The following is a 57671-nucleotide window of genomic DNA, read 5'->3' as shown; positions in this document are numbered from 1 at the left end:
TTTTCTAAGAGTTTTGGAAAAACATCTTTACTAAAATCAGTTGCCACATCTTTATTAATAAAAGAGAAAACTTCAGGATTCATTATATAAATGCCGGTATTTACCGTATCACTAAATACTTCGCTCCAACTTGGTTTCTCAAGAAAACGAATGATTTCTTCTTCTTCATTTGTCATAATCACACCAAACTCAAGTGGACATTCTACTTTTTTCATAAAAATTGTCACAAGACTATTTTTTTGTTGATGGAATTTAATCCCCTCTGATAAATCAAAATCAGTTAGTGCATCACCACTTACAACAATAAAGGGTTCGTCTAAAAAGTCTTCAGCCTGTTTGACGCTTCCAGCTGTACCTAAAGGGGTGTCCTCTTCAAAATAATGAAGCTTCACACCAAAGTCGCTACCATCCCCAAAATAATCACGAATTGCATCTGGCAAGTATTGTACCGTTACTGCAATCTCAGTTATACCATGCTTCTTTAATAGATCAATGCTATATTCCATTACTGGTTTTTGTACAAGTGGGACCATTGGTTTTGGTAACTGACATGTTAACGGACGCAGACGAGTTCCTTTTCCACCAGCCATTATGACACCTTTCATATTTAAATCCTCCCCTTATTTTAAAGTTGTCACTAATTGTTTATCTAAACAAACATCTAGGACTTTTTCTGTTTTTTGTGCAATCGATTTCCAATCAAACTTCGTACTAACATCACGATAACCTTGTGTCGCAAGTCCTTCGCGAATAATGGGATAATTGTATAAATACATGAGTTGCGTGATGAGACTCTCAGCATCACCGGGGTACATTTTTAATCCGTTTTCTCCATGCTCTATAATATCTGCTAATCCACCAGTGTCAGAGACGACCGTTGGTTTTCCCGCTGCCATCCCCTCTAAAGCTACAATTCCAAATGGCTCATATAAGCTCGGGAAAATAACAACATCACAACGAGCAAACCATTCATTTCGTTCATCATCTGAGATAAAGCCTAGGAATTGAACGAAGTCTTCTAAACCTCTCTCGGAAACTTGATGTCGATATTCCTCAAGCATTGGACCTTTTCCAGCAATAACAAACTCCACCTGCCCTTGCATCTCACGTATTTTATCTGCCGCATCAATAACGCTTTGATAACCTTTTTCTTTTACAATTCGACCAACCGAAAAAACCGTAAACTTCTGGTTCGTTGGGAAATCAGTGATTCTTTTAGGGCGGATTAGTTCAAAATCTACACCATTTGGAATGACAGTCACCTTGTCTCCTGGTAAATCAAAAATCATTTCAACTTCCTTCTTCATAAATTCACTACAAACGATGACTTGATTCGCCTCGTAGGTCAGTTCCCATTCCTTTCGACTTATCTCATGCTGCATATCCGTATGAATGCCCTGATTACGCCCATGTTCTGTTGCATGAATGGTTGCTACTAACGGAAGTTTCAATTCGTGTTTGAGTGACTTGGCAGCTACGCTTACAAGCCAATCATGTGCATGAATCACATCAAAGGCATATTTTCTTGTGATTTGTTTACCATGTCTTACCATTGCGAAGTTCAAGCTAGCGACCCAGTCAAAGAAACTGTTAGCTTCGGGTTGAAGCCCCTTAACTCGATGAACATGCACGCCTTGATTAATTTCATAGTCAGGATATCCCTGAATATGAGCAGTAATCACATGAACCTCATTACCTTTATCAACCAACGATCGAGATAAATCGTAGACATGTCTTGCTAACCCTCCTACGATCATCGGTGGGTATTCCCAGCTCAACATTAAAATGCGGCGTTGATGCGGTCTATCTGATATTACCTTACGTTCTAGTACATAACGGTCATGGTTAGAGATAAATACTGTTTCATCTACATCCTCTAAAAATGGAAAATCTTCCTCCATCTTCGACACCCATTTTTCATCGATATTCTCTTCAAACAGCATCTGCTTTAATTCATCGAATCGATGGATATGGGTTCGAAAGCGTTCATCTGCATACTGTGCTGCACTTTGCCCATCAAGAATAAATGCCCAATCACTACTTACAGCTAACATCCACTCTCTCACCATTTGCTTGATAATTCGGTGTTCTATTTCGGTTGGGTTATGTTTTACTGCTGTTGTTTGTGCAAGATCTTGCTCCAATCGGTGTAAATGACGGTACAGATAATCATTACGATCATTGAGCCAAACCTCGCCATACCCATCCCTTCCCCATGTCGAAAACGAAAGATGACTTGTATCAAAGTCTTGATAATGGCGATGTAAATATTCTTCTGGACTCACAAATTTCACTAATTCTTTTCCTTGAGTAAGCACAGCTTGAATCCAGTCCGGTCCCTCAAACCACCAATGACCAAATAACTCCGCATCAAACGGCGTGACCATTAAATAAGGAGGGAAACACTGGTCTCCATGTTGCTCAATTTGCTGATTAATGGATTCAATAAAGTGTGAGGCATGTGAATGAACCTTTCCGAGCGCCCAATCCCTTACATAACCTGCTTTTTCCTCTGTTGAACCGGTAATGCGATGATATTTCAGTCCGGTATCTACTCGTATGCCCTCGGGATGGACAAAAGATTTGATTTCTTCCCACTCACGTTCATAAGCAATATCACGATAAAACTCACGGTAATCAACATCTCCAGGATAACCAAGCGTTGAACTCCACACTTTACTAGATAAATCTGTATGACGCGGAAACATTAATAGCCCATGAGGAGAGTAAACCGGAGCCCCGCTACCTTTAGTCGGTGTTGGATCTGCAGTTAAGATGGAATGCTCATCAACAAACGTGTAACGAATACCTTCTTCAATTAAAATCCGGTCTAAGCCCGGTGCCATAGCGCATTCTGGCAACCAAAACCCAAGTGGTTTGAAGCCGAAATGCCTTTCAAAGGATCGAACGCCTTCCCTGATTTGTGAACGTATGGCTGCTTTTGTTTTAACATATGGGAGGAACGCATGGGTTGCAGCAGATGTCATCAACGTCACTAAGCCTTGCTCCGATAATGATTTGTAAGCAGTGATCAGATTATAGTTCCATTCAATAAACGTTGTGCGAATCTTCTGATATCGTTTTGTGTAAAATAAGACTAAATCTTGAGTTGCAGGATCAGATTCCCGCTCCGCCTCCTGCTTTAAGAGCTCTTGGGTTGTATCTAAATAGTCACAATACCTTTCTTGTAAGGTCTCATCTGCAAGCATTTCCATTAAAGGAGGAGAAAACGATATCGTTACAGCCCCTTTTACAGCTGCAGCTTCGAGCGACCATATTAAAGGTATATAAGTTTCGGTCATAGCTTCAAATAGCCAACGTTCCTCAAGACGATTTTCCTCACTATGCCGAACATAAGGTAAATGAGCGTGAAGAACGATTGAATAATACCCTTCTTTCAAAATACATCCCTCCTATTTTATCGATTCATAATATGAATATGTACTAAAATGTTCAAGCCAATCCGGATTGTGTTGATAACCCTCTTGCCAATGATGAACAGCCTCCACATGTAGTCCTTTACTTCCATCTATCTTTCGAGGCGTATCAATAGCGTTCGATCGAAGTAATGCTAAATACGTTCCATGAGTTGACAATACCCCAAGCTCAACAATATATGTTCGGTTCGGCTCTAGTTGATGAAAATGCCAATTATTCGTCATTTCGGGAAGTTTCACTTCAATAAAACGGTGTTCATTATGACCATTAAAATCTCTCATCGTTACATCAAAAAGTTTCAGTAGTTTAGGCATCTCAGACCAAGGTTTATGACAATGATATTCTGCCATTTTTTTCGTACTATCTTCTACTTCCCAGCATGCGAATAAACTACTTGGTCCTTCTGCAAGCAATGTGATTTCATCATAATTATAAACAGGGGGCAATGCCTCCTTTTGATAAGTAGAGGAAATCTCATTTATCAGTTCCTTTGTTTTAGCCTGGTGTGAGAATGGCTGTTCTTCATCTATTTCTTGTAAGTATTTTAAATATCGATACTGTACCTTACCGACCGTTGACTCAATTTCTTTGGCTATCTTCCGAAATGAATATCCTTTTTCGCGTAGCTCGATGATTTGCTCTAGCAAATCCCCACCTCCGTCTCTATCTTTTTTTACTAGTTTAATCATACATCCCCATTTTCAAAGGAACAAGAAGGGGAAAATGTCTTAATTTGTCACGCGACTACTAGAACACGGTAAACAGAAACATAAAAAATATTTCGTCCTTTTTCGCTATCATTTCGTGTCCAAGAAACATGTCATATTCTGCAGAATCGACGAGAGTAAAAGACGTCTCGCACATTTCAAACAAAAAGTGTCGAAAATTCTAAATGGATTTCCATTTCGTTTCTTCTCCATTGATGTGTATAATATAAGAAATCATAAAAAATGCTAGAAATGGTTAAGTTGATTAAAAAGGTGAGGATTTTCAACTTTTTGAGAACAACTCTATAACCCTACTAGACAAGAAGGAAGGGTTTTAATGATTGAATGGACACTAATCATTCTGATATCTGTAGCAATTCTTTTGTTTATATTATCTATCTTTCAGAAAGATCGAACAAAGGAAGTCGAACGTCAGATGGAGAATTTTTCAATAACTCTTATGCAAGAAATCTATCAATTAAAAAAGAAAATACGAATACTTGAAGAAGAATTACTAATTGGTCATCAACCGCTCCCAAAATCATCACATTCACGATCAACTACAAAGCAACAACTTCTCGAAGATGTGGTACGACTCTACAATGAGGACTTTACTATTGAGGAGATTGCACTAAAAACAACCCTTACTACGATGGAAGTAGAAGGATTACTCGAGCCTTATCTTGGTGAAGAACCGGAGAGGGGGCCTTATACATGAGTCAAAGCGGTCTTAGAGGCTTAGCAAGTGGTATTCTTATTACCACTGTGATTTGTGGTAGTGCCCTTTATTTTGATGAAGCGCCTGTTTCAGAGAGTCTATCATCTGCTGAAATGATTATTGAACTTGAGAATATAGGATACAGCGTGAAGATAGAGAAAGAAGATAGCGTGGAACAGGAAGAGCTAATAGAAGAACCTGTCGTTGAAACTCCCGAGATAGAAGAAGATTTACCTGATAATGTTCAAGCTGAGACCGTAACCGTCTATACCATGGTTCTAACAGTAACATCAGGAATGACCAGTACAAATGTGGCACACCAACTCATGCAAGGTCATATTATCACATCTGAAGAAGAGTTTCTCGACTATATTCAAACCACAAACCGCTCTCAATCAATTCGTACCGGTGAGTTTATTCTTCGCAGCGATATGAGTATTCAGGAAATAGCGGAAATTATTTCCTAAGCATATTCCTTAAAAACAAGTAAAAAGCAGACAATCCTCTATATTGGATTGTCTGCTTTTCTATTTTAGTTAATGCTCTCTTGTTTCGAGGCATCTTTTTTAGTTTTCGGTCCCTCTCGTTGCTCCTTAAGTTCGAAATAAGCCCGAAGCATCGCTTGGCTGACATTTCTAGAGAAATTTCCATTCGCCCCTGAAGCAGAGTCTCTTTTTGCATAAGGCATAACAACAGCAAACGACACTTCTGGGTTATTATACGGAGCATATCCGACGAGTGTTTGGGTATTTCCATCAACAAAGCGACGATTTTCACCCTCGCCGACAGCGACCCGTACTTGCGCAGTGCCTGTTTTCCCAGCAGGCTGATAAGGTTCATTGCCAAATGTTCCACTCGCTGTTCCATTTGTCATCACACCTCTTAACCCATCTTTCACTCGGTTAATCTGCGCCTCACTCATATCAATCCGATTTAGTATCGTTGGTTCAAAACGTTGAATAACAGCCCCTGGCTCTTCTTTATTCGACGTAGGTTCTCGAATCTCTTTAACGAGTCTCGGTTGCATTCGATAGCCGCCATTGGCAATGGTCGATATATACTGGGCTAATTGCAACGGAGTATACGTATCAAATTGCCCAATAAATAAATCAAGTAAATTACCTGCGCGCTGAATACCGCCGCTTAATCCAGAAGATGCTGATGGGAGGTCAATTCCTGTGTCTGCTCCTAATCCAAATTGGCTAAAATAATAACGAGCTTCCTCATAAGCCTTTTCAATTGTAGCAGCATTCCAACAACATTGACTTGAATAATTGTATCCAGCCATTCTCATCGCAATTTCAAACATGTAGACATTGGATGACACTTCTAACGCCTTTTTATCATCAAGTAAACCGTGATTCCGGAATGATTTCTTCTCAGGAGTTCCTGGCAACCTAATTGGACGGTCATTAAATCTAGTATAGGGACTAGTAACACCTGTTTGAAATCCTGTTAATACCGAAGCCGCTTTGACCGAAGAACCCATTTCAAATGCTTTATTAATATTGCCAATATGATCATCATATTGACTTCGCTCTATATTTGCCGGATCCCAATAACCAGCCATTGCTAAAATATCCCCAGTTCTAGGATCCATCATAATTGCGTAGGCTTGTCGATCTTTAATAAATGCATTTGGAGAATTTTTCATTTCTTCCTGCAGGATAGCTTCTAATTTCTGCTGTAATTCCATATCAATCGTGAGAATTAAATCATTTCCTCTTCGGCCAAGTTGTTCTTGTACTGATTTGTTTATCGTTTGAGCCCCACTTAACGTTGTTATACTTTCAACGATTGCCTTTTGGCCTCTCAGTACATCCTCATATTGTAGCTCAAGAAAGCTTATGCCAACCGAATCTGAGCGGTCATATCCCCTTGAAAGATAGTAATCTAGCTTTTCTCGAGGAATAGAACCATTTGAACCAAATACGCTTCGCAAAGAATTTCCATAGACATAACTTCTCCGTGAATCTCTTAAAATATCAACACCAGGAAGACTATCTAAATTTTCACTAAGTACATGAGCTTCTTCCTGAGTAATACCCCGTTTAATTCGTTGAGGTACATGTGCATACCCCCGCGCCATTTCCCGGTAAATTGCAAGCACTTTAATATCCTCTTCTGTTAATTCGGCCAAGTGCTCCTCTGTAATTCTTTTAATCTCTAATTGATATTGCTCTGAACTCTCTAGTTGACTTCGTTCCTCTTTCGTTACTAAAGCGTATTTTACCTCAAGTGGTTGCTGGAGAAGCCAAAAATCCTTTTTATCACGTTCAGTCACTTCAGCGGTATCAACGTCAATTAACGTTACTAAATCTTTAGCTATCTCAAGAAGGAGTTCCGGCCGTGTTCTTTGAGAAGGATTTGTATAGGTAACAGATAGTTCTAATTCATTATCAACAATAATATTATTGTATTTATCATAAATTAATCCCCGGGGTGCATCAATCCTTGCCGTAGTGTTGCTTGTCCGTTCAAGGTCTTTTACAAATTCTTCCCCTTGAACAATTTGCACCATACCGAGTCTAAGTATTAGCGCCGAAAACAAAATAAAGATGGCAAAAAACAACACATTTAATCGTAATGGAACATGTCTCTTTTTTTTCTGTTTATCTCTCCCCATGTTACTTTGCGCTCCTTTTGTAGACAAGACAATAGACACCTCATTTAGGTGTCTATTAACATGTATGTATACCCGCGCATGCCGTTGCTTCAGTTGTTTCATGAACCTACTCTAAGTAGGTGGGTGCTCGCAGAACATCATCCAACTTCCAGTACAGATGCTGGCTTGCTGTCCGATTTTCAATATAAAGCTCCCTGAAAAAATGCAAGGTTCGAAACAAGGTGAAGCTCACAAACACGCCAGGCACTTTGCTGTTTGTAGAGATTATTATAGCATAATATAGACGAATATCACAAGGAAATCCCGACCAATTAAAGCCACTATACAGAGGTTCCACCTGAATCGCCCTCTCCCTTTTTTTGCCTTGCAAACATATAGCCTTCTTTTTCATCATCGTCTTTAAAACGTACTTTTCGTACAAAGAAGTAAATCATAGTATGTCCTGCTCCTAAGATAAGTAAAAGTATGGGTATCGCCTTGTCTTCAGGAAAAATGAGAATGGTACCAATAAAAGCAAGGACAGAAATAATTCTTCCTGAGTTTAGAAAAAGTTCTCGAACAACAATATATTCAATTCGCATTTCTGCCGCCTTCCACCCTTTTCCTATCACATCATAGGTAAGTGAAACATAAGGAACGAGTAACATAGGGTAAGCAATGGAGACAACGATTCCGTATAGAATGAGACGTGTAAAGGTTAAATCAAATACAATGAGGAATATTGCAGCATAAACTAATAATCCACCAGTTAAGATCATGCGCTTCCGGAATTGTGATTTAATTAATCTTGTCACAAAATAATACGTGATAAACTGAACCGCAGAGGCTACTAACCCATACGTACCAATTGCCAGCTCACTTCCTGTTGCAATATAAACCCAAACAACGATAACAAAGACAAAGGTCCCTTCTCTAAGCCCTTGAAAAAAATGAGCGTATAAAATTCTTTTCCAATTCTCATTTTTCTTTCTTTCTTGGAATATTCTCCTAAAGTAGAACTGCCCCTCTGCCGGACGGCGTTTTAGCATAAAGCTGATTAGTACTGCAGCCACGAACAAGACTAAGGATATCGTGAAAATAACTGTATACCCCGTAAATTTTTCCATCCGAGTAATGATAACCCCGGAAAGAATGGGTCCTATCATTCCAGCAAATGACGTTAAAAGGCCTAAAAAACCATTAAAAAAATCTCGTGTATCTGGTTCGGTAATTTCAAATGTCAATACATTAAAAGCTAACCAATAAAACCCAAAGCCAGTACCAATTAATGCCCCTAGGATAATTAAATATTCATTCGCTTGATCACCTAAAAATAGAACAGTCGAAAAAAAGATAGCCAGAGAAATAACCCCTGCCCTAAGAACAATGACCCGGTCCACCTTTTTGGCGATTTTTCCCGCGCATATAAACGCAATCGGTTGTAAGAAAACGGAGGCTAAATTATATAAGGCAAGATCAATAAATTCTCCTGATTGCTTCCATAAGTAAACATTTACGAAAGTATTAGATAACGCAATACTTAATGCGTAAAGCCCACCTATGATAAGCAATAATTTTAAATCCCTTGTTACTTCTATGTCTCCAATCACTTTATTCAGTAATGACTTTTTCACCGACTCCACCACCCTTAGTAGGTAGTGTGTCTCGTGCAAGCATGGTTATACAAGAAAAAGAACTAAGCGACATTCGCTTAGTTCTTTTTAAAAAAAGTTTTATGCACATTTATTTTGCTTCATTAAAACGTTTTGCAACTTCATCCCAGTTTACAACATTCCAGAAAGCATTAATGTAATCAGGGCGACGGTTTTGATAGTTAAGATAATATGCATGCTCCCATACATCTAAGCCAAGGATTGGTGTTTTACCTTCCATTAGAGGCGTATCTTGATTTGGAGTACTAGTGATAGCAAGTTTTCCACCATCAACAATTAACCAAGCCCAGCCTGAACCAAAACGAGTTACGCCCGCTTCGGCAAACTTTTCTTTAAACGCTTCTAAGCCACCAAATTCAGCGTCAATTGCTGCAGCTAAATCACCAGTTGGAGCCCCGCCACCATTCGGGCTTAATAATTGCCAGAATAGTGCATGATTCGCGTGTCCACCACCATTATTACGTACAGCTCCACGAATATTTTCTGGAACTGCATCTAAGTTGCTAACAAGCTCTTCGATGCTTTTGCTAGCCAAATCAGCATGACCTTCTAATGCTGCATTTAGTTTCGCGACGTATGTAGCGTGATGCTTTCCGTGATGAATATTCATTGTTTGCTCATCAATATGAGGCTCAAGTGCGTTTGCTGCATAAGGTAATTGCGGTACTTCGTATGCCATGTTAAATCTCCTCCTAAAAATGAATTACAATTTAATTAATAATGGAGTAAACACCCCAAATTTCCACCTGACTTTTGAAACAGAAATGTTTAATAAGTCTTCCAGTTCCTACAATACCAAATTCTTCACATTCTTGCAATGAAAAGCTCTTGAGTAAATTTTTAATTTATAATCTTGTAACATATATAGGCTACCCTATCCTCCCATAAATAAACTGGCATATCGAGAATTCTTGTCCCATAAAATGGACGGAGAGATCACCAGACGGGAGGAATAGTTAAATGAACTGGTTAGAAGCATTGTTTATCGGGTTTATTCAAGGGATTTCAGAATTTTTACCAATTTCGAGCACTGCTCATTTACTCATTTTTGAAAAAGTATTTTCAATAAACATTGGAGAGAACGATTTAACTTTTGAGATTTTTTTACATTTCGCTTCGTTACTTGCTGTTTTATTTTATTTTCGTTATGAACTACTAAAAATCCTTCAAGATTTCATTGCTTATTTATTTAAAAAAAACAAACGTACAAAAGCTAATTTCCGTTTTGGTCTACTGATGATTTTATCAACATTGGTTACACTTATTGTTGGAAAAGGAATTGAAGAAGGTTTGGGAGAAGGCATCCGAAGCACTGCTACAGTTGGAGCCTCGTTAATTATCACTGGGTTATTCTTAATCCTAATGGAGCATGGGGTTCATCTAGGAAAACGTGACGTTGAACAAATGACCTGGAAAGATGGGATCTTGATTGGCTTTGGGCAAGCTCTAGCAGTCATACCTGGAATATCACGGTCAGGGAGCACACTTGTCGCAGCCTTATGGTGTGGCTTAGAAAGAGATACTGCTATTAAGTATTCTTTTCTTTTATCTATACCTGTCATTGGTGGATTAACCTTTTTAAAAATACCTGAGATTTCGTCAAGCTTTCTACAAGCACATGATATTGTCCCATTGATTCTAGCATTTATATCATCATTTATATTTGCTATCGTTGGGATTAAATGGCTTATTTCAATGGTTCAACAGACTAAGCTTAGTCTGTTTGCCATCTACTGTATCGGGCTTGGTGTAATGACTTGGACTTTCCTTTAAATGAGCGCAGACGTCACCTTCTTTTAAGTCCGTTATAATCGGGTTTCTCATAGCGGTGCACGACGATCGGAGCCATTGCCGCTTCCTAGAATCTGCTAAAAGGGACTTTTTCAGTGACCTCCTATTCTCTCTCTTATAGGGGTTACGATCACGGAAAGTGTCGCTCCTTTTTATTCCGCACACACCTTGTTTAGCATTCGCTAAAAAGCATAATTGGATTTCAACCCAATTACAATCAAAAACACAAAAAAAAGACGTTCTACACGTCTTTTGGATAAGTAATATGGAGGAGGAAGAGGGATTCGAACCCCCGCGCGGTTTGACCCGCCTGTCGGTTTTCAAGACCGATCCCTTCAGCCAGACTTGGGTATTCCTCCGATAATATATATATGGTGGACCCTGTAGGACTCGAACCTACGACCGATCGGTTATGAGCCGACTGCTCTAACCAACTGAGCTAAGGGTCCTTAGATGGGGCGACTGATGGGAATTGAACCCACGAATGCCGGAATCACAATCCGGTGCGTTAACCACTTCGCCACAATCGCCATTATAAAGTTAAAGAATATAGCGGCGGAGGGAGTCGAACCCACGACCTCACGGGTATGAACCGTACGCTCTAGCCAGCTGAGCTACACCGCCAAAAAAATTTTGGCTCCACAGGTAGGACTCGAACCTACGACCGATCGGTTAACAGCCGATAGCTCTACCACTGAGCTACTGTGGAATAATAACGACAAGAAATATAATAACATTATATTAATATCTCGTCAATAGTTTTTCTGCAATTTCTTAAACAATTGCTGCATTCATACTTTAACATAGCGAGATTCAATAGACAAGCTGTTTTTCTAAAAAAAGCTGATTAGCAACCTTTTCCACCCTGAATTACTTAAAAAACCACATTTTCATTCTTGAACGACAAAATAAGATAAGAGCCAACTGAAAGAGGTTAGTTTTTAAGGGCACTGAGGAAGGTTGGTTTTACCTTTTTCAGTACCTTCTGGGTTTTCACCTTCCTCAGTTGCCTCGCCTCTATATATCAACTAAGCTTGTACACTTTTCCTTTAGTGGTCTTCCCCAATTACAGCTTCTGCGATATTTACGGAATGGTCACCAATTCGTTCAAGATTACTTACAATGTCAACAAAAACAATTCCAGCAGATCCTGAACACTTCCCTTCGTTTATTCGAAGGATATGCTGCTTTCTTAATTTCCGTTCCATCTTATCAATTAATTCTTCTTTTGCAAGAACAGACTTTGCTTTTTCGATATCGCCGCTATCTAGACATGAAATAGCTTCTCGCAGAGTGGAAATCGTTAAATCAAACATTTCATTCAAATCGTCAAGTGCTCTTTCCGATAAGTTTACTTTATTCGCTTTTTCATAATCCTTTAATTCAACAATATTTTCAATATGATCACCGATTCGTTCGATGTCTCTAACTGTATCAAGAAGCATAGAATGCAGTTTTGAATCTTGTCCAGAGAGTGAATGAGATGAGATTTGGATTAGATACTCTGTAATTTTACGATCTAAATTATTAATTGCATCTTCCAATTGGATGGCCATTTCAGAATGTCTCTTTTGACCATTTATCAAATATTGACTTACCTCAACTAAACCTTTTTCTGAGAAATCAGCCATTCTAAGAACCTCTTGCTTTGCTTGCCCTAATGCAATTGCTGGCGAGCTTCCGATAAACCTTGGGTCAAGATGTTTTGCTTTATATTCAACACTAAACTCTTCACCGGGAACTAATTTTGTCACAATGATAGCCAAAACAGCTACAAATGGAAGCTGAATCACCGTATTGGATACATTGAAAATCCCATGTGCAAATGCTATCGTCATTGGTAAATTTAAATTTAATTGAACTGCTAAGTAACTAATAAAACTCAAGAAAAACGGGAAGATGATTAACACGATAATCGTCCCAATTAAATTAAAGATGACATGCGTTAAAGCTGCTCTCTTTGCAGCTACTGAAGCACCGATTGCGGCTAGGACAGCTGTTATCGTCGTTCCAATATTATCTCCAAATAAAACAGGTAAGGCGGCAGCTAAATCCATAGCGCCTTGGTCGTATAATTGTTGGAGAAGTCCGATAGACGCACTCGAGCTTTGGACTGCTACGGTGAAGAGCGTACCGATTAATACACCTAGTAACGGCGAATCACTCATACTAATTGTTAACTCAATAAAGGATGGTAATTCACGTAAAGGTTTTAGCCCAGTCCCCATAAGCTCTAGTCCATAAAACAAGGCACCAAAGCCAAAAATAACTTGTCCATAATTATTAATTTTCTTGTTTTTAATAAAGAAAATCAATGCCGCACCCACAGCAATAATTGGTAGGGCGTACTTAGATATTTTTATCCCTATAATGAAAGCAGTAACCGTCGTACCAATATTCGCTCCCATTATAACCCCAATTGCTTGCTGTAAAGTCATGAAACCTGCATTAACAAGTCCAATTGTTAGTACCGTTGTCCCTGTACTTGTTTGTAATAATACTGTGACAACTAACCCAGCTAGTACTCCCATAAGAGGATTTGTTGTGAACTTATCCAAAAGATCACGTAATCGTTCGCCTGCTACTTTCTGAAGACCATCTCCCATATATTTAATACCAAAAAGGAAAATCCCTAAGCCTCCGAAAAACATAAACAACAAAGTCTGTAAATCCACAATCTCTCATCCCTTCGTCTTTTAAAGTTAGTCGTTCCCCTTTCGACAAACCTCAACAAATGACACCTTGTCTATTATTAAGCATTCATGAAGTGTTGTAAATAATATTTTAAAAATTTCACACTTTAAATCAATAAACTCCCTTTTATCTTGTTCATGTCCCCTCTATCGATTACAATTAGATGGAGTATATTATCGAGGTGGATCATGACATTTCTTCAATCTTTCCTTAAATCTTTTCATAATTTTCGCTATTTAGCTTCTAGCCGTTTCCAACCAGTTACAAAATCCATTATACACGTACTCGTGTTTGCTCTGATTTCTTGTCTACCATTTATTATTCTTTTAAGCATGACATTAACTGACGGTGTTCGGCAAATGCAAACAATATTAACAAATGACATTCCGTCTTTCTCCTTAAAAAATGGAGCTCTCGAAGTATCAAATTCTTCGGTATATCTAAATGAAGACTTAATTGATGGTGTCTTTATCATTGATCCTCTTAATTCATATAAAGATGAAGAACTATTCCTTAAAGGGGAAGGCATTGTCTTACGTTCGCATGAACTTATTGTCTTTAATTATGGTGTGTCTCAATCCGTTTCTTATTCTCTTCTTGGCGTTCAGGAATTGTCCAAAGATGAATTGTTAACAAAAGTTTCCAACTTACATGGGTTTTTGCCTCTACTATTAATCATAATCGGGGTGTTCATCTATTCCGGACTAACCGGAATAGCTTTTATTAGCATTACAGGTATAGCAACATTAGGACTTCTTCTAAGAGGTCGACGCAAATCTCTTCACTACCGTCATTTATGGTTAATGACAGCTTATTCAGCGACATTGCCTGTTGTTGCATTTTCTTGGGTCGATACGTTTGCTATATCAATACATCCTTTATTTTTAGTCATAGGGGTCTTAACCATGCTCTATTTCGCAATTAGAAGAACTCCGCTTCCAAAACTAAGAAAAAAAAAGGGAAGGTGAGTCTCTACTCACTTTCCCTTCTTTTGACAATAATTCTTGTTCCATCAACAGAAATAACTTCAATTTCAACATTTGCCTCTAACCACTGGCTACCACTTGACGCGCTGTATTGTTTTCCTTCAATTTCTACAGAACCAGTTGGACGGAAAACGCTTAGTGTTCTTCCATGCTTACCAACAAGGCTTCGATACTCATCGTTTAAAGAATTATATCCTAAATCACTTGTCATGCGGTCTTTTAGCGTCATTTTATCCCACATTTTTCTTGAAGGAAACACTCTAAGAAAAAGACTTGCACTAAAACCACCAACTAGAAAGCCCATTGAAACAAGAACACCGTAAATAACATTAGGTGAGGGTAAAGCCAGACCTGCAATCATTAACACAACACCTAGTAATGCTACAGTCCCCTCTGTAATAACTTTTCCATCAATCACGATTAGTAGTAAGCCGAGAATATATAGAATTACTACCCATAAACCGACATCGCCTGATAAATGATAAGAGAAATACAGTGCCATAATAAGCGTTCCAAGTAATGCAAAAAGTCCTTTTGCCCTTACTAACAATTCCCCAAACAAAAAAAGGGTACCTAGAAACACAACAATAAATCCAATGCTTGGTGAATCAAGCCAACTCATAAGACATTCCTCCTCTTTTTACTATACGATTATTTCCTGTCTTTGTTTCAAAAATGATTGAAAAGAACTAAATTACATAACCTACCTTTACGGAGGTGTATGATTATGACTAACAAGAAACTTAAAAAGCGAAAAAAAGCATTTCCGTTGAAACCAAGTTCTTCCGTCCAAGCTTACGTAACTCGGGCTACATATGTAAAAGAAGTCTAGTCGCTTTTGCTAACTCCTCAACGAGAAATAGAGAGGGTCACCCCTCTCCTCCAAGTTTTTTACGATTTAAAAAAATTAGCAATTGAATCAATAAAACTATTCAGAACATCAAGTAGCGTTCGAATAAAGGATTGTGTATCTTCTCTATTTAGAAACTCCCCTAAATTATCACGTACTTTAGTGATTTGTTCTTGCACTTGATTCCAGTCAATATTCATATCTTTCATTCGCATAAAAAGAGAAGTTAATCCATTTAATTCTTCCTCGGTTAGAGTAATCCCTAGTTCTCCTGCTATGCGTTGGATTAACTCCCTTAAATCTGCTTCCGATTCAACAGGATTCTTAGCAATTTCTTCCTTTATCCGATTCATTAGCTCTGTCGCCTGCTCGACGCCAATATTATCCGCTAATTCTCCCGTTTTCACCATTTCTTCATTCGCAATTTGTTTTTGCTCTTCAGGTATCTCAATTTCCGTTGCAATTTCATAGGCCTTTATTAGACCAGTTAGCCCCGCTGTTCCTGAGACGCTAGAGGGTGCAGTCACATAAATATCTGCATCCTCGACACCTGCCGTTACAAGAGCGTTAGCGTACATTCCTTCAGATACCCAGTCAATATTATTCGTTTCTACATTTAAGCCAGAACCGGGCTCAGTGATGGTAATCTTTGTTGACGAAAGGGCATTAGTCCCAATCCGAGAACCACTTATATAATTTCCTAAGTATTGATGTTCTTCTTCGTTCGAAACAGAAATAATTTGAACACCCTCCGCAGAGACATTCATCTCCTTTAATAAATCCTGTTTCTGTTCCTCAGTTAAATTTTCTCCTAAAGTGACAATAACATCACCAGGGGCTGCGTCGGCCATCACTAAGGATGGAATAAGTAATGCAAATACAAATAAAAGCATAAAAGCCTTTGTCCATAAACTTTTCATTATCATCGACTCCTTTTTTTTGCAGTCATTGGAAGACTACATTAAAACACACTTGTTTGTAAAACATATTCAAAAAATGAAAAAACCTCCCCTTTTTTGAACAAACACTAATATAACGAATGTTCTCCTTATTAGGAAACACATTTTACAATAAAAATAAAAGAGGCAATCGTCTTATTTATTAACTTTAATTTGGTTGAAGAGTTACAGCAAGTATAACACCTATAATGTATTGGTTAAACTTGTCTCTTCATATTATTCACGTTTTTATAGAATATGTTTTGTCTTTTTTTTAAAACTTGTCATATTTGTCCAAATAACACATATACTTTTAATGGAAACTCGACACAGAGGAGGAATAGAATTGAAGCGTATAGGTCTTTTTCTCATTGTTCTTATTATTTTATATAGTACTTATTATGATTTAACAATTGGCACTTTACCCAATGGGTTAACTAAACAAGCCCAAGCTATTAATGAGGAGACGGAAGTTAAAAATCAGAAATTGGACAATAACATTGACCCGAATACACTGGTTCATAACGATCCTTATCAAGAAGTTGTAGTCGAACCAGGCTATACGGTCCTGTCAATCGTGGAACATTTACATCAAGGACCAATTTCTCCTTCTATCCAAGAAATTATGTATGATTTTGAACAACTTAACCCTGGAACGAAAGCAGATTCACTACAAATTGGGAAAACATACTTGTTTCCAATTTATTAATAGATTAAGTTTATTCTTGCCAAACAAAAGGTGAGGTTGATAAAATGAAGTCGTACCTCAGTCAAGACGAAGCCAGATGACTTCGTATTAAAGGAGCGATTGGTCAATGACCGAATTAACACATCGTACAAAGACAAGACCTGTCAAGGTTGGTAATTTGACGATTGGTGGGAACAATGAAGTTGTTGTACAAAGTATGACAACAACAAAAACACATGACGTTGAAGCAACTGTCGCAGAAATAAAACGACTTGAAGAAGCTGGATGCCAAATTGTTCGTGTAGCCTGCCCGGATATGCGCGCAGCAGAAGCCATCTCAGCCATTAAAGCTCAAATTTCTATACCTCTCGTAGTCGATATTCATTTTGATTACAAACTCGCATTAAAAGCTATAGAGGGTGGTGCCGACAAAATTCGGATTAACCCTGGGAACATTGGTAAACGTCATAAGGTTGAAGCTGTTGTAAAAGCAGCAAAAGCAAAAGGTATCCCTATCCGTATCGGGGTTAATGCGGGCTCTTTAGAAAAGCGCATATTAGAAAAGTATGGTTATCCGACTGCCGATGGAATGGTTGAAAGCGCGCTTCACCATATTAGTATTCTTGAGGAATTAGACTTTCATGATATTATTGTCTCCATGAAAGCCTCAGATGTTAACTTAGCGATTGAAGCCTATGAGAAAGCCGCTAAAGCATTTGATTATCCGTTGCACCTCGGTATTACAGAATCCGGAACTCTCTTTGCAGGTACGATTAAAAGTGCTGCAGGGCTTGGAGCTATCTTAAATATGGGGATTGGAAATACGGTTCGAATTTCATTAAGTGCAGATCCAGTCGAGGAGATAAAAGTTGCGCGTGAATTATTAAAATCCTTTGGACTTGCTGCTAATGCCGCTACATTAATTTCTTGTCCAACCTGTGGACGAATTGAAATTGATTTAATAAGCATTGCGAATGAAATTGAAGATTATATTTCCACAATAAAAGCACCGATTAAAGTAGCTGTTCTTGGTTGTGCTGTTAACGGACCCGGAGAAGCTAGAGAAGCCGATATTGGAATTGCTGGAGCCCGCGGTGAAGGCTTACTGTTTAGAAAAGGTGAGATTGTTCGTAAGGTTCCTGAAGAAATTATGGTTGAAGAGTTGAAAAAGGAGATTGACATCATTGCTGAAGAGCATTTTCAGAAGCAGCGTGAATTGGAAAAAGCATAAGCCATAGGCTTATGCTTTTTCTTTTTTTGCTCCCCTCTCATTCCGTTAAAAGAACGGTGAGAAAAAGACGGTCATGAGTATCGAAATTGCCCCAATTCCAATCGCCCAGTTTCCGAGCGCGGTGGCACCATAACGACGTGATACAAAGCCTACGACAATCCCAGCAGCTCCTAGAAGTACTGGTAAGAAAAACAAGGATAAAATTGATAGAACAAGGGAAAATGTTCCGATACCACGCCCCGCTGTCACATTATCCTCATTCATTGCACTTGTTTCACGTTCTTCCACTTGGGTATCGAATGGGCGTGCCGCATTCAATCCATTAACAGAGGCATACTCAGCAGCTGTTTCCTCTTGGAAAGCAGCTTCATCAGAGTTAACTTCTTCTGTGTTAAGTCTTGTGTTTACATCACCATTATCAACATGTGTGTCCACAAAGGTTAGAGAACGATCTTCATCGTCAACTAACCGAATGGGTTCTTTGTTCGGATCTCGGTCATCTGCCATACGAATCCCTCACTTTCTTTTGTTTCGGGGAGCAGTAATAGTATGAAGCAAAATACGAATTTTATAGGAGTCAATGTTTTCTTGTTTAGGAAACAGCCTAGACCTAACATCTATTTTCCTGTATTGTAGAAGGTATGATTTTAACATCAGAGGTGAAGATATGTCTGTTAGAAAACGATTTGGCTTAGATATCGATGGAACAGTGACAGATCCTAATACATTTGTTCCACACTTAAATAAGCATTTCAAGCGTACGTTAACATTAGAAGATTTAACTGAATATGATTTAACCTCTGTATTGAACATTACAGAGGTTGAATTCTGGGATTGGATGGGAAAGTATGAAGGGATGATTTATGAACAGGCTGAACTAGCCCCCTTCGCTGAGGCAATCTTACACGATTGGAAGAAGCAACACGATTTAATATACATTACAGCTCGAAGAGAGCATCACGCAGAACGAACAAAGAACTGGTTTGCATCTAAACAGCTACCCTTTCAACACATTGAGTTAGTCGGAAAACATGATAAACTCGAGGCAGTTCGCACGCATAATATTGATATATTCTTTGAGGACAAACATGATAATGCCGTCGCAATTGCAGAGGAATTTAATATTCCGGTTATTTTAATGGATACCCCATACAATCGTCTACCAGCTCCAAACAATGTGATACGTTCATATAGTTGGAAAGAAGCAAAGGCTTGGGTTGATCAATGGATGATGGAAACAACGTCTTAATATAGAAAGAGACTGGCTAATTGCCAGTCTCTTTCTATTATATTTTCGGGCGGAATGTATGACAACACGTTTCGACTCGATGATCAACCTTATCTTTATGCTCAGCTTTTCCGTAAGGCTCTTCTCCAGCTTCCATAGAAAAATCTATGTTTGCATGAGCATCAATTTCAACTAGGATGGAATCCGCTTGACAGTGGTTCCCGTCTCCCCAATAGGTGCAATTTGCAACATTACATTTAACGACTGGTTTTGCCATCTCGTCACCCCTCCCTATAAATAGGGTATGGCAAAATATCATAAACACTCATGAAAAATATTGGAGAGTCTCTCTGTTAAGTCCTTTTACGTAGCATTACTTCCATTTGTGTCTCAGCCTGTTCATAGAATGCCTTATACGCTCCTGAAGGAATTTTCAAATTTGCAGCTGCACTATCAAAAAGAGAATCATCATCTTTGCTTAAGCTATCTTTAGATGAGATTTCAAGCTTCTTCATCTCAGTGTACACATCTTTTAGAAATTTAGTGAGATATTTGGAGGCATTATTTTTTTCGAGTTTATAAATGGTAACTGACACCATTGCTTGAAACTGAACCTCTGTCATTTTATCATCATCAAACGGTTCATTATACCTCACTATCCACGTCTCCTCACTTTTGTACGAGACAACACGTCAATAAAGTTAAAAATATGTTTTAATCCCGACACTGTTCACATTTACCATAAATTTCAAACTTATGACCTATCACATCAAAATCAGGAAACTGCTCATGAATGCCATCCATTGGGCAACTATGAATATGTTTTGTCTTACCACAATCTAAACAAATTAAATGATGATGGTGTTGCGTTGTTGAACACTGAAACCGAAAACGTTTTTCGCCCTCAAGTTCGGTTGTTTCAAGAATACCTAATTCAACGAAGAGTGATAAATTTCTATAAATGGTATCAAAACTTAATCCAGGATAATCACCTTGCATGTTTTCTAAAACGTCTTTCGCTGAAATATAGCGTTTTTCATCAGCAAACAAACGTAACATATCCTCACGTTTACCTGTATACTTATAACCTTTTTCTTTCATGCGCTCTAATGCTCCAGCAACATTCATGTCTCTGCGCCCTCCGTTCACTTGCTTTCTTACATTTTACATGAGACCTACTAAAGAAACAACGAAGCAGTCCTAGTCTAAGAATCTGACCTCAAAGTTCGAGTATTGAAGTACCGTCGTAATTTCCCATAATAAATGGCGCCTAATAAAAAGAGAACAGCCAGAATAACAATTGTACCACCTGGAGCTAAATCAAGGTGGTAGGCTGCAATTAGTCCACCAATAACCGATAATTCTCCAAATATGATTGAATATATAAACATTTGCTTGAATCCTCTAGAAAGCCTCATCGCTGCTGCGACAGGTAAAGTCATTAAAGAGGAAACAAGAAGAATCCCAACAATTCTCATTGAAGCAGCAATAACGAGAGCCACCATGACAATAAATACAAAATGAATAAGTCGACGATTTATTCCAGACACAACTGCTTGTTCTTCATCAAATGATAGAAAGAATAATTCTTTATAAAATAACATAAGGACAGTTAACACAAGGACGGTAATAATTAAAATGGTCCACAAGTCAGAGCGACTAACTGCGATTACACTTCCGAATAGATAATTAAAAAGGTCGGTATTAAAACCGTCAGCAAGAGAAATAAACACAACACCCAAACCAATCCCAGCAGACAGAATAATTGGGATGGCAATTTCTTTATAGTGTTTATACACAGCTCGAAGCTTCTCAATAAACAAAGAGCCACTTACTGAAAATATAATCCCTAAATATAAAGGGTTTAATCCTTGCAAAAAGGCAACTTGTTTAGACAATAGTAAGCTTGCCGCAATACCAGCTAACGTAATATGTGATAGTGCATCTGCGATTAACGACATCCGTCTCACAACTAAAAAGACTCCTAGCATTGGAGCCAATAAGCCAATCATCATTCCAGTAAAAAGTGCATTTTGTAAAAATTCATAATGAAAAAAGGCATCTAACATATTAATGGCCCCCGTGACTATGGTTATGTGTCAGCATGTGAACATCATGGCCATAAAATTCAGACAAGTCTTTATTATCCTCAAATTCCTTTGAATTGCCGTGAAAATGTAAATGTTTATTTAAGCAAGCAACATCTGTTACATGGTCGGTCATCGCACCCATGTCATGCGTGACAAGCAATAAAGTAATTCCGTTAATCTTATTAAGTTTACTCAGCATATCATAGAAATTTCGCACACTCGAAACATCAACACCAACTGTCGGTTCATCTAAAATAAGCAATTCAGGATCGCTAACAAGTGCTCTTGCAATAAAAACCCTTTGTTGCTGACCTCCCGAGAGTTCGCCTATGTTTTGATGAATGAATTCCCCCATACCAACACTCTCGATAACTTCCTTTACCTTTTCTTTATGCCTTTTCGTTAAGAAACGAAATAAGCCAACCTTTCCATATAACCCCATCGAGACCACTTCAAATACAGTCGCAGGAAAACCCGAATTAAAACTATTTGCTTTTTGGGAGACGAACCCTATTTTATCCCAGCTTCTAAATTTATCTACAGGCTCTCCGAAGAGTTTCACCGTGCCTTTATCTGGCTTCAATAATCCCAAAATAAGTTTTATGAGCGTTGATTTACCTGACCCATTTGGGCCGACCAGGCCAAGAAATGCCCCCTTCTTTATTGGCATCGTAATTTGTTCAAGAACATTCCTTGAACTATATTGATATGAAACCTGGTTTATTTCAACGATATATTGTTGTTCCTCTATCTCCATATTAAATCCCTACTCTCTTTCAAACAGTTAAAATCAAACTAAGAATGATTACGATTTATTGCATATGAACTAATTATAATAGATTTTTCTTTTCTGTCCACCCTTTCGATTGGTGCAAGTTTGAGGAAGAAGCTGTACAATAATACCTAATATATATAAAAGGATGTGACCTTTTTATGAATCAAAAACGTTTCGCTATCATTGACATTGGTTCAAATTCAGTACGGCTAGTCATTAACTTTATTGACAGTAATGGATGCTATAAAGAGTTATATAACTTTAAAACTGTTGCTAGACTAAGTTCTCATATTAACAACCAAGGTCAATTAACACCAAAAGGCCGCGATATTATAGTTGAAACACTCCACCGTTTTAAACATGTGATTACCTATCACCGTGTGAGAGATGTAATGGCTGTGGCAACAGCTGCATTTAGAAAAGCAAGCAATCAAAAAGAAATACTTGAGCACATTAAACGTAAAGTTGGTTTCTCCATTCGGGTACTTTCTGAGAAAGAAGAAGCATTTTACGGGTATTTAGCTATCGTTAATTCCATGAGTATTAAAAATGGCATCACTGTTGATATTGGTGGAGGCAGTACAGAAATCACACTTTTTAAAAACCGTGAACTTCTGCATTACCACAGTTTCCCTTTTGGGGCAATCACTCTACAAAACCAATTTATTCAAGGTGAACAACCTACAGAAGAAGAAATGATGATGTTAGAAAAATTTATTATAGGTGAAATACGAACGTTATCTTGGCTTACATCACACGAAGAATATCCCGTAATTGGAATTGGAGGAAGTGCAAGAAATCTTTCACTTATTCATCAACGAAAATTGGACTATCCTCTTGCTGGAATGCATCAATATGAAATTCCAACAGCAGATCTCAAAGAAATTAATGAGCAATTGAAGGTTTCTTCATTCGAAGAACGCCAAAATATTGATGGGTTATCTAAAGACCGGGCAGATATTATTATTCCTGCTTCCCAAGTCATTACTTCGTTAACTGAACTTGTTGGAACAAACTCATTTATTATGAGTAGAAAAGGTCTTCGTGATGGATTATTTTATGAGAAACTTCTGCAACCAATGGAAACAAATCGGTTCCCAAACGTGGTCGAGGAGAGTTTTTATCAGCTATCACATAATTATGAAGTAAGTTTAAGTCAAGTTAATCATATTTCCCTTCTTGCATCACAGCTCTATGAACAATTCAAGTCTGCATGTCGCATCGAGCACTCTCCTGAAGAAGCAAAGCATTTACTTAAGTCGAGTGCACGTGTTTTATACATAGGTGAATTTATAAATAATGAAGCCAGTAGTCAAAATACGTTTTATTTATTAACTAATATGACGATTGAAGGAATTTCACATGAAGAGCGATTAGCGATAGCCTTTATTTCTTCCTTCCGTTCAAAAAATCAACTACAGCAAAATGCTCTCCCTTTCTCAAAGCTTCTGAAAAAGAAACAATTAAAGTTTTATGAATTTTTAGGGGCAATAATGAAGATAGCTTATAGTCTTGATTATTCACGGAGAAAAGTGATTTCAGGAATTGGACAAGCCAAACAATGTGGAGACGAGTGGATTATTCCATTCTATGTTCAAGAAGATTCACATTTTGAAGAATTGCAAACTCTCAGACATAAAAAACATCTAGAAAAAGCAATAAAGTGTCCAATACAATTTTCTTTTAAAAAAATTCAGCCTTCAAAGCATAAAATCTTAACATAAAATTTACATTGGGCTGATAAAATGTAAAGAGAGAAATCATTGATCGAAAGAAGGTGTCTCTTATGCATACTAACTCTAACACAACTGAATTAATCGATTTAAACAATCCGGCCTACTATAACAATCGTGAGTTAAGTTGGCTTGCTTTTAACGAACGCGTCCTTGAAGAAGCAATCGATGAACGGAATCCTCTTCTGGAGCGTTTGAAGTTTTTGGCGATTTTCAGCTCGAATTTAGATGAATTTTTCATGGTGCGTGTTGCTGGATTAAAAGACCAAGTCAAAGCAGGGTTTAACAAACCAGAAAATAAGGCGGGGTTTACGCCAAAGCAGCAACTCTCGAAAATCAGTGAAGGGAATCAACGATTAGTTCGTCTCCAAGATAATGTCTATTCAGAGACGCTCCTGCCAATGCTTAATCAAGAGGGGATCCAATTTCTTTCCGTTGAGGAATTAACCTCTGAACAACTGGAGTTTCTTGAACATCGTTTCAATCATTATATTTTCCCTGTTCTTACCCCAATGGCAATTGATGCCTACCGCCCGTTTCCGATGCTCTTAAATAAGAGCTTAAATTTAGCTGTTGTTCTGCGACCACAAATGGAAATGGAAAAGGACCGTCTAGCAATTGTACAAGTTCCAGCTGTTTTGACAAGGTATATTAAACTACCTTCACCAGTAGGAAAAGAACAATTTATTTTACTTGAAAATGTCATTAGTCATTTTATTCAAAGTTTATTCGCTGGATATTATGTTAAATCCGTTTCCCCTTTTCGAATTACACGAAATGCAGATATGACACTTCATGAAGAAGGCGCTCGAGATTTGCTTCGTGAGATTGAAAAGGAATTGAAAAAGCGCAGATGGGGAGCCGCAGTTCGTCTTGAAATGCAAGATGGACTGATGGATCAAAACGTTTTAAACCTACTTCTCGACGTCCTAGAAATTCATAAGGGCGACGTTTATTCTTTAAATGGTCCAATTGATTTAACATTCTTGTTCCGGTTATACGGACAGTTATCCGAGGAATATGAACATCTCGCCAATGAGACACTTATTCCTCAACCACCTGAGGATTTACTAGATGAAGAAAATATTTTCGAGGCAATTTTAAAACGTGATTTATTATTTCATCATCCTTACGAATCATTTCAACCTGTTGTTGATTTTATTTCACAAGCGGCAGATGATCCAAATGTACTCGCAATTAAACAAACGCTCTACCGAGTAAGTGGTGATTCGCCAATTATTGATTCTCTAGGGCGCGCTGCTGAAAAAGGTAAACAAGTGACTGTTTTAGTTGAATTAAAAGCTAGATTTGACGAAGAAAATAATATTCAATGGGCCAAAAAACTTGAAAAATCTGGTGTCCATGTTATTTATGGAATTACTTCATTAAAGACTCATAGTAAGATTACCCTTATCGTCAGACACGAACGAGATCAAATTCAACGCTTTGTACATCTTGGTACAGGAAATTATAATGATTCAACAGCTAAGCTTTATACGGATATGGGCTTATTAACAGCAGATGAGCTGTTTGGAATTGATGCAACCAATTTCTTTAATCATCTTAGCGGGTACAGCGAGGAGCCTAAACGTCACCATCTTTCAACAGCTCCGTTCGAAATTCGAGCTCGTTTCCTCGATTTAATCGAAGAAGAAATCGAGAGCCATAAAAAGCATGGAAACGGTTATATTATCGCAAAAATGAACTCACTTACCGATAAACCTATCATTTTAAAACTCTACGAAGCATCTCAAGCTGGGGTGAAAATAGACTTGATTGTTCGTGGTATTTGTTGCTTACGTCCTGGCATACGTGGTGTTAGTGAAAATATTATTGTACGAAGTATTGTGGACAGATTTTTGGAACACAGCCGAATTTTTTATTTTTATGACGGTGGTAAAGAAAAATTATTCTTTTCATCCGCGGATTGGATGACTCGAAATATGGAGAAACGGATTGAAATCCTATTTCCAATTTTTGATGAAACCATTAAAAAACGAATCCGACATATATTAGATATTTCTCTTAAAGACAATATGAAAGCTCGTGAGCAAAGTTCTGATGGAACCTATCATTATGTAGAAAGACCTCCCTTTGAACAACCCATTCAAAGCCAACTTCAGTTTTATGAAATGGTTAGTCGCCATCTTAATCATGAAGAGGATTAAGAAATGAAAAAGGTTTTTGAGCAAGCGGCAACCTCTCCACATGTTGTGCGTCTGCTCATTGCTTCAAGGGCACTGAAAATGGTACGATTTTCAGTGCCCTCTTAAAGAGTGGATTATGATGGTTCATTTTGTACACGCCTTGCCCGAATATATCTTGTAATAATCCCCTGCTTTGGTGAAAAGAAGAAAGCTAACCCAAACATGAAGGAAGCAACTAATACAATTGACGCTCCCGATGCCACATCGTAAATGACGGAAAAGTAAATTCCAACGATTGCTGATACTACACCAAATAGTGCTGAAAGTGATAGCATAATTGGTAATCTGTCTGTTAATAAGTAAGCCGTTGCCCCAGGTGTGATTAACATTGCAACCACTAATACAATTCCCACGGTTTTCAATGAAGCAACGGTAACAAGTGAGAGCAGCAACATTAAAACATAATGAATAAGATTTACTGGAATTCCTGTAGCCTTTGCCATTATCGGATCAAACGTACTAATAAGTAACGGTCTGTAAAAAATAAAAATTACGATTAAGACAAACGCGCCAATTCCGAGCGTGACCCATAAATCTGTTCTTGAAACAGCGAGAACATTTCCAAACAGAATATGCCATAAATCTACCCCAGTTCCTCTTAAGCCAGTTATGAGCACAATACCTAATGCGAACGCGGCTGTGAACATAATCCCAATTGCTGAATCGTCTTTAATCCGACTGTTTTGTGCGACATAGCCAATTGATAAAGCGGTTAAAACTCCCGTGATAACCGCGCCAACAAAAAAGTGCGTCCCAAGCATATAAGCAATGACCACACCTGGAAGAACAGCATGGGAAATCGCATCTCCCATTAATGCCATTCCTCTTAAAATAATAAAGCAACCAATTACTCCACAAATAATTCCTACCAAAATCGCAGCAATTAATCCTTGCTGTAAATAAGAATATTGAAAGACTTGGTCTAGAAAAAAAGAAATATTATTCATTAACTATTCACCACCATTACCTCATCTTTTTGTCCAAAGAATGTCATATTACCTTTATATGTTTCTGATAAAATATCTGGTTTGTATACTTGCTCAACTTGACCGAACTTGATTAACTCTTTATTGATTAAAATCAAATTGTCAAAATATTGCTCAACTTTACTCAAATCGTGGTGGACGACAAACACCGTCTTATCTTCACTACGCAATTTGCGTAACAAATTTATGATGATTTCTTCGGAGGTGACATCTATTCCAACGAATGGTTCATCTAAGAAGAAAATATCAGCTTCCTGAGTTAAAGCTCTAGCGATAAATACTCGTTGCTGTTGACCTCCAGACAGCTCCCCAATTTGCTTTTTTCGAAAATCAAGCATCCCTACCTTTTCTAAAGACTCCTGAACGACAGCCCTGTCTCGATTACTAGCACGTTTATACCAGGGAATGCGGTTATAGCGGCCCATTAAAACAACATCTTCAACAAGGACAGGAAAATCCCAATCTATTTGATTTCGTTGGGGAACATAGGAAATTCTATGACGGACATTCTTTATATTCTGTTACAGCACCTCAACCTTCCCCTTAGATTTTTCTAAGCCGAGAATTGCTTTTACTAAAGCCTGCCCCATTTGGTCCAATTATGCCTACTAAACTAGGTGTCTCCACTGCGAAACTCACATTTTTTATTGCTTGATGATTTTCGTAAAAAACAGATAATTGATTTACCTCAACAATCTTACTCATTGATGTCCTCCTCCATTTTCTATAATTGCATTCGACAAAATATTTTGCCCGCAGGCAACTTTTAATTAGATTTATAGACTTATTACGTGGACACAAATATATTTTCAATATTTATTTTATGGTTATCATATGAAATAGGTGAAAAATAGCACTAGAGAACAAGAGTTGCCCTAAGGAAACCTTTGTTCATTTGTGCAATTATAGCTGTTCATATTTCGTTTGTAAATAAGAAAATTGTCTCTGATGCAATTCCAAAAAGCAATTCACCTCCAGTGAAGCACATAAAAAAAGCCTCTGCACCTGCAAAGACCTTTTTACTTGAATAATGGTAATGAAAGACTAACAGTTGTTCCTACATTATATTTGCTTTTAATTTGAAACGTACCACCATGATTTTCTATAATTTTTTTACAAAGGGGTATTCCTATTCCTGTTCCTTTTTCCTTCGTGGTAAAAAAGGGTTTCCCTAATTGATTTAGCACTTCCTCGGGTATCCCCTTACCATTATCATGAACGTGAATATAATATTCTGTTTCATCAACCTCTGTCTCTATCCAAAAACAACGATTTGTATTCAGTTTACCAAATGCCTCAACCGAATTTCGAAGTAAATTTAACATCACTTGTTTAATCATTGATTCATTTACATGTACGAAAGCTGACGTTTGTTTCACATCAACAGTAAATTCCACATTGTGCAACAAACATTCTGACTTCATAATTTCCATTAATGACTCCATAATTTCACTTGGAGACTGGGGTTTTCTATCGATTTTTTTTCTTGATACAGATAAAAAGTCTTCAATAATTCCATTCATTCTATTTAACTCGGACAATATGGTATCGTAATATTTCTGAAAGTCATTTGTTAACTTTGCTAGTTGTAAAAATCCTTTTATAACTGAAAGTGGATTTCTTAATTCATGAGCCACGCCCGCTGCAATATGAGATACCGCTTCCATTTGATGATGAAACGTTAAAAGATTTTCAAATTGCTTTTGTAAGGAACGGTCTTCCAACATAACGTATGCGGCATTTCCATTTAGTGTAGGAAGTGTACGAATACGAATGAGAGAATCCTCCTCTTCAATTAGACCTTCCTGAACACTATTTGTTTGAAAGGCTACCTCCATACTATTTCTAATGACAGTAAACTGAGAAGAGTGTTGTTCTAATTCACCTAAAGTACTGTTACTGGAAAATACTTCCTCACTTACATCCAATAAGTCAAATACAGAAAGACTCCAATTTACTACATTCATTTGACTGTCTACTTTTAGGAATGGTATCCCTAGCTCTTCAATATAATATGTAAGTTCATCGGTTGTCGACGAATTTTCGTTGGACAATATCGATTGAATATTTTCTTTATTTACCGGTAAAATCGAGTTTACTGACATTGTACTTCTCCCTTTAGGGGCAGCTTGTTCAATTATCTGTCTCTTATCCATAAAGCCCCTCCCATCAATGCTTTTCCTCAAACCGTTTAGTCTGCAATTACCTTTACTCAAAACCCTACATAAACTATCCTTCTAAGTGATATTCGAGGATTGTTGTTCATTTCCTTTTTTTTCGCACAAATTTCTCCGTGATTTCATAGAATGTAGCATCTTGATTTTTAAAAAGGAGTGCTTTCATGAACTCTATCATGCAGCAACTTATTAATCAAAAGGTCAATTCAATTTCACCCCAAGATTTACTTAGTTTGGCATCTCAGCATAAAGTTTCAATCACAATGGATCAAGCTAATGACGTCGTAGCTATTCTCCGTTCAGAAAAAATTGATATAGCAAATCAAGAACAAGTTCACCGCTTACTTAATCGTTTGCAAACAGAAATTGACCCATATGTATCCAAAGTTGTGACTCAACTTCTGGATCAATTTAGTCATTATTTAACGTAATTCATTGATTATCTAAATAGTGCATGTTCAAAAAGGGGTTTCCTTTTTTTGAACATGCACTTGCAATGAGCGACTCCCTTAGTAGCCATTGCTTTTTAACTATATTTTCTAACACACATTAAAAGAAACTAGATTTGGAAATATTCCCAAATCTAGTTTCTTTATAGTGCTAAAATTTTGTCTCGAAGCGTCTCATCAAACTCTCCAGCTTTTAGCATTAAAATCTCATGATAGTATGGAGGTCTTTTATCTTTCTTATCTTCTCCAACAAATGGTGTTTCAAGAATTTTTGGAACATCCTTTAGCTGAGGATGATGGACAATATAGTGAAGGGCTTTAAATCCAATATGACCAAAACCAATATTCTCATGACGGTCTTTGGATGCCCCGCGCTCATTTTTACTATCATTAATATGAAGAACTCTCAGACGCTTAATTCCGATTAACCGATCAAATTTGTCTAATACCGCGTCAAAGTCATCAACAATATTATACCCAGCATCATGCGTGTGACACGTATCAAAGCAAACTGATAACCGCTCATTATGTGTAACCCCATCAATTATCGCGGCAAGTTCTTCGAAAGTACGACCACATTCCGTTCCTTTTCCTGCCATGGTCTCAAGAGCTATCTGTACATCATTTTTTGTTTGAAGTACTTCGTTTAACCCTTCAATAATTTTAGCAATTCCAGCCTCTGTCCCGGCCCCAACATGAGCACCGGGATGGAGAACAATTTGTTTAGAACCCAAGGCTTCCGTACGTTCAATTTCTGAACGAAGGAAGTTCACACCTAGTTCAAATGTTTCTGGTTTTGTCGTATTCCCAATATTAATTATATACGGAGCATGCACGACAATATCCTTCATTTCATGGGCTTTCATATGAGCTAGACCTGCTTCAATATTTAATTCCTCAATCGGCTTTCTTCTCGTGTTTTGGGGAGCCCCCGTGTAAATCATAAAGGTGGATGCCCCGTAAGAAGCGGCTTCTTCACTAGCACCTTCTAACATCTTCTTTCCATTCATTGATACATGTGAACCAATTTTTACAGTCAATGTTTCTCTCTCCCTTACCTGCTACTTCTTATCCCGTGAAGAAATGCGGCGCTGACGTTGTGCTTCCTTCGCTTGTTTGAAGCGAGCTTTTTTCTTGTATGCGGGTTTTACTCTCTTTGGTTTTGCAACAGCTTTTCCTGAAGAGGATGGCGTCCCTTTCTTTTCTGTGCCTTTAGAAGTAGACACCGAGCGACGTTTACCAGGAAGACCAATTGGAGGTTTATCTAACTTGTTCCATTCCCCTTTTTTAAAGTCATAATACGTAAATCGAATGCCTCGTTTTGTTAGTTTCTCAATGGATTGTTGGTCTGCTAAATCATAAATCGTGTAAGCTATCCCGTCCATGCCCGCCCGACCAGTTCGACCAACTCGGTGAATATAGAAATCTAAATCTTTGGGTAAACCAAAATTTATAATATGTGTTACGCCTTTTACATCAAGGCCACGAGCAGCCAAATCTGTAGCGACTAAATACTGTATCTTCACTTCTTGCACAAGCTTCATCACTTGCTTACGCTCTCTCGGCTGTAACCCACCATGAATCCGTTCAACATTTAATCCAGCTTCAAGCATTGAGTTAGTCACCTCATCCGCTTGTTCTTTCGTATTCGTGAAAATGATCGCAAAATAAGGATTTAAGGATTTTGCTAATTCAACAACAAACGAAAGCCTGTCCCGATGACGTAGTGGTACAATACGGTGCTCTATTTTAGTTGCCGTTACATATTTTGGTTCAACATGAACATGTCTTGGGTCATTCATGTATTTTTTCAAAAATGGTTGGAGCTTTTCTGGGATCGTTGCAGAGAATACCATTATTTGCAAATTCTCAGCCATTCGGGCTGCAACTTTATCGACATCAGCAATAAACCCCATATCAAGCATTTGATCTGCTTCATCGATAACCAGCATCTTTGCAGTATAGACCAGTAACGCTTTATCTTCCATTAAGTCACCAATTCGTCCAGCAGTCCCAACAACAATATGAGGCTGAACTTTTAATTTATCTGCTGAACGAGCGCGATCCGTCCCGCCAACTAAAAGCTTGGCTTGAATTAACGCCTCTGAAGGACAATGTTCGAGTAATTTATTTAATTCATTAAATAATTGAGTTGCTAGTTCACGCGTTGGTGCTGTTATAACCGCTTGTACTTCATTTTTTTCTGGTTCAATCCGGTCAAGAATTGGCAACAGAAATGAAAGGGTTTTTCCCGTTCCTGTTTGGGATTGACCGATTACATCCTTCCCATTACGGATTGCTGGGATTAAACGTTCTTGAATTTCTGTTGGCAATGTAAAACCTTGTTTTGCTAATGCTTCAATAAGGAAAGGTTTTAGTTCAAACCGCTTAAAATTATCTGAGTTCATTTTATACTCCTACTTTCGTCCGAATCTATGTCGTGCAATAGTTCATTTTAGCATAAATTGTAACATAAAGGCTAACCCTCATATATTACTTCTCCAATCATTTGATGGAAAGGCACATCTATATCCTTATCCTGAGTTAACAGCACCTTTTTTATGAACTTGGCATATAGGTATCTTAAAGGAAATTTACTAAGAAAAGCTGTGCAGTGTTTTTCTTAGTGCAGTCAGGGTTTTGTTGCTTCAATTCAATCCTTTATGAGAGTTACTTTTATGAAGTATTGGCAACCAAAACACCGCTGTCACCATTTCTAGAAAGGAGAACCTCATATGCAACATTATATGGGCCCGCCTCTTGGCCCGCTTCCGATGCAACCTACGCAATTTCTGCAGCCTTCGATGTTTCAAGGAATGCCTATGAATGCGATGGGAGGGTTTAACCCTGCTTTAGCTCAAGGCAGTTCTGGAATTGCACGAGGCGGTGGTGGTCTACTCGCTCGTTTATTCGGTGGAGCTTTAAATCCTAGTTCAGCAGCTACATTTACTGGTGGTTTAAATCCAGGCGCTAGCACTGGTTTATCTGGTCTGAACTTTGCCTCAATGCTTCAAAACACACAACGAGTGCTTGGGATAACTCAACAGGTGGTACCAATGGTTCAACAATACGGACCCCTTATTAGAAATATGCCTGCAATTTGGAGAATTATGAGAAGTAGTGACCAATCTGAATCAGAAGACACTACTCCCTCTAGCGAAAACGATGAACCAGTCGTACCAGTTGCCATCGCAGATGAGACACAACTAGCAGAAAGGAATGTTGAAAGTCGCCCCTCAAAAAAAGAGACATTTAACGGGATACCCGCTCCGAAAATTTATATTTAAAAATATACGTCTTTTAAGATTTTTTAATTGACAACATTCGACTCTGAATAGTACAATTTTATTTTTGATTAAATTTATGTTATAATAAGGGTATTACTCGATTGGAGGAATGCCCATGTTTAAAGTTGGTGACCACGTAGTCTATCCTTACCACGGTGCTGGAACTATTCAGGATATTGAAGAAAAGGATGTGTTAGGGGAAACACACTCTTATTTCATTCTTCACTTCCCACTTGTGGATGTAAAACTAATGCTCCCAGAAAATCGAATTGATGATTCTGGATTACGTAAGGTTATTGATCAGGCAGACCTGAGTGAACTTATAGAAGCCCTTCAGAATGGTCCTGATATTCCGCCTTCTACAAGTCATTTCTCTCGCGAAACTGAAAACCTTTTGAAAAGTGGTAGCATAATTGATGCAGCCCATTTAATTTGTTCACTTTCTAGAAAACAAGCGGAACGAGCAAATGGACTTCATATTCAAGACCGAAATCATTTACAAAAGGCACGCCAAATGATTGCAAGTGAGCTTGTCTTAATGAATGACATGACGGAAGAGCAAGCTTACGAATTTATAGACACTACCTTGCTTGAATTGAAAGCGAGCGCGAGCACGAATACAAATACAAACTAAGCATTTTCGTTGTAAGTCTTTCTTCTCTCCTTTATAATATAGGACGGAAACCAAGCTCCTGTTTCAGTTGAAACAGGGGCTCTCATTATAGGAGGTCCTTTCATGAATGTGACTAAAATCTCCCCCCGTGGCTATTGTTATGGGGTTGTAGATGCTATGGTACTTGCAAGACAAGCTGCTCAAAATTTAGATTTACCACGTCCTATTTATATTTTAGGAATGATCGTTCATAATCAACATGTAACCAATGCATTTGAAAACGATGGGATTATCTCTCTTGATGGTCCGAATCGTGTTGAAATTTTAAAGAAGGTAGAAAAGGGTACCGTTATTTTTACAGCTCATGGTGTCTCACCTGAAGTTCGAAAACTTGCTAAAGAAAAAGGCTTAACTGTTGTTGATGCCACATGCCCCGATGTAACGAGAACTCATGATTTAATTCGGGATAAGGAAGCAGAAGGCTATAAAATCATTTATGTTGGAAAAAAAGGTCACCCAGAGCCAGAAGGAGCAATTGGGGTAGCACCAGAGGCCGTTCACCTTGTAGAATCCGTTGAAGATGTAGAAAGACTTAAATTATTAGATAATGATAAAATCATTATTACAAACCAAACAACGATGAGTCAATGGGACGTATCAGAAATTATGAAAAAGGCAATGGAACGCTATCCAAGTGCAGAAGTTCATAACGAGATTTGCTTAGCGACTCAAGTTCGACAAGAAGCCGTTGCAGAGCAGGCAAAGGAATGTGACCTCGTCATTGTGGTTGGAGACCCTAAAAGTAATAACTCGAACCGCTTAGCTCAAGTCTCTGAGCAAATTGCCGGAACAAAGGCATATCGAATCGGTGATTTATCCGAATTAGATTTAGAATGGCTACAAGGAGTAGAAACAGTTGGGGTTACTTCAGGTGCTTCAACGCCTACTCCAATTACAAAAGAAGTCATTACATTCCTCGAAAAATATGAAGCAACCGATGAGAGTACGTGGGGCCGTGAACAAATGGTAAAACTTGATAAGATTTTACCAAAAGTAAAAATAAAATAGTGCCACCCCCAAGCCCAAATATCTAAAACCCCCAACTGATTTTCAACTCATCTGTTGGGGGTTTATTTTTCAAATAAAATGAAATGGATCAGTATGAACAGCAGAAGCGATAACCTCCGTATCATATCCCTTCTCTTTCACAAATTTCTGCAAATACAGCTGTACCCCTCTCTTCATGACTTTCTCGACATTATGACCTGGATCGACAATCTTTAATCCATCCATCATTGCATCGTGCGCAACATGATAATATACATCTCCAGTTACAAACACATCTGCTCCCTTGAAAAGAGCATGTGACATATACTTGTTGCCATCCCCACCTAAAACGGCTACTTTATTTATCTTTTCTGAAAGATTTCCTACCACACGGGCACCCTTGACATCAAAAGCAATTTTTACGTGTTCAGCAAAATCAGCTAAGGTCATCTCTTCTGGCAAATGGCCGATTCGCCCAAGCCCGAGAACGCTACCTTTATTATCCAAATGGTAAATATCATATGCAGGCTCCTCATATGGATGAGACTTAAGTATCGCCGCTACCACACGATTTTGTAAGTGAGCAGGAATAATCGTTTCTATTTTCGTCTCTTCTACCACCTCAAGTTTACCTGATGCCCCAATGAACGGCGAAGCATCGGCTTCAGGACGAAACATACCATTACCTTCAGTCGTAAAAGCACAGTCTCGGTAAGCCCCTATATGACCTGCCCCCGCATTTCCAATTGCTTCTTGAACTTGCTGCTTATGCGTATTAGGCACAAATACAACAAGCTTCTTTAGAGACTCGGTTTCTGTTGGTACAAGGACCTTTGTATCAAGTAAACCAAGGGCTTCTGCCATCATGTCATTTACACCGCCCGTGGCGACATCTAAATTCGTATGAGCCGCATAAATCGCCACATTATGCTTAATCGCCTTCTCTACGATGCGCCCATGTGCCGTGCTTACATCAATTTTTTTCATCGGTCTAAATATTAACGGGTGATGGGCAAGAATTAAATCTACTCCCTCGGATATGGCTTCATCGATAACGTCTTCCAAGACATCAAGCGCCACCATGACTTTTTTTACAGGCTTATTTAATGTGCCGATCATCAATCCATTTTTATCCCCCTCTAAAGCAAGTGATTTCGGCGACCATGCTTCAAAATGTTGAATTAAAGTTTGTCCATTTACAGATTTAGCCACGTAATAAAACCTCCTCAACCATATCAATTTTAATTTGAAGTTGTTTTTTCTTTTCTAAACTTGCCTCATTTGGAGTGGCTTCTTGTAACTTCTTAATAATCCGCTCCCAATTCCTTATCTCAGCTAACCACTTTTTTCTAAATGATTGATTTGGGTTATTCATGAGAAAAGGACCTAATAATAGCTTTCTTTCCCTATCCTCTTCATAAAATGAGTTATCACTCCCACGTTCGGCAACTAATACTTCGTAGATTTTTTCATCTTCCTCCAGAATTTCTTCTGATACTAATAGCCACTCATTTGAAAGTAACCATCTCCTAATATGATCAGCCGATACATTTGGTTGCAAAATTAATTTTGATACACCAGATAGTTTAGGTTTACCTTCTTCCAAAATGGATGTAATCAACCCGCCTCCCATACCTGCAATGGTAATGACATCCACTTCACCAGCCTCAATTACTTCGAGTCCATTTCCTTTACGAACTGAAATCTGTTCTGTTAATCCGACTCGTTTTACTTGATTAACAGCTGATTGATAAGGTCCCTCGTTTACTTCCCCCGCAATCGCAGTGATTGAGTTATCCCTTAGGCACAGGAAACAGGGTAAGTACGCATGATCAGACCCGATATCAGCTACCTTCACATTTGCTGGAACATACTGCGCCACTCGAATTAACCGTTCTGATAATTGTCGCTCATTCATTCTCTTCACCTTTTGTGTAGTAAGTTATCTTCATCTTATCGACTCCTTTAATAACATGCAAGCTCACAAAAAACCGCCACGAGTTGTCGGCTTTTTTTAAACCCTTGATCCTCCCTTTGGTCGGCTGGCGCCGCCAACGAGTTGGCGGCTATAGAAAAAGGCGGGGAGTTTTATACCCCCGCCTTTTGGTTATTGAGAATTTGATAATAAAAATTGTGCTATCGCGTCTGCTTCTACTGAATTTAGATTTGTTTGGGGAGGCATAGCGCCTTGTCCATTTTGAATAATCCCAGCGATTTCCTCTTGGCTATATTTCCCTTCAAGTGCAGTTAAATCAGGGCCACCTGATCCAGTTAGGTCCGCACCATGACAGGCAATACAAGATTGTCCAGCAAGCTCTTCACCAGCAGCAACCGGATCCTCAAACTCCGTTACTTCTTCTTCGGCTTCAGGCTCATCTGCGTTCATTTCTGCACGCTGATTTAAACCGACAAATGATAATGAAATCATAAGAAGGATACCGATAATAGCAGTTATAGCAAATGGTACGAGTGGTCTTCCCTTCATGTTGATGTCCTCCTTTACACGTTATGTTATTCATATAGACACGTCAACTATGTAGACGGTTAAACATTCCTTACTTATTTTACTTGAAAAATAGCTAAGTGAAAAGAGCCTAACTCTAGTTTTGCTTTTTTTGTCACTCTTTTATCGAAACCAAAAGAGAGCGAGTATAACAACACCTAATCCTCCAGCTATTGTAAAATACATCATCTTCCATTTCCAACCTATAAAAACCCATGCGCCACAATGTACAAACACGGCGCTTGCAAGCATAAATTGATTTGTATTTGTATAAGTCACAATCGCTTGCACAGTTAATAAAAATAGCAGTAAAGCACCAATAAGAAAATAAAATATACCTAATGTCCTTACAGTCATAATCGTACTTTTTGCTATAAAAAAAATGATTGTCGAAAATAAAAGAACTACCCCTATTTGCATTAGCGTCGAGAAATCAGTAAAATAAATCACAAGAACAGCTATTACTAATGAAAGTTGAACAGCAACAAATCGAAAAAGTAATCCTTTATTTACGAAAGTGGCTGTACCTTCTGGTGAAGACACTTGTTTATCTCCTTCACCTTCTGTATACAACGTTAATAAAAATTCACAATAATGTTCTGGTAAAAGCTTTGACTTCTTCCAATACTTTATTTCTTTAATAAGTGTTTCTTTTCTCTTTGGATCCATCCCTTTTCCTCCCAATATATAGGTGATGGAAAAAATGGTTTACTTCATGATGAAGTAAACCATCGCTACCATTTTATTCTAAGAAATCTTTCAGTCTTTTGCTTCGACTTGGGTGGCGAAGCTTTCGTAGGGCTTTAGCCTCAATTTGACGAATCCGTTCTCTCGTTACACCAAATACTTTACCAACTTCTTCAAGCGTACGAGTACGGCCATCATCAAGACCAAATCTTAGACGCAAGACATTTTCTTCACGGTCTGTTAAAGTATCTAGCACATCTTCAAGCTGCTCCTTTAGTAATTCATAAGCTGCAGCATCAGACGGCGCAAGCGCTTCCTGGTCTTCAATAAAATCTCCTAAGTGAGAATCATCTTCTTCACCAATAGGTGTTTCAAGTGAGACAGGCTCTTGCGCAATTTTTAAAATTTCTCTTACTTTATCAGGAGTTAGTTCCATTTCTTCTGCCACCTCTTCAGGAGTTGGCTCACGACCAAAGTCTTGAAGAAGTTGACGTTGGACTCGGATTAATTTATTGATGGTTTCAACCATGTGAACAGGGATACGTATCGTTCTTGCTTGGTCAGCAATTGCTCTTGTAATCGCCTGACGAATCCACCATGTAGCATAGGTACTAAATTTATACCCTTTTTCATAATCAAACTTTTCAACAGCCTTAATTAAACCCATGTTTCCTTCTTGGATTAAATCAAGAAATAGCATTCCGCGTCCTACATAACGCTTTGCAATTGATACAACTAGACGAAGATTTGCTTCCGCTAAGCGGCGCTTCGCTTCCTCGTCACCTTGCTCAATACGTTTTGCAAGCTCAATTTCTTCTTCGGCGGAAAGTAGGGGAACACGACCAATCTCTTTAAGATACATACGTACCGGGTCGTTAATTTTAATACCTGGTGGAACACTTAAATCATTCAAATCAAATTCTTCCTCTTCTTTAACAGCTTGCTGAAGATTTATTACTTCATCAGCTTCGTTTAATATCTCCACTCCCTGTTCTCCGAGGTATTCAAAAAATTCATCCATTTGGTCAGAATCCTGTTCAAACGCTGCAAGTTTCTCTGTAATCTCTGCATACGTTAAAACACCTCGCTTCTTCCCAACCTCCACTAATTGTTCTTTCACTTGATCGATGGATAACTCACCTTCCGCTAATGGGCGTAATGGTTTTTCTGCCATTCGATCCCCTCCTTCCATTGTTCACAACCGAAACAAAATTTTCTATCGTTGTTCTAACAGTTCTTTTTTCATCTGAATAATTTCCATTTTAAGCTTTGCAGCAAGCAACGGATCCCTCTGCTGCTTCATTTCTAGTTCTCTCTGTTGTATATTTACCCATTTCGGATAATTTTCAATCTGTTTGATATAATCAAGTAACTCTTGTTCTGAGCAATCCTCGTTTATAGAGAGCATAGCGAGCTCTGTCGCAAGCTTTTTTAAGCTTTCTTCCTTAAGTCTCTGTATAAACTGACTTGGACTTGGCTCATTTCCTTCTCCATAAAAGGCAAACAAGTAGGCGACAAGCGCGTGGTGTTCATCGACATTAAAATGACCACCTAAACGTTCGCGTACTTTCTCTGCAATATCGACATCTCGCATCATGTGTGCAAGCAATAACCGCTCTGCATTTTGATAGGCAGGAAGTAGTCTCTTTTGTTCTAACTTACGTCGCGAAGAGGGTGATGATGTTTCAACTTTTGTTTGAGACGTTTTTTGTTGACGCAGCGATCGATAAATCTGGAATTGCTCCTGCTTTAAAGCATCCAATGATAGTGAAAATTCCTCTGCCACTTGTCTTAGGTAGTGGTCTCTTTCAACCGCACGACTTAGTGAAGCTATCTCAGTCAAAACATCTTTAATGTACTGCATCCTATCCGCTTCATCTTGTAAGTTCTTTCCTTTTCGCAAGTAACGCATTTTGAAAGCCATTAATGTTAAGCTTGCCCCTATTACATCCGTTTTAAAGCGTTCGGCTCCAAATTTGCGGATAAAGTCATCAGGATCCAAACCTTCTGGCATCAGTGCAACCTTAACATGACATCCAATTTCCTCAAGAATACTAGCGGAACGGAATGAAGCATCAATCCCTGCTCGGTCAGCATCAAAACAAATGATTACTGTTTCCGCATTCCTTCGCAAAATTTTTGCGTGCTCTGCTGTTAGCGCAGTACCTAAGGTTGCAACCCCATTTGTTACTCCGGCTCCCCATGCAGCGATAACATCAACGTACCCTTCAAATAGAATGGTTTCATTTTCCTTTCTAATCGATGGTCTCGCTAAATGTAGTGCATAGAGTGTCCGGCTTTTATGGAAAATAGCTGTTTCAGGGCTGTTTAAATATTTGGGTGTATCCTCACCAATACTACGTCCACCAAAAGCAATCACATTGCCTTGGCCATCCCAAATCGGAAACATTACTCGATTTCGAAAACGATCATAATACCCTTTATCAGATTCTCGTTGCCCGAGTAAACCGGAATCAAGCATCTTATCTAAGGGAATATTTCTCTTTTGAAAAATCGTTGTTAATGAATCCCAGCGATTTGGCGCAAACCCAATTTGAAAATGTTCAATCTGTTTTTGTGTAAATTCTCGTTGTGCAATATATTCTCGACCAGCTGCACCTTGCTCAGTCAACATTAGCACGTGATGATACAATTTCGTAGCTAAAATATGGCCTTCTTTCATTTTCTCATGAGGTTCATTTCCGTTTGAACGATCTGTGATTTCAAACACAGGTAGCTCAATATTCGCGCGGTCTGCTAACTTTTTCACTGATTCAATAAATGGTAGACCATCTATCTCCATCAGAAATGAGAATGCATTTCCTCCTGCTCCGCACCCAAAGCAATGATAAAGCTGTTTCTCAGGAGAAACAGAAAAAGATGGTGTTTTTTCACCGTGAAAAGGACAAAGACCTACATACTGCCTTCCCTGCTTTTTTAATTGAACAAAATCACTAATAACTTCAACAATATCTGTTGCCTGGCGAACTTGTTCAACTTTTTCATCAGCTATGCGGCTGTTCATAAGCATCACCAATCTTTATATTTCGCGAACAAACTCTTAATTTCGAGTTTTTTTCTTATAGTCCTTCTTTTTTTGCAAGAATTTTTTCGAGACTGCTAATGAATTGACGACGATCTTCTTCGGTGAAGGCTTTAGGTCCTTTGGTTTTTCCACCCATTCGCCTTTGCTTCTGTGAAAGATAACGAACATTCAATAATTGATCGATATTTTCATTTGTGTACATCATTCCACGCGGTGAAAGAATTTCAGCACCTCTTGGCAGGAGTAAGGATGCCAAGGCATGGTCTTGAGTAACACAGAAGTCACCTCGTTGAATATGGTTCATAATGTATAAATCAGCTGCTTCCTTATCTGTATCAACCGTTATTTGCTTCACAGAGGAGGGTAACGTCATCACATGTGCATAAGAAGACACGAAAATCATTTCAACCGAATACGTTTGACAAAGTTGAATAATCTCCTCCTTAACGGGACAAGAGTCTGCATCTACGTACATACTTAGATTTTTTCTATTCATTATATTTGAATTCAACATCCCCTTCTAAATTCCTGCTTTATCACAAAAGAATTTCGATGATATTTGTCGAACGATTAGGTCTTGCCTTTTCGCCATATTATTCACCTTACTATCATTACCAAAAAACACAGAAAAAGTCTTGACTTTTTAAATTTATTTGTTCTTTATCATATTTATACCTATCATTTAATATTTCCTTAGGAACACAATTCTTAATTATACGTGTAAAATCGTCATTTGACTAGTCCTTTGCTTAAGAACCTCACAAAAAATAAACATCTCGTCATGAGATGTTTATTTTTTGTGAAACATACTTGATATTAAATTAGCTGTTTCTTCAACCGCCTTATTAGAAACATCAATAATCGGACACCCAATTCGCTTCATTATTTTATCCGAATACTCAAGTTCTTCTTTTATTCGTTCAATATTAGCGTAATTTGCTTGAGATTTTAAACCGAGTGCTTTTAAACGTTCTGAACGAATATCATTCAACTTCTCAGGACTAATTTTCAGCCCTATGCATTTCTTAGGTGCCACCTTAAATAATTCTTCTGGTGGCTCTACTTCCGGAAGAAGTGGAACGTTGGCAACCTTTAATCTCTTATGAGCCAAGTATTGAGAAAGTGGGGTTTTTGAGGTACGTGATACCCCAATTAAGACAATATCTGCTCGGACAATCCCCCTAGGGTCACGACCATCATCATATTTAACCGCAAATTCAATTGCTTCAACTTTCCTGAAATAATCTTCATCTAGCTTGTAGATTAATCCAGGTTCGTAGCGCGGTTCTTTCCCTGTAATATTTCCGATTTTTGTTAACATCGGACCGATAATGTCAACTGTTTCAACATGTAGCTCTGCCGCCTTCTTAATCAAAAATTCTTTGATTTCCGGAACCACTAATGTAAACGCAATAAGTGCTTTCGCTTGAGACGCAAGAAATACAACTTCACTAATTGTTTCTTTATCTTCTACATAAGGAATACGCCTGACTTCGACACCAGATCCCCTAAACTGACTAGCAGCTGCCTTCACAACCAACTCAGCCGTTTCACCAACGGAATCTGAGACAACGTATACAACAGGACGGTGCGTTATTTCTCCCATAATTTCCTCCTCGGCCAACAGCCTCTCACTCAAATCATTTCATCCTTTGCTAAATCAACGAGCAAGGAAGTAATATTTGTTTTTGTAATTCTTCCAATTACTTCATATCCTGAGCCAAAATCGACTCTACGAACAATGGGTAACCCATCAATTTGCTTTGTGATAAGTTGTCTTGCTATATCAATAATTAAGTCATCTTTCTCGCAAACTGTAATATTTGGCATTCTTGTCATAATAATGCTTACAGGAATCGTTTCAAGCTCTTGTTTTCCTAAGCTAGCACGCAGGAGGTCTTTTCTCGATAAGACTCCAACTAATGTAGTGTGTTTATCAACAACAAAGAGCGTACCTACATCTTCAAGAAACATCGTGCAGATAGCATCATACACGGATGAAGATTCCTGCACGATAACTGGACGAGATTTATAGTGGTCAACGGTAATATTTTTAACTTGATCTGAAAGCATTTGGGTACCAGTCTTACCTGTATAAAAATATCCGACTCGAGGTCTAGCATTTAAATACCCTGACATTGTTAAAATGGCTAAATCAGGTCGAAGCGTGGCTCTTGTTAAATCAAGTCGATCAGCGATTTGTTCACCGGTGATTGGTCCATTACTTTTCACAATTTCAACGATTCGTTCCTGACGCTTAGTGAGTTCGATTGGTTTCACCGCCTTTAAATACAAAATACACTCTATTACTAAAAGAGGTTGTTCAAAAAAAGAATGACTTTATCCTTTTTATCCAAAACTAGTCTACAGATAAAAAGATAGATTATTTTAATACCACTAGACAAGGTTCTTACTGAATAAAAAGGACGTCAAGCCAACCATGATACATATCCACTAAAGAAGTAAAACTAACCTTTTGAGTCCAAACCCTGATAGGTTGCAAACTACCTATAAAGGAACGGGTTTTAAATTCCTCGTGGCGTCTGACATGGAACTTTATTTTGAACATGCTCTAAAGGTTATGATTTCAGCCATTTTATGCAAAGACTATTGCTTGAAAGTTCGCAAAGGATTGAATAACGGATGCTAATGCTTTCATCTGTGCGAGCCGATTTCTTTTAATCGATTCATCATCAGACATAACCATAATATTGTCAAAATAACGGTTAATTGTGGGCACTATGCCTACAAGTGCTTCATAAGCCCTATCTACTCGTTTATCTGCTAATGATTTCTCAACGGATTCTTTTAAAACCTTGTATTGTTCAAATAATTCTTTTTCTTCTTCCTTTTCGAAAAGGACCTCGTTTATCTGATGTATAGATTCTGCTTTTTTTGAAATATTTGTAATTCTGCTTAAAGCCTCTACAACTTGTTTAAACTCTGTGTTTTCTAATTCTTTCATAAGAAAGTCTGCTTTCCTTAGTACAGTAAGGACGTGAGATGTTTTTCCAGTTTGAACGGCATCAATGACATCATAACGAGTCCCGCGTTCTTGAAGTGTATTTTTTATTCGTAACGCAAAAAATTCCTTTAGATCTGTTTCCATCTCTACTCTGTCACGCTTCAATAATTGGCGTTTTTCAATTAGGGTAATGCCTGTTTCAATAAGCTGATCTAAAGATATATCTACACGATGATCAACTAGCATTTGAACAATGCCTGCAGCTTGACGTCTTAGAGCATAAGGATCCTGCGAACCTGTCGGAATTAATCCAATTGAAAAACAAGTTATAATTGTATCCATTTTATCAGAAATACTTACAATTGTCCCTGTTAATGATGATGGACTAGCATCACCAGCAAAGCGAGGCATATAATGCTCTTTAATTGCTGTTGTTACTGCTTCAGGCTCTCCTTTTAATGAAGCATAGACTTCACCCATCCGTCCTTGTAACTCCGGAAATTCATAAACCATTTGAGTAACAAGATCGAATTTACAAATATCTGCAACTCGGTTTATTTCTGTTTTTTGCGCTTCATTAACCATTAAAAGCTGAGATAACTCTATTGACATATCGCGAACACGCCGCACTTTATCTCCAATTGAACCTAATTCTTCGTGATAGACAATATTCTCAAGCTTAGACAGCGCTGCTGTAATATCAAGCTTCTGATCCTCAGCATAGAAGAATGCAGCATCCGATAAACGAGCACGAAGAACTTTTTCATTCCCTTTTGCGACATTCTCAAGATGTTGATCGTTTCCGTTGCGAACTGTGATAAAAAATGGAAGTAGGGTTCCGTCTTTTTGTTGAACAGGAAAATAACGTTGATGCTCTCTCATCGATGTAATAAGTACTTCTTTTGGAATGGTGAGAAACTGTTCATCAAAGCTACCAAAAAGAGCTGTTGGGTATTCCACAAGATTTGTCACTTCTTCTAATAACGATTCTTCAATTGGAACTGTCCACTCGTTTGATTTGGCCAACGCTTCAACTTGTTGACGAATAAGCTGTTTTCGCTCAGAAGGGTTTACAATGACAAATTGCTCAGCAAGCCTACGAACGTAATCCTTTGGCTCATCTAACTGGAATACCGCTCCTAGAAAACGATGACCAAAAGTTTTCTTACTCGTGCTTACATCTGTTATGGAAAAAGGAATAAGTTCTTGGCCGTATAGAGCTATTAGCCATTGAATTGGACGTGCAAAGCGTAAATCAAATTGATTCCATCTCATGTTTTTAGGAAAGTGGAGTGACGTAATCAACCCTTCTACTTGCGGAAGAAGCTTTCTTGTTTCTTGCCCTGGTGTGAACGTATTAGCATAAACATACTCAACGCCTTTTAATTCTTTAAAGAATAAATCGTCTGTACTCACACCTTGCCCTCTCGCAAAGCCCTGAGCTGCCTTCGTCCAATTTCCTTGGCCATCCTGGGCGATTTTCCTAGCAGGACCTTTCGCTTCTTCTGCAACATCAGGTTGTTTTTCAAGAAGACCCTCAACTAGCACGGCTAATCGTCTCGGTGTTGAATAGGCTTGGATGCCATCAAAGTCCAACCGTTGTTCCTGTAACCAAGCTGTAACCTTATCTTTTAACTGATTCATTGAATCCGTAACAAACCTTGCTGGTAATTCTTCTACTCCAATTTCAATTAAAAAATCACGCTTACTCATTGGTTGATTCCTCCTTCTTTAACATTGGAAAACCAAGTCTTTCTCGTTCTTCAAAATATAATCTTGCAGCTAAACGAGCTAGATTACGAACACGTCCAATGTACCCTGTTCGTTCCGTAACGGATATAGCGCCTCTGGCATCAAGTAAATTAAATGTGTGCGAGCATTTTAAAATATAGTCATAAGCTGGAAAAACAAGCTGTTCATCAAGAGCACGTTTTGCCTCTTGCTCATAGGTATTAAATAGGGAGAATAACATTTGACTATCCGACACTTCAAACGTATATTTTGAATGCTCATACTCAGGCTGCTTAAATATATCCCCATACGTAAAGCCATCAACCCATTCAAGGTCAAAAACGTTTTCTTTATCCTGGATATATGAAGCTAAACGCTCAAGTCCGTATGTAATTTCTGCGGAAACTGGGTTCGCCTCAAGACCACCAACTAATTGGAAATACGTAAATTGGGTAATTTCCATGCCATCTAACCAAACTTCCCAACCAAGCCCTGCGCAACCAAGTGTCGGATTCTCCCAATTATCTTCCACAAAACGGATATCATGCTCTAAAGGATTAATACCAAGTGCTTTTAAACTGTCTAGATATAACTCTTGAATATTTGTGGGAGAAGGTTTCATAATTACTTGAAACTGATGATGTTGGTACAAGCGGTTAGGGTTTTCACCATACCTTCCATCAGCAGGACGTCTCGAAGGCTCTACGTAGGCCACATTCCATGGCTCTGGGCCAATTGTGCGTAGTAACGTAAATGGGCTCATTGTTCCTGCACCTTTTTCTGTATCATAAGCTTGCATAATCATACAATTTTGATTTGCCCAAAATTCTTGTAAAGTTAAAATCATTTGTTGAACATTCATTTTTCTTCCTCCTTTAGCTTTCCTGCAAAGAGAGATAAATACCAAAAAGAAGGCTCAGTCTCTATGCATAAACAATCGCATAGGGACGAGAGCCTTCTCCCGCGGTTCCACCCTATTTATTCAAAGTAGCAAATATCTCTCTACTAGAATCACTTTCCATTCCAAGTGCTCAAAAGCGCCCTTCCATACTTTCTAAATCCCTAGCTTTCACCATCCTAGGGTCGCTTTTTTTAGAAATTAGTATGTACTCTTCTTTCTCACTGCACATATCATATTACTTGCATCATACTAAAAAAAGAATTGACGTGTCAACTTGAATCAGGTTTTGGAAGGTCCATTTTTTCTAGTTGTTCTAAAAATCTTCTCGATTTCAATGTTACACCCGAATATTCATCGTAGTAGTCATTGATAATAGCACGTAATGTTGCTCTTGTCTCCTCTTTCAAAGAAATTTGTCCAAGTCTATTTAGGTCAATATAGAAGAACAATCGCAATAATCGAGCCGTCTGAGGAGATATCCTCCTGGCATTATCATCGATATGGACACAACGCTTACATAAAAAACCCGCATGGCGAATGGAAAAAGCAACAGGAAGATCGGTTAAATGACAATGAACACATTCATCCAGTTGTGGCTGAATTCCGGCTACAGAGAGCATTTTCATTTCATAAATTCTTAATAATATTTCTGGTTCGACCCCTTCATTTAAAAGGTGTAACGTTTGCGACAATAAATTGAAAATGGCGGAACTTGGCTTCCGATCATCCGTTAATTTATCCGTAAGCTCTACAACATATGTTGCATAAGAGGCTCGGAATAAATCATTCCGAACCTCGCGAAAAGAATCAATGATTTCCCCTTGACTTAACGTACCAAGCCCTTGGCTTTTTTGTAGGAGAAACATTCCGTGAATAAACAGCTGTGAGACCGCTGTCAAACGGCTTTTTGGTTTTTTGGATCCTCTTGACATAACACCTATTTTCCCAAGTTCCTTTGAATAAATAGTGACAATTTTATTGGATTCTCCATAATCTGTTGTACGAATAACGATTCCTTCTACCTTCTGTAACATGCTTCGTTCACCACCTAGGAGGTGCATATATCAGTGTGTATGAGCGTCTTGTTCGCCACCCATTTCAACGTCTTCTTGTCCGAACTGCTCATCTGAATCTCGCTCTAGCTCCTTGATTAATAAGTACGTATCAACGTTTCCTGTTTTCGAAAATACTTTCCAAGTTAAATCGAGCATTTCAGAATCCACCTCTCTATCAAGATTCAACGTTCTCTACTTATATGATGACCTTATTTGCTCATTTCATGTTAAGGAAATATTGTTAATTAACCATTCTTGACAAGTTAGGGCTTGGATTTTTTTTCAACCTTCACCTTACCATTATCATAACGGTTTCAAAATTAAAAAACAATGGCTGGACACCCAGCCATTGTTAATTCTCTGTAAAAAAATGATAACAATTCTGTTACTAATTCATTACTTAATATTCGTCTTCCCTAAATCCATAATCTCTTAAATGGGTTGGCTTATTTCGCCAATCCTTTTGCACTTTCACCCAAAGCTCTAAGAAAACCTTTGAACCAAGTAATGTTTCAATATCAATTCGAGCAAGTTTTCCTACTTCCTTTAGCATACTCCCTTGTTTACCGATAATAATCCCTTTTTGTGAGGAGCGCTCGACGATAATCGTTGCACCAATATAAACAGTTTCACTTCGCTCGCGCTGCTTCATTTGTTCAATGACAACCGCAACGGAATGTGGTATTTCCTCTCGAGTAAGATGCAAAACCTTTTCACGGATAAGCTCTGTAACGACAAAGCGTTCCGGATGGTCTGTCACCTGATCGCTTGGATAGTATTGCGGCCCTTCTTCCAAATATTGAAGGATTTGTTCTAACAACGTTGGTACATTATTGCCATTCAATGCTGAAATGGGAATAACTTCTTTAAAATCATACTTTGTTCGATATGTTTCAATAATCCCTAGTAAGTCATCGGGATGAACTTTATCAATTTTGTTTATGACAAGGAATACTGGTGTTGAGGTTTCTTTTAATCGCTCAATGATAAACTCTTCTCCTGGACCAAACCCTTCTCCTGCCTCGATAACATAAAGAACAAGATCTACCCCGCGCAATGTATTTTGCGCAACCTTCATCATAAAGTCGCCAAGCTTATGCTTGGGCTTGTGTATTCCAGGCGTATCAATAAAGATGATTTGTGATTCGTTGGTCGTATAGACACCTTGAATTTTATTTCTAGTCGTTTGAGGCTTGTCCGACATAATCGCTATTTTTTGTCCAACCACGTGATTTAATAATGTTGATTTCCCCACATTCGGTCTGCCAATAATTGAAACAAAACCTGACTTAAACGTTTGATTATTTTCGTTATTCATTCATATCCTCCGCTGTAAAGGCTCCTGGCAAAAGTTCCGCTACCGTTACTTTTGACACATCGCCTTTTAAATTTGTTAACAATACAATTGTTGATGGCTTGCATAATTCGACCAGCACTTGCCGACATGCTCCGCATGGTGGAACGGGCCTTTCTGTATCTGCAACAACAGCAAGCATCGAAACATTTCGATTACCTTCTGAGTAGGCTTTAAATAAAGCTGTACGTTCTGCGCAATTGGTTAAGCCATAAGACGCATTCTCAATATTGGCACCTTTATAGACCGTTCCATCGCTCATTAATAACGCTGCTCCAACCTTAAACTTGGAATAAGGGGCATAAGCTTGATCTCTTGCTGATTTCGCCGCATCAATTAATAATTGATCATTCATGTTTATCTTCATCCTTCCCCATTGGTCTAACATGGACAATCATATTCGATTCATCTACAATCGCTTCAGCATATTCTCCTTCACTACTCGGGTCTGGCGGAACGACAACTCCACCTGAAATAATGAATTTTAATCCTTGTTCTACAGACATATTCAAGAAAATCACTTCTTCTTTAGGAACAAGAACCAACCAACCAGATGTTGGGTTTGGCGTAGTTGGTAGGAATACATTAATACATGCACGAGAGGTTACTCGCTGCACTTCTCCTTTGGAATCTCCAGTTTGAAAGCCTATCGTGTATAAACCTTTTCTCGGGTATTCAACTAAAACGACGTTTTTAAACGATGAACGCTCTTGTGCAAAGGCATGAATGACTTGTTCAACCGACGTGTAAATGGAATTAGCAATTGGAATTCTTCGAAAGGTACGATCAATCGCATTAAAGATATGTAATCCCTTCCCTTGTAGCCGCATCGCCCCTACCCATGTTACTAACAGGATTGTTAACACGAAACCAATACCAAGAAGACGCTCCGAAAATGGTGTATACACGCCTAAAAAAAACATGCGACCATTATCAAAAGTAATCACATTTAATACTTTTAAAAAACTTGTAATAAAGGAACCGAGGAAAGAATCAATCAAGCCAAATAATAATTGGATAACATAAATTGTTGCTATTGCGGGTAATAAAAATATAATTCCTGCAATAATATTTTTCTGAATCCTTTTCCACATGACTAAGAGGTACTCCTCTCATATAATCTCCACTCTGTTTAGCTTAGCTGCTTCAAAATAGACGGAAGAAATATCAGTATTCCGATTATAACAGCAAACATGCAATAAACAAAAACAGCGGCTGCTGCAATATCCTTTGCCCTTTTAGCTAATGGATGAAACTCATTCGTGACAAGATCCACGGTTCGTTCTATTGCTGTATTCATAATTTCTAATGAAAACATGCCCGCAATCACTAATAACAATATCAACCAATGGAGCAAGGGAAGTCTTAAAATTGCAGCAAGTATGAGAACAACGGTAGCTGTTACGATATGAACTTGCATATTTTGTTCATATTTAAATACATAACGCAGACCAGTATACGCATAGCCAAATGAACGTAATAACCGTTTAAACCCTCTTCGATTTCTATCGTGTAAGCCCATATTCTGCTAAGATCTCCTCTTGCCTCGAGAACATCTCCTTTTCTTCTTCTTCTGTTTCATGGTCATATCCAAGCAAATGCAAAAAACCGTGAATGGTTAAAAACGCTAGTTCTCGCTCAAAAGAATGTCCATATTCCGTTGCTTGCTCTTGGATCCGAGGAACAGAAATAATAATGTCACCAAGGACATTAGGCATATCTTCTGAGACTATGTCTAGCTCTTCTTCGTCTTGTTCATTTAAAGCAAACGAAATCACATCTGTTGGCTGATCCTTATCCCGATATTGCCGATTAATTTCTTGGATTCGTTTGTTATCAACAAATGAAATGGAAAGCTCTACTTCTCCTGCTAACCCTTCCATTTCAGTTCCCTTTTTTACAATATCCATAACAATCTGTTGTTGGTCATCCGTTAAACTCTCTGTTTTATCTTGTAAATCGACTGTTAAGTTCATGACTTTTCTTCCTTTCCTTTAACTTCCTCTGGGTACTCAATTCTTTGATGGAAAGTCCCTTTTAATGTTTCACAAATCGAAACTGCGATTTGATCAAGCTCACGAAGCGTTAAATCTGATTCATCAAACTGCCCATCTTCTAATTTATCAGCAATAATTTTTCGAACTAGGTTCTCAATTTTATCTGGTGTGGGTTTTTGCATAGAACGAACCGCAGCCTCAACACTGTCAGCAATCCCAACAATAGCAGCTACTTTTGACTTAGCTTTAGGACCTGGATATCGGAATTGCGATTCTGGGACAGTTTTATCTGAATCCTGACTCGCCTTATGGTAAAAAAACTTTAATAACGTCGTTCCGTGATGTTGCTCAGCAATATCAATAATTTCTCTCGGCATTTTGTATTCCCTTAAAAGATCTGCTCCATCATAAGGATGAGCAATGATTATCGTTTTACTCAATTGTGGTGAAATCCTATCATGCGGATTATCCATTTTCATCTGGTTTTCGATAAAAAAATGAGGTCTTCTAGTTTTACCTAAATCATGATAGTAGGCACCGACTCTTGCCAATAAACCATTTTCACCAATTGTTTCACATGCCGCTTCAGATAAATTCCCGACCACAACACTATGATGGTATGTTCCAGGTGCCTCGGTTAGAATTTTTCTAAGTAAAGGATGATTTGGATTTGATAACTCAATGAGTTTTGTTGTTGATAAAATGCCAAATCCAGCCTCTAAAAACGGTAATAATCCTATTGTCACCACAACAGCAATAAATCCTGAAAGAATGGCAAATCCTACGTGCATTCCAATTTCAATCCAAGAGCTTTGGACTGATTTAATTAATAGTAATGCTAAAACGCTCAGGCTGTTAATTGCACAAACGAAAAGACCTGCTCGTAATATGCGTGAAATACGATTAGAACGACTTAAGAAAAACGCTCCGGCAACTGAACTAAATAATATATATACTCCATATGAAAAGTTAAAGAAGCCAATTGTATCATTACTATAGAAGATGCTTCCAATAACCGCCAAAATAATACTCGTAAAAATAGCCAATCTTGTATGAATTAACAAGGCTAGTAGCATCGCCCCCATTGAGACTGGAACAACAAACCCTACTCCTAACAAGTCAAGCCCTTCTAAAAGACTTGATATTTTCATAATGACGACCGTCACAATAAAAATCAACGTAAACATTAAGAGATGGCTGTTATTTTTTTGGACAGACGTTTTTGATTCGTTTACAAAATATGCGAGCATACATGTAATTAATAGCACAAGCATGGCCAACCCAATATAGGGAAAGATATTAAAAGAATCGTCTAATAATCCTACTAATCGTAACTGCTCATAAATATCATGATTAACCATATCACCAGCTTTTGCAATTAACTGGCCTTCACGAATCATAATCGGATCCACTGTCTCTGAAGCTTCTTGCCTTAAGCGTTCTGTTGAATTTGCATCATAGATATAATTCGGAATAATCGCAAATTGAGCGATTTCGACCATTGCATCTGATAGTCGGTTACTTACTGTTGAAATGGCAAACTGCTCTTCGACTCTATCCTTCACATCGTTTAGGTTACGAATGGTAATCGTTTGGTTCATCACTTCATGTACTGCATTTGTCGTTGCTTCTTTCGCAATCTTTAATTGCCCTTCCGAAGCCTCAAGCAGTGTTACAATTGTTTCTTCCGATAAGTCATTGCTTGTCCCAGATGATAAGACCTCTTTAATATAAGCGAGCTCTTCTTCTAATTTGACTTCCCCATTCTCAGCATCGCCTTCATCTGTATTTCCTAACTTCATTTGGCCAACACTTTTTATAAGCTCAAAAATATCATTGACCTTCTCTACCTGCGTTTGGGCATATTCTTGCTTTTGTTCGTACACTGGTCCTATCGCATTTACAGCTTCACTTCGTTTTTCCTCTGTCGCTACTTTATTTTCAATCGTTATTGGGGAACGAATATCTTGTTCAGCAATCTGCGATAAGCGTATATCTACAGTTTCAGGAAGAACGTTATCTAGCATTAGTAAATAAATAAATATTCCAAGACAGAAAAATAAAATTCCTCTTATATACTGATGGTCACTCACTAGCTTCCACCACTGCATTTGGTCTATTGGTGAACGTTTTCTCACTCTCTTCACCTCTTCTTTTTCTCGCTATCACATTAGTAGATTTAACAGACAAGACCCTCTTCTTGGGAGGGTCTTGTCTGTTACTCCTTCTCTAAAGGAGCGTCCACATATCCTATTCTTCTTTATCAGAAGACTCATAAGCATTCAAAATTTGCTGAACCAACGTATGGCGAACCACATCGGATTGTTGTAAATAAATAAATCCAATATCTCCTACATGTTTCAAAATTTCAATTGCTACTTTTAACCCTGATTTTTTCCCTCTAGGTAAATCAATTTGTGTTAAATCACCATTAATAACCATCTTAGAACCAAACCCAAGTCGTGTTATAAACATTTTCATTTGTTCTTGCGTGGTATTTTGTGCCTCATCAAGGATAACAAATGCATCGTCTAGCGTACGACCACGCATATAAGCGAGGGGAGCTACTTCTATCGTTCCACGCTCCATTAATCGAGTTGTTTGCTCTGTTCCAAGTACATCGTGCAACGCATCATACAGAGGACGTAAATACGGATCGACTTTTTCTTTTAAGTCACCAGGCAAAAAACCTAAGCTTTCTCCCGCCTCTACAGCTGGTCGTGTAAGAACAATCCGCTTGACATACCCATCTTTAAGAGCAGTAACGGCCATCACAACAGCTAAATAGGTTTTTCCGGTACCAGCTGGCCCTATCCCAAACACCATATCACGATTACGAATAGCAGTGACATAATGTCTCTGGCCTAATGTTTTTGCAATAATCGGTTTTCCTTTTACATTACTTGCTACCTTTTGGTCGTATAATTCATATAACTCATCCAATTGATCTCTCTCAGCAAGTCCAATTGCATACACTACATCTCTCTCTGATAAAGAAATACCTTTACGAATTAATTGAACCAAGGCACGAAAAACCTTCTCAGCTTGTTCAATTTTAACTGGTTCACCAGTAACAGAAATGCCTTCTCCACGTGTGACAATTGAAACATTCAAGAGTTCCTCGATACGTTTAAGGTGGCGATCATGAGGACCAATAAGAGCCTGTGTTTCATTAGCATCTCTAACCTCTAGCTTAATTATCTTCATTTCAGACAATAGACTCAATCTCCTTGAATAATCGGCTGTTCCGATGTAATATCTTCTATTACTTGGTAATGAATCTTTAATTTCACTTTACCATTCTCCACAGCTTCATGCAAAACTTTTTCGCCAATCACCTCGGCATTTACTGGTAATTGTTGGTTTAACTCATAAAGTGCCATCTCCTGAGCAGCCTGAATGGCTTCTTCATCAGAATAATTTCGTTTATATTTAGAGGTTTCTTGAATCTTTATACGTTTATAATGTACAGGAATCGACCATTTTAATAGTTGAAACGGCTTTTTTTGTTCAAAGGTTTCATATTCCTGATAAGAATGCTCTCCAAATCCCCAAATCGGTAGGTCAAAATCAGCAAAAGATAAGTAATGCTTCGTTTTCTTCTCGCCAGTTAACGTTGTAAAGATACTTTCTAACGGTATCGTTACATTTGACTTGTACCAAATTTCTCCATACACCGTGGCTTCAGCTGGCACAATTCTTATTTTTCCTTCCTTTCCGATAAATCCCGAAACAAGCAAATCACCCTTTTCAACAAAGTCATTCGGCTTTACCTGAGCTTGACCATGCTCTACAAAAATATCATGAATAATTGCCTTCTTCTTTGCGACAAGATGTCTTGGACTTAAACTCTCTGCTTTTTCGGGTAATTTCTGCTCGACAACCTCAAATTCAAAGGTCGTCCCTTTTTGACGGACACCAACCCAGGTTGCACCGGCAACCCGCTCTGTCACATCTCGTTGAATATGTTCTACACTCGGTAAGTTAAATTGAAAGGTGCCTCGTTTAATCCCCATCTCAAACACAATCTGTCTAAGTTCATGTTCTACTTGAGGAGAGGCTCCTTTTATCTCTATATTCCATACCATGTTTGATAAAATAAACATAATAATAAGGAATGACGTTAAACCCGTTACAAATCCTAAGCGATTGACCATTTTTCTTAAAAAAAATGGCACCCCTCGCCGCTCGGTAAAGCTAACTTTACAATGAGATACTCTTAACAAAGGTCTGATTTTTGGAATATCGTCTAGTTCCATATAACAAACGATACGTTCCTCTCCTACACGTTTTATCCCCCAAATAAGAATGTGATGTTCAATACATCGATTCAGAAAGCGTTCTGGATACGCTCCCTCAATTCGAACTCTAACGTATCCTCGAATCCCTTTTATCCATTTATTTTTCATATCCTACCCCCTTCGTCCATACATCTATGTATTTACTCATGGATAAATTGCACATGGTCAATTCGCCCTTCTAACAAAAGTTCTTCAGGTAATATCGTCTTAATTACAAAATGGTCGCCTTTAATAAGCAGCTGTCCCTGCTTTAATAGTAAACGCAATTCTTGATTCGAAAAACGCAATACCCCATGATGATTTTCTATATAGATATGAAGTTGACCGATCATTGTAATACGAGGTAAATCCATCATCACATCAGCAGGTAGTTGCAACTGCTTTGTCATCCATGATTGCATTTGTTGTTTTATTCTTTTCATGCGGCGACCCCCTCTATGTTCATTTTTATGTAGAAAGTGCTTTGCATATCACCAAAAATATTAGGAAAGAGTAATCAAAAATGAAGAGAACAAAAAAAGAAGCCAGCGCTAAGGCTAACTTCTTTTTGACTACTTCTATCGACTTCGGCTCCGTTGAGTAAACGCTTGGTGAGGGTGACGACCACGAGGTTTACCGAGTACCTCAGACCAGACCACAGCTTTCATGGCCTCTTTATTAGATAGTTTATTTAGATTTAAATCTAAACCTCTATTTTTGGTAACTGGTTGCTTTCCAATCTCATAAGAGGACGATCGCGCTCTCGACATTTCTCGTCGTTGAATTAGATCCTCACGACGAGTTTGCAAGTCATCATTTTGAACCTTAGCTATTTCAACTTCATGTGAAACTGGTTCAAAACTAACGGGTTCTTCTTCATATTGCTGTTGTTGCGGCCGATCGTCTTGCTCATTAGCCTCTTGATTAAAAATTTCTTTCCAATCAATTTTTCCAGGCTTTTCTGATTGTGGACCCTGTTCCTGACGCTCCTGCTGCGCATTTCCTTGTGCAACTCTCTTGAAAAAACTCAAAAGACCACCAATAATCAACACAACAAAAAACAAGTTAGATAAGATTAATTCAAAAAGATTTTGCAACCTATTCTCCTCCTTCCTTTTCTAGGAGAGATGCAGAACTATTAGCCACGTTTAGGATCTGAGTCATCATCTGTAGCCTTACTAATCGACCCACGCATATCAGTATCTGCCATTACGTTTTGATAATTCATATAATCCATCACACCCATGTTTCCTTTGCGTAATGCTTCTGAAAGCGCCATAGGAACTTCAGCTTCTGCCTCAACCACCTTTGCACGCATTTCTTCAACTCTAGCTTTCATTTCTTGTTCATTCGCTACAGCCATTGCACGACGCTCTTCAGCTTTCGCTTGTGCAATTTTCTTATCTGCTTCTGCTTGGTCTGTTTGAAGCTCAGCACCAATATTTTTACCGATGTCAATATCTGCAATATCAATTGATAGAATTTCAAAGGCAGTACCTGCATCCAAACCTTTTGATAAAACAGTTTGTGAAATCATATCAGGATTTTCTAGTACTTTTTTATGATTGGTTGCAGAACCAATTGTGGATACAATCCCTTCACCAACACGAGCGATAACTGTATCCTCTCCAGCACCCCCAACTAGGCGGTCAATGTTGGCACGAACAGTAATACGTGCCTTGGCTTTAACTTCAATACCGTCCATCGCTACCCCAGCAATAAATGGAGTTTCGATCACTTTAGGATTTACACTCATTTGTACAGCTTCTAATACATCACGACCTGCTAAGTCAATGGCTGCAGCTCGCTCAAAGCTAAGATCAATGTTAGCACGTTGCGCAGCAATTAAAGCATTGACGACACGGTCAACGTTACCACCTGCTAAATAGTGACCTTCTAATTTTGATGTACTTAAATCAATTCCTGCTTTGACCGCTTTAATTAATGGGTTTACGACACGGGCCGGAATTACCCGTCGTAATCTCATCCCTACTAATTCAAATATCCCAATTTTCACTCCAGCAGCTAAAGCTGAAATCCAAAGCATGACCGGTACAAACGTAAAAAGTATAGCTAAAAAAATGATAATTAGCCCAAGACCAATTAATAAACCAAGACTTCCTGCATCTATTGGCATTTAAAATTCCTCCTTTTAGTTGTCTTCTGTAACTTCACGAACGACGATCCTCGAACCAGACGTATAAATAACTTGAATCCGTTTTCCCCGTTCAATATATCCTC

General features: G+C 38.3%; 57 protein-coding genes, 5 tRNA genes, 1 other RNA gene, 1 pseudogene and 1 other annotated feature (2 of these 65 only partly in view). Of the genes and pseudogenes, 13 read left to right on the top strand and 51 right to left on the bottom strand.

Annotated features, from left to right (window positions below):
• The 3 genes in view from CEF19_RS15070 to CEF19_RS15060 are tightly spaced (at most 15 nt apart) and all read right to left on the bottom strand, a layout consistent with a single transcriptional unit that may run on beyond the window.
• On the bottom strand, positions 1-605 hold the 5' end (the start) of the coding sequence (locus CEF19_RS15070) for a sugar phosphate nucleotidyltransferase (protein ID WP_100406804.1). The gene continues 1804 nt to the left of window position 1, outside the view; 605 of the gene's 2409 nt are visible here — the first part of the coding sequence; the start codon lies at positions 603-605; its stop codon lies beyond the left edge, outside the window.
• Between the two features lie 15 nt (positions 606-620).
• Complete coding sequence (locus CEF19_RS15065; RefSeq protein ID WP_100406803.1) at positions 621-3401, bottom strand: 1,4-alpha-glucan branching protein domain-containing protein; 2781 nt, start codon at positions 3399-3401, stop codon at positions 621-623.
• Between the two features lie 12 nt (positions 3402-3413).
• Positions 3414-4127, bottom strand: a complete 714-nt coding sequence (locus CEF19_RS15060) for a DUF4912 domain-containing protein (protein WP_227521998.1) — start codon at positions 4125-4127, stop codon at positions 3414-3416.
• 355 nt (positions 4128-4482) lie between these two features.
• Here CEF19_RS15060 and CEF19_RS15055 point away from each other — a divergent pair, with 355 nt between their 5' ends.
• Both CEF19_RS15055 and CEF19_RS15050 read left to right on the top strand, forming a co-directional pair.
• Positions 4483-4863 (top strand): hypothetical protein, encoded by a 381-nt coding sequence (locus CEF19_RS15055; RefSeq protein ID WP_100406802.1) that lies wholly within the window; start codon positions 4483-4485, stop codon positions 4861-4863.
• On the top strand, positions 4860-5330 hold the full coding sequence (locus CEF19_RS15050) for a hypothetical protein (protein WP_100406801.1): 471 nt from the start codon (positions 4860-4862) through the stop codon (positions 5328-5330). Before CEF19_RS15055 ends, CEF19_RS15050 begins: the two co-directional genes overlap by 4 nt.
• Before the next feature lie 65 nt (positions 5331-5395).
• Here CEF19_RS15050 and CEF19_RS15045 read toward each other — a convergent pair whose 3' ends face one another.
• From CEF19_RS15045 to CEF19_RS15030, 4 genes are all read right to left on the bottom strand, one after another.
• Complete coding sequence (locus CEF19_RS15045) at positions 5396-7489, bottom strand: peptidoglycan D,D-transpeptidase FtsI family protein (protein ID WP_100406800.1); 2094 nt, start codon at positions 7487-7489, stop codon at positions 5396-5398.
• Between the two features lie 65 nt (positions 7490-7554).
• Positions 7555-7738: non-coding RNA, 6S RNA (ssrS, locus tag CEF19_RS15040), on the bottom strand.
• Between the two features lie 71 nt (positions 7739-7809).
• Positions 7810-9102 (bottom strand): MFS transporter, encoded by a 1293-nt coding sequence (locus tag CEF19_RS15035; protein ID WP_100406799.1) that lies wholly within the window; start codon positions 9100-9102, stop codon positions 7810-7812.
• 109 nt (positions 9103-9211) lie between these two features.
• Positions 9212-9820 carry a superoxide dismutase gene (locus tag CEF19_RS15030; RefSeq protein ID WP_100406798.1) on the bottom strand — a complete coding sequence of 203 codons (609 nt, stop codon included), beginning with the start codon at positions 9818-9820 and terminating at the stop codon, positions 9212-9214.
• A 281-nt stretch (positions 9821-10101) separates the two neighbouring features.
• Here CEF19_RS15030 and CEF19_RS15025 point away from each other — a divergent pair, with 281 nt between their 5' ends.
• The gene (locus CEF19_RS15025) at positions 10102-10914 is read left to right on the top strand and encodes an undecaprenyl-diphosphate phosphatase (protein ID WP_100406797.1); all 813 of its coding nucleotides are present in this window, start codon (positions 10102-10104) and stop codon (positions 10912-10914) included.
• A gap of 284 nt (positions 10915-11198) precedes the next feature.
• On the opposite strand, the gene CEF19_RS15020 is transcribed toward CEF19_RS15025, so the two are convergent.
• The 6 genes from CEF19_RS15020 to CEF19_RS14995 all read right to left on the bottom strand — a co-directional run bounded on the left by CEF19_RS15020 (position 11199) and on the right by CEF19_RS14995 (position 13607).
• Positions 11199-11291, bottom strand: a tRNA-Ser gene (locus CEF19_RS15020).
• Positions 11292-11304: 13 nt separating this feature from the next.
• Positions 11305-11381: transfer RNA gene (locus tag CEF19_RS15015), tRNA-Ile, on the bottom strand.
• Positions 11382-11386: 5 nt separating this feature from the next.
• Positions 11387-11462: transfer RNA gene (locus tag CEF19_RS15010), tRNA-His, on the bottom strand.
• Between the two features lie 20 nt (positions 11463-11482).
• Positions 11483-11556: transfer RNA gene (locus CEF19_RS15005), tRNA-Met, on the bottom strand.
• A 10-nt stretch (positions 11557-11566) separates the two neighbouring features.
• Positions 11567-11641, bottom strand: a tRNA-Asn gene (locus CEF19_RS15000).
• Between the two features lie 340 nt (positions 11642-11981).
• Entirely contained in the window at positions 11982-13607 is a 1626-nt protein-coding gene (locus CEF19_RS14995; protein WP_100406796.1) for a Na/Pi cotransporter family protein, read from the bottom strand.
• A gap of 207 nt (positions 13608-13814) precedes the next feature.
• Here CEF19_RS14995 and CEF19_RS14990 point away from each other — a divergent pair, with 207 nt between their 5' ends.
• Entirely contained in the window at positions 13815-14594 is a 780-nt protein-coding gene (locus CEF19_RS14990) for a DUF1189 domain-containing protein (RefSeq protein WP_157800969.1), read from the top strand.
• A gap of 4 nt (positions 14595-14598) precedes the next feature.
• Here the strand turns inward: CEF19_RS14990 and CEF19_RS14985 are convergent, their stop codons facing one another.
• Positions 14599-15234 (bottom strand): NfeD family protein, encoded by a 636-nt coding sequence (locus CEF19_RS14985; RefSeq protein WP_100406794.1) that lies wholly within the window; start codon positions 15232-15234, stop codon positions 14599-14601.
• Between the two features lie 269 nt (positions 15235-15503).
• Positions 15504-16382: a DUF1002 domain-containing protein gene (locus tag CEF19_RS14980; RefSeq protein ID WP_100406793.1), complete on the bottom strand. Its 879-nt coding sequence runs from the start codon at positions 16380-16382 to the stop codon at positions 15504-15506.
• 364 nt (positions 16383-16746) lie between these two features.
• Here CEF19_RS14980 and CEF19_RS14975 point away from each other — a divergent pair, with 364 nt between their 5' ends.
• Complete coding sequence (locus CEF19_RS14975; RefSeq protein ID WP_100406792.1) at positions 16747-17109, top strand: hypothetical protein; 363 nt, start codon at positions 16747-16749, stop codon at positions 17107-17109.
• 106 nt (positions 17110-17215) lie between these two features.
• The gene (gene ispG, locus CEF19_RS14970; RefSeq protein ID WP_100406791.1) at positions 17216-18319 is read left to right on the top strand and encodes a flavodoxin-dependent (E)-4-hydroxy-3-methylbut-2-enyl-diphosphate synthase; all 1104 of its coding nucleotides are present in this window, start codon (positions 17216-17218) and stop codon (positions 18317-18319) included.
• A gap of 45 nt (positions 18320-18364) precedes the next feature.
• On the opposite strand, the gene CEF19_RS14965 is transcribed toward ispG, so the two are convergent.
• The gene (locus CEF19_RS14965; RefSeq protein ID WP_100406790.1) at positions 18365-18826 is read right to left on the bottom strand and encodes a DUF4190 domain-containing protein; all 462 of its coding nucleotides are present in this window, start codon (positions 18824-18826) and stop codon (positions 18365-18367) included.
• Between the two features lie 160 nt (positions 18827-18986).
• On the opposite strand from CEF19_RS14965, the gene CEF19_RS14960 reads away from it, so the two are divergent.
• Positions 18987-19568 carry a 5' nucleotidase, NT5C type gene (locus tag CEF19_RS14960; protein WP_100406789.1) on the top strand — a complete coding sequence of 194 codons (582 nt, stop codon included), beginning with the start codon at positions 18987-18989 and terminating at the stop codon, positions 19566-19568.
• Positions 19569-19605: 37 nt separating this feature from the next.
• Here the strand turns inward: CEF19_RS14960 and CEF19_RS14955 are convergent, their stop codons facing one another.
• From CEF19_RS14955 to CEF19_RS14935, 5 genes are all read right to left on the bottom strand, one after another.
• Positions 19606-19824, bottom strand: coding sequence for a DUF1540 domain-containing protein (locus tag CEF19_RS14955; protein ID WP_100406788.1), 219 nt, complete (start codon positions 19822-19824; stop codon positions 19606-19608).
• A gap of 76 nt (positions 19825-19900) precedes the next feature.
• Positions 19901-20203 carry a hypothetical protein gene (locus CEF19_RS14950; RefSeq protein ID WP_100406787.1) on the bottom strand — a complete coding sequence of 101 codons (303 nt, stop codon included), beginning with the start codon at positions 20201-20203 and terminating at the stop codon, positions 19901-19903.
• A gap of 58 nt (positions 20204-20261) precedes the next feature.
• Entirely contained in the window at positions 20262-20675 is a 414-nt protein-coding gene (locus CEF19_RS14945) for a Fur family transcriptional regulator (protein WP_100406786.1), read from the bottom strand.
• Between the two features lie 77 nt (positions 20676-20752).
• Positions 20753-21616 carry a metal ABC transporter permease gene (locus CEF19_RS14940; protein WP_100406785.1) on the bottom strand — a complete coding sequence of 288 codons (864 nt, stop codon included), beginning with the start codon at positions 21614-21616 and terminating at the stop codon, positions 20753-20755.
• A gap of 1 nt (position 21617) precedes the next feature.
• Positions 21618-22394: a metal ABC transporter ATP-binding protein gene (locus CEF19_RS14935; RefSeq protein ID WP_100406784.1), complete on the bottom strand. Its 777-nt coding sequence runs from the start codon at positions 22392-22394 to the stop codon at positions 21618-21620.
• A 176-nt stretch (positions 22395-22570) separates the two neighbouring features.
• Between CEF19_RS14935 and ppx the strand changes: the two genes are divergently transcribed.
• Positions 22571-24136, top strand: a complete 1566-nt coding sequence (gene ppx, locus CEF19_RS14930) for an exopolyphosphatase (RefSeq protein WP_100406783.1) — start codon at positions 22571-22573, stop codon at positions 24134-24136.
• A gap of 62 nt (positions 24137-24198) precedes the next feature.
• A complete protein-coding gene (locus tag CEF19_RS14925; protein WP_100406782.1) occupies positions 24199-26313 on the top strand; it encodes an RNA degradosome polyphosphate kinase in 2115 nt (704 codons plus the stop codon).
• Positions 26314-26426: 113 nt separating this feature from the next.
• Here the strand turns inward: CEF19_RS14925 and CEF19_RS14920 are convergent, their stop codons facing one another.
• The 3 genes and pseudogenes from CEF19_RS14920 to CEF19_RS14910 form a co-directional block, all read right to left on the bottom strand.
• Positions 26427-27299 (bottom strand): metal ABC transporter permease, encoded by an 873-nt coding sequence (locus CEF19_RS14920; protein WP_100406781.1) that lies wholly within the window; start codon positions 27297-27299, stop codon positions 26427-26429.
• Positions 27299-28043 (bottom strand): annotated as a pseudogene (locus tag CEF19_RS14915) (metal ABC transporter ATP-binding protein). The gene CEF19_RS14920 and the pseudogene CEF19_RS14915 overlap by 1 nt, the downstream one beginning before the upstream one ends.
• A gap of 314 nt (positions 28044-28357) precedes the next feature.
• A complete protein-coding gene (locus CEF19_RS14910) occupies positions 28358-29494 on the bottom strand; it encodes a sensor histidine kinase (protein WP_100406780.1) in 1137 nt (378 codons plus the stop codon).
• Positions 29495-29679: 185 nt separating this feature from the next.
• Between CEF19_RS14910 and CEF19_RS14905 the strand changes: the two genes are divergently transcribed.
• A complete protein-coding gene (locus tag CEF19_RS14905) occupies positions 29680-29946 on the top strand; it encodes a DUF2624 family protein (protein ID WP_100406779.1) in 267 nt (88 codons plus the stop codon).
• Positions 29947-30107: 161 nt separating this feature from the next.
• Here the strand turns inward: CEF19_RS14905 and CEF19_RS14900 are convergent, their stop codons facing one another.
• A complete protein-coding gene (locus CEF19_RS14900) occupies positions 30108-31004 on the bottom strand; it encodes a deoxyribonuclease IV (RefSeq protein WP_100406778.1) in 897 nt (298 codons plus the stop codon).
• A 21-nt stretch (positions 31005-31025) separates the two neighbouring features.
• Positions 31026-32372 (bottom strand): DEAD/DEAH box helicase, encoded by a 1347-nt coding sequence (locus CEF19_RS14895; protein ID WP_100406777.1) that lies wholly within the window; start codon positions 32370-32372, stop codon positions 31026-31028.
• A gap of 327 nt (positions 32373-32699) precedes the next feature.
• Between CEF19_RS14895 and vrrA the strand changes: the two genes are divergently transcribed.
• From vrrA to CEF19_RS14880, 3 genes are all read left to right on the top strand, one after another.
• Positions 32700-33251: a VrrA/YqfQ family protein gene (gene vrrA, locus CEF19_RS14890; protein WP_100406776.1), complete on the top strand. Its 552-nt coding sequence runs from the start codon at positions 32700-32702 to the stop codon at positions 33249-33251.
• A gap of 115 nt (positions 33252-33366) precedes the next feature.
• Positions 33367-33885, top strand: a complete 519-nt coding sequence (locus CEF19_RS14885; protein WP_100406775.1) for a CarD family transcriptional regulator — start codon at positions 33367-33369, stop codon at positions 33883-33885.
• A gap of 102 nt (positions 33886-33987) precedes the next feature.
• Positions 33988-34932, top strand: a complete 945-nt coding sequence (locus tag CEF19_RS14880; RefSeq protein ID WP_100406774.1) for a 4-hydroxy-3-methylbut-2-enyl diphosphate reductase — start codon at positions 33988-33990, stop codon at positions 34930-34932.
• A gap of 69 nt (positions 34933-35001) precedes the next feature.
• Here the strand turns inward: CEF19_RS14880 and CEF19_RS14875 are convergent, their stop codons facing one another.
• The 25 genes from CEF19_RS14875 to CEF19_RS14755 all read right to left on the bottom strand — a co-directional run.
• A complete protein-coding gene (locus tag CEF19_RS14875; RefSeq protein WP_100406773.1) occupies positions 35002-36123 on the bottom strand; it encodes a Nif3-like dinuclear metal center hexameric protein in 1122 nt (373 codons plus the stop codon).
• Positions 36116-36829, bottom strand: a complete 714-nt coding sequence (locus CEF19_RS14870; RefSeq protein ID WP_100406772.1) for a tRNA (adenine(22)-N(1))-methyltransferase — start codon at positions 36827-36829, stop codon at positions 36116-36118. The genes CEF19_RS14875 and CEF19_RS14870 overlap by 8 nt, the downstream gene beginning before the upstream one ends.
• Positions 36830-37018: 189 nt before the next feature.
• Positions 37019-37396, bottom strand: a complete 378-nt coding sequence (gene cccA / locus CEF19_RS14865; RefSeq protein ID WP_100406771.1) for a cytochrome c550 — start codon at positions 37394-37396, stop codon at positions 37019-37021.
• A gap of 141 nt (positions 37397-37537) precedes the next feature.
• Complete coding sequence (locus CEF19_RS14860; RefSeq protein ID WP_100406770.1) at positions 37538-38083, bottom strand: hypothetical protein; 546 nt, start codon at positions 38081-38083, stop codon at positions 37538-37540.
• A gap of 73 nt (positions 38084-38156) precedes the next feature.
• Positions 38157-39275: an RNA polymerase sigma factor RpoD gene (gene rpoD, locus CEF19_RS14855; RefSeq protein ID WP_100406769.1), complete on the bottom strand. Its 1119-nt coding sequence runs from the start codon at positions 39273-39275 to the stop codon at positions 38157-38159.
• Between the two features lie 42 nt (positions 39276-39317).
• Positions 39318-41126, bottom strand: coding sequence for a DNA primase (gene dnaG, locus CEF19_RS14850; protein WP_100406768.1), 1809 nt, complete (start codon positions 41124-41126; stop codon positions 39318-39320).
• 55 nt (positions 41127-41181) lie between these two features.
• Positions 41182-41661 carry a YaiI/YqxD family protein gene (locus CEF19_RS14845; protein ID WP_100406767.1) on the bottom strand — a complete coding sequence of 160 codons (480 nt, stop codon included), beginning with the start codon at positions 41659-41661 and terminating at the stop codon, positions 41182-41184.
• A 276-nt stretch (positions 41662-41937) separates the two neighbouring features.
• Positions 41938-42753 carry a pyruvate, water dikinase regulatory protein gene (locus tag CEF19_RS14840; protein ID WP_100406766.1) on the bottom strand — a complete coding sequence of 272 codons (816 nt, stop codon included), beginning with the start codon at positions 42751-42753 and terminating at the stop codon, positions 41938-41940.
• 29 nt (positions 42754-42782) lie between these two features.
• Positions 42783-43427, bottom strand: coding sequence for a transcriptional regulator CcpN (locus tag CEF19_RS14835; protein WP_100408327.1), 645 nt, complete (start codon positions 43425-43427; stop codon positions 42783-42785).
• A 316-nt stretch (positions 43428-43743) separates the two neighbouring features.
• Positions 43744-45825 (bottom strand): glycine--tRNA ligase subunit beta, encoded by a 2082-nt coding sequence (glyS, locus tag CEF19_RS14830; RefSeq protein ID WP_100406765.1) that lies wholly within the window; start codon positions 45823-45825, stop codon positions 43744-43746.
• Entirely contained in the window at positions 45818-46705 is an 888-nt protein-coding gene (gene glyQ / locus CEF19_RS14825; RefSeq protein ID WP_100406764.1) for a glycine--tRNA ligase subunit alpha, read from the bottom strand. Before glyQ ends, glyS begins: the two co-directional genes overlap by 8 nt.
• A 78-nt stretch (positions 46706-46783) precedes the next feature.
• Positions 46784-46975, bottom strand: a binding site (T-box leader).
• A gap of 38 nt (positions 46976-47013) precedes the next feature.
• Complete coding sequence (gene recO / locus CEF19_RS14820; protein ID WP_100406763.1) at positions 47014-47778, bottom strand: DNA repair protein RecO; 765 nt, start codon at positions 47776-47778, stop codon at positions 47014-47016.
• A gap of 30 nt (positions 47779-47808) precedes the next feature.
• Positions 47809-47955: a YqzL family protein gene (locus CEF19_RS14815; protein ID WP_100406762.1), complete on the bottom strand. Its 147-nt coding sequence runs from the start codon at positions 47953-47955 to the stop codon at positions 47809-47811.
• A gap of 244 nt (positions 47956-48199) precedes the next feature.
• Positions 48200-49117 (bottom strand): GTPase Era, encoded by a 918-nt coding sequence (gene era, locus CEF19_RS14810; RefSeq protein WP_100406761.1) that lies wholly within the window; start codon positions 49115-49117, stop codon positions 48200-48202.
• Positions 49110-49508, bottom strand: a complete 399-nt coding sequence (locus CEF19_RS14805; RefSeq protein ID WP_100406760.1) for a cytidine deaminase — start codon at positions 49506-49508, stop codon at positions 49110-49112. The genes era and CEF19_RS14805 overlap by 8 nt, the downstream gene beginning before the upstream one ends.
• Positions 49501-50247, bottom strand: coding sequence for a DUF502 domain-containing protein (locus tag CEF19_RS14800; protein ID WP_100406759.1), 747 nt, complete (start codon positions 50245-50247; stop codon positions 49501-49503). Before CEF19_RS14800 ends, CEF19_RS14805 begins: the two co-directional genes overlap by 8 nt.
• Before the next feature lie 38 nt (positions 50248-50285).
• Positions 50286-50675, bottom strand: coding sequence for a diacylglycerol kinase family protein (locus CEF19_RS14795; RefSeq protein WP_100406758.1), 390 nt, complete (start codon positions 50673-50675; stop codon positions 50286-50288).
• Positions 50659-51129: an rRNA maturation RNase YbeY gene (gene ybeY, locus CEF19_RS14790; RefSeq protein WP_100406757.1), complete on the bottom strand. Its 471-nt coding sequence runs from the start codon at positions 51127-51129 to the stop codon at positions 50659-50661. Before ybeY ends, CEF19_RS14795 begins: the two co-directional genes overlap by 17 nt.
• Positions 51126-53288: an HD family phosphohydrolase gene (locus CEF19_RS14785; protein ID WP_100406756.1), complete on the bottom strand. Its 2163-nt coding sequence runs from the start codon at positions 53286-53288 to the stop codon at positions 51126-51128. The genes ybeY and CEF19_RS14785 overlap by 4 nt, the downstream gene beginning before the upstream one ends.
• A gap of 112 nt (positions 53289-53400) precedes the next feature.
• Positions 53401-54366, bottom strand: coding sequence for a PhoH family protein (locus tag CEF19_RS14780; RefSeq protein WP_100406755.1), 966 nt, complete (start codon positions 54364-54366; stop codon positions 53401-53403).
• 5 nt (positions 54367-54371) lie between these two features.
• On the bottom strand, positions 54372-55559 hold the full coding sequence (gene yqfD, locus CEF19_RS14775) for a sporulation protein YqfD (protein WP_100406754.1): 1188 nt from the start codon (positions 55557-55559) through the stop codon (positions 54372-54374).
• 32 nt (positions 55560-55591) lie between these two features.
• Complete coding sequence (yqfC, locus tag CEF19_RS14770; RefSeq protein ID WP_100406753.1) at positions 55592-55873, bottom strand: sporulation protein YqfC; 282 nt, start codon at positions 55871-55873, stop codon at positions 55592-55594.
• A gap of 135 nt (positions 55874-56008) precedes the next feature.
• The gene (locus tag CEF19_RS14765) at positions 56009-56527 is read right to left on the bottom strand and encodes a hypothetical protein (RefSeq protein ID WP_100406752.1); all 519 of its coding nucleotides are present in this window, start codon (positions 56525-56527) and stop codon (positions 56009-56011) included.
• 41 nt (positions 56528-56568) lie between these two features.
• Positions 56569-57567 (bottom strand): flotillin-like protein FloA, encoded by a 999-nt coding sequence (gene floA / locus CEF19_RS14760; protein WP_100406751.1) that lies wholly within the window; start codon positions 57565-57567, stop codon positions 56569-56571.
• A gap of 15 nt (positions 57568-57582) precedes the next feature.
• Positions 57583-57671 carry the final stretch of an NfeD family protein gene (locus tag CEF19_RS14755; RefSeq protein WP_100406750.1) on the bottom strand. The gene runs 1252 nt beyond the window's last position, so 89 of the gene's 1341 nt are visible here — the last part of the coding sequence; its start codon lies off the right edge, out of view; its stop codon occupies positions 57583-57585.

It is taken from the genome of Bacillus solitudinis (assembly GCF_002797395.1).
Classification (GTDB): Bacteria; Bacillota; Bacilli; order Bacillales; family Bacillaceae_D; genus Halalkalibacter_A; species Halalkalibacter_A solitudinis.
Note: the sequence above shows the minus strand (reverse complement) of the source record. Positions and strands in the feature narration are given on the sequence as shown.

Excerpts from the sequence above, each read along its gene's own strand:
- CEF19_RS15050 (WP_100406801.1), top strand. The coding sequence starts at position 4,860 with ATGAGTCAAAGCGGTCTTAGAGGCTTAGCAAGTGGTATTCTTATTACC.
- CEF19_RS14965 (WP_100406790.1), bottom strand. The coding sequence starts at position 18,826 with ATGGCAGATGACCGAGATCCGAACAAAGAACCCATTCGGTTAGTTGAC.
- CEF19_RS15055 (WP_100406802.1), top strand. The coding sequence starts at position 4,483 with ATGATTGAATGGACACTAATCATTCTGATATCTGTAGCAATTCTTTTG.
- recO (WP_100406763.1), bottom strand. The coding sequence starts at position 47,778 with ATGTTACAGAAGGTAGAAGGAATCGTTATTCGTACAACAGATTATGGA.
- CEF19_RS14935 (WP_100406784.1), bottom strand. The coding sequence starts at position 22,394 with ATGGAGATAGAGGAACAACAATATATCGTTGAAATAAACCAGGTTTCA.
- era (WP_100406761.1), bottom strand. The coding sequence starts at position 49,117 with ATGAATAACGAAAATAATCAAACGTTTAAGTCAGGTTTTGTTTCAATT.
- CEF19_RS14800 (WP_100406759.1), bottom strand. The coding sequence starts at position 50,247 with ATGTGGAAAAGGATTCAGAAAAATATTATTGCAGGAATTATATTTTTA.
- yqfC (WP_100406753.1), bottom strand. The coding sequence starts at position 55,873 with ATGAAAAGAATAAAACAACAAATGCAATCATGGATGACAAAGCAGTTG.
- vrrA (WP_100406776.1), top strand. The coding sequence starts at position 32,700 with ATGCAACATTATATGGGCCCGCCTCTTGGCCCGCTTCCGATGCAACCT.
- glyQ (WP_100406764.1), bottom strand. The coding sequence starts at position 46,705 with ATGAATGTTCAACAAATGATTTTAACTTTACAAGAATTTTGGGCAAAT.
- CEF19_RS14925 (WP_100406782.1), top strand. The coding sequence starts at position 24,199 with ATGCATACTAACTCTAACACAACTGAATTAATCGATTTAAACAATCCG.
- CEF19_RS15060 (WP_227521998.1), bottom strand. The coding sequence starts at position 4,127 with ATGATTAAACTAGTAAAAAAAGATAGAGACGGAGGTGGGGATTTGCTA.
- cccA (WP_100406771.1), bottom strand. The coding sequence starts at position 37,396 with ATGAAGGGAAGACCACTCGTACCATTTGCTATAACTGCTATTATCGGT.
- dnaG (WP_100406768.1), bottom strand. The coding sequence starts at position 41,126 with ATGAACAGCCGCATAGCTGATGAAAAAGTTGAACAAGTTCGCCAGGCA.
- CEF19_RS14885 (WP_100406775.1), top strand. The coding sequence starts at position 33,367 with ATGTTTAAAGTTGGTGACCACGTAGTCTATCCTTACCACGGTGCTGGA.
- glyS (WP_100406765.1), bottom strand. The coding sequence starts at position 45,825 with ATGAGTAAGCGTGATTTTTTAATTGAAATTGGAGTAGAAGAATTACCA.
- CEF19_RS14840 (WP_100406766.1), bottom strand. The coding sequence starts at position 42,753 with ATGGGAGAAATAACGCACCGTCCTGTTGTATACGTTGTCTCAGATTCC.
- CEF19_RS14860 (WP_100406770.1), bottom strand. The coding sequence starts at position 38,083 with ATGGATCCAAAGAGAAAAGAAACACTTATTAAAGAAATAAAGTATTGG.
- CEF19_RS14940 (WP_100406785.1), bottom strand. The coding sequence starts at position 21,616 with ATGTTAGATGCCTTTTTTCATTATGAATTTTTACAAAATGCACTTTTT.
- CEF19_RS14910 (WP_100406780.1), bottom strand. The coding sequence starts at position 29,494 with ATGGATAAGAGACAGATAATTGAACAAGCTGCCCCTAAAGGGAGAAGT.
- ybeY (WP_100406757.1), bottom strand. The coding sequence starts at position 51,129 with ATGAACTTAACAGTCGATTTACAAGATAAAACAGAGAGTTTAACGGAT.
- CEF19_RS14980 (WP_100406793.1), bottom strand. The coding sequence starts at position 16,382 with ATGAAAAGTTTATGGACAAAGGCTTTTATGCTTTTATTTGTATTTGCA.
- CEF19_RS14880 (WP_100406774.1), top strand. The coding sequence starts at position 33,988 with ATGAATGTGACTAAAATCTCCCCCCGTGGCTATTGTTATGGGGTTGTA.
- ispG (WP_100406791.1), top strand. The coding sequence starts at position 17,216 with ATGACCGAATTAACACATCGTACAAAGACAAGACCTGTCAAGGTTGGT.
- CEF19_RS14870 (WP_100406772.1), bottom strand. The coding sequence starts at position 36,829 with ATGAATGAGCGACAATTATCAGAACGGTTAATTCGAGTGGCGCAGTAT.
- CEF19_RS15030 (WP_100406798.1), bottom strand. The coding sequence starts at position 9,820 with ATGGCATACGAAGTACCGCAATTACCTTATGCAGCAAACGCACTTGAG.
- ppx (WP_100406783.1), top strand. The coding sequence starts at position 22,571 with ATGAATCAAAAACGTTTCGCTATCATTGACATTGGTTCAAATTCAGTA.
- CEF19_RS14990 (WP_157800969.1), top strand. The coding sequence starts at position 13,815 with ATGACATTTCTTCAATCTTTCCTTAAATCTTTTCATAATTTTCGCTAT.
- rpoD (WP_100406769.1), bottom strand. The coding sequence starts at position 39,275 with ATGGCAGAAAAACCATTACGCCCATTAGCGGAAGGTGAGTTATCCATC.
- CEF19_RS14955 (WP_100406788.1), bottom strand. The coding sequence starts at position 19,824 with ATGGCAAAACCAGTCGTTAAATGTAATGTTGCAAATTGCACCTATTGG.
- CEF19_RS14945 (WP_100406786.1), bottom strand. The coding sequence starts at position 20,675 with ATGAATGTTGCTGGAGCATTAGAGCGCATGAAAGAAAAAGGTTATAAG.
- CEF19_RS14795 (WP_100406758.1), bottom strand. The coding sequence starts at position 50,675 with ATGGGCTTACACGATAGAAATCGAAGAGGGTTTAAACGGTTATTACGT.
- CEF19_RS14920 (WP_100406781.1), bottom strand. The coding sequence starts at position 27,299 with ATGAATAATATTTCTTTTTTTCTAGACCAAGTCTTTCAATATTCTTAT.
- CEF19_RS15045 (WP_100406800.1), bottom strand. The coding sequence starts at position 7,489 with ATGGGGAGAGATAAACAGAAAAAAAAGAGACATGTTCCATTACGATTA.
- CEF19_RS15025 (WP_100406797.1), top strand. The coding sequence starts at position 10,102 with ATGAACTGGTTAGAAGCATTGTTTATCGGGTTTATTCAAGGGATTTCA.
- CEF19_RS14805 (WP_100406760.1), bottom strand. The coding sequence starts at position 49,508 with ATGAATGATCAATTATTAATTGATGCGGCGAAATCAGCAAGAGATCAA.
- floA (WP_100406751.1), bottom strand. The coding sequence starts at position 57,567 with ATGCCAATAGATGCAGGAAGTCTTGGTTTATTAATTGGTCTTGGGCTA.
- CEF19_RS14895 (WP_100406777.1), bottom strand. The coding sequence starts at position 32,372 with ATGAACTCAGATAATTTTAAGCGGTTTGAACTAAAACCTTTCCTTATT.
- CEF19_RS14960 (WP_100406789.1), top strand. The coding sequence starts at position 18,987 with ATGTCTGTTAGAAAACGATTTGGCTTAGATATCGATGGAACAGTGACA.
- CEF19_RS14845 (WP_100406767.1), bottom strand. The coding sequence starts at position 41,661 with ATGTTGAATTCAAATATAATGAATAGAAAAAATCTAAGTATGTACGTA.
- CEF19_RS14905 (WP_100406779.1), top strand. The coding sequence starts at position 29,680 with ATGAACTCTATCATGCAGCAACTTATTAATCAAAAGGTCAATTCAATT.
- CEF19_RS14815 (WP_100406762.1), bottom strand. The coding sequence starts at position 47,955 with ATGCTCGATTTAACTTGGAAAGTATTTTCGAAAACAGGAAACGTTGAT.
- CEF19_RS14985 (WP_100406794.1), bottom strand. The coding sequence starts at position 15,234 with ATGAGTTGGCTTGATTCACCAAGCATTGGATTTATTGTTGTGTTTCTA.
- yqfD (WP_100406754.1), bottom strand. The coding sequence starts at position 55,559 with ATGAAAAATAAATGGATAAAAGGGATTCGAGGATACGTTAGAGTTCGA.